Consider the following 47,421-nt stretch of genomic DNA (forward strand, 5'->3'; position numbering starts at 1 on the left):
CGGCCCAATATGGGCATCGGCGGCATAACACCCGCACAGAAACTGAAAATGGCCGCGTGAATTCTACTGCGGAGCCCCGTTAAAAACGGGGGGATTACCTGAAGAGCAGCAACGTCGCAGCCATTGCCGATACGGTGTTGTTCCGGCGTGTGCGCACAGTCCTGATCCGTCCCTTCGACAAGGGACTGGTCGCATCGACGCTAAACTTCGACTACGAGGTTCGCTCTGCCAAGGATGCCTTCAAAGACGCCCCCGATATAAAGATAAAGGACGAATTTCTGGACCTTGCCAATCACATCATCTCATCGAAGAAAGGTAAATTCGATCCAAGCACATTCGACGATCGCTACGAGGCAGCTCTTGCGGAGTTGGTAAAGGCCAAGATCGAAGGCCGTAAGATCAAGCCGAAGCCGGAACCCGAAACAACCAAAGTCATCGATCTCATGGAGGCTTTGCGCGCAAGCGCCCGCCTGTCAAAGACGGATGGCAAAGCCAAAGCCGCAAAGTCCAAAGCGCAGTCGCCTGCAAGGAAGCGGAAAGCGACACCAAGAAAGAAGGCTGGCTGATCGTCGCTCAACGGGCCTTCAAACTCTTCTTCAAGGCTGCCATCAGATCGACGACGTTTTCTCCCTTCGGGCGAGCGTGGTGCTGCTCCGCCGGCTCAACCTTCTTTTTCTTCGAGTTTTTCTTTTTCTTGTCCTTGATGATGTCGAGAAGACGGTCTTGGACCGGGTCTTCGAGAATTGATGGATCCCACGGGGCGGATCGGGCGGTGATGAATTTTTCCATCATCTTCATATGTTCGGATTCCGACTCTTCTGCCGTCATCGAGCCGAAATAGTCATCCGGATCGCGAATTTCGTCCCCATAACGCAATGTCCAAAGCACAATTCCGTTTTCCCGCGGCTCGAGCATGACAGCGCGTTCGCGTCGATACATGACGAGCTTTGCGATGCCCACAACTTTGGATCTGGCCATCGCATCGCGGATAACGGCAAACGGCTCCTCGCCCACTTCATCGTCCGGCACCAGGAAATGAGGCGTATCGTACCAGATCCCTTCGATATCATCCTTGGGAACGAAACTGTCAATATCGATCGTCCGAGCGCTTTCAAGTTCGACCGCTTCCAGCTCTTCGTCTTCCAGCATGACATAGTCGTCCTCGCCACGCTCGAAACCCTTAACTCTGTCATCTTCCTCGACGACCTTGCCTGTGACGGAATCGATATATTGGCTGACAACCCTGCTTTCGGTTTGCCTATTCAAGGTGTGAAAGCGGACTCTCTCAGCTTCGGTGGTTGCTGGCATCATCGAAACCCGGCAAGTGACGAGGGAAAGTTTTAAGTAGCCTTTCCAGAACGATCGCGGGGCCATGATTTCCTCCCTGGATGCTTCGACATCGGTCGAGCTTGTGGACAGAGTTCTCGTTGGCTGACCAAGCAGAACAGGCGTCACAATAAATTGTTCCATGCATGGATTCCGGGCTTTGAGTATCCGTTTTGACCAAGCTGTTTTTGTCTTCCAATGCCTTCCGTCTCTGATGAGGGCATTTACGAGAACGAGATCGGCATTGAAGCGGGATGCGACGAGAGCGGGCATGTAGAGTCTGGCGCAGGTTTGCGCGTCCACCGCAGATGAAGCGCTTGCCCTTCCATTTTCCCGATTCCCTGGCATGCGGCGCGAGCCCGGCCAGGGAGACGGCCTGGCGTTGGTCGAGCGCGTCGAGCTCTGACATCTCGGTCAGCATCACACAGGCGGTGAGATCGAAACGCCGGAATGGAGACAAGGATGTCCAGCCTTGCGGCCAGGGTGTCGTCCAGTTTCACCAGCTTCAAGGCCTCTTAATCGATCGCCTTGATTTGGCTTTCGACCAGTTTCAATCGCGCCTCCTCGCTTGCGGGGTGTAGAGACAGTCGTCGAGCGGCAGCAGCGTATGTTGGTGGAATGCGACGATGATCGCCTCTTCATCGCTCGACAGGACGGTCGGCTTCGGCTCACTCGGACCCGTCGGCAGATCGACGACCGCAGTTCGCCATTTCCACTTCGCCACGGTCTTGTGGCTTATGCCGTAGCGCTTCGTGAGAGCCCTCAGGCTCTCTCGACTATGTTGTATCGCTCGACGGACTGCCTCTGTCGTCGTGGCGCTTGCGTGAAGAACCTGGCCCATAATGCTTTCCTCCATTCAATGGATGAGAGTGCACCATCAAAGTCCGGGATCAGACACCTAGTGGCGCTCATCGCCGCAAGGTTGACGGAAGCTCAAGAGCCGCCCCGGCGCATATGCAGGTCGGCATAGAGAATGCCTCAAAAAGCGATGGGTGATTCCAACAGGTTATGATTCCTTCGGGTTCGCGAGATTTGATGGAGGTGCCGTGCGCCTCGTTTTGTGAAGCGACGATCTTTATCGACACTCCCCGTCGCAATATCTGCCGTGAGGTTCTCAAGGCGTACCGGACGACGTTGTGACAAACCGGGGGCAGTAACGCTTCTTCCGCGCAAAGCACCTAGGTTCAATACCGCGTGACTTTTAAACCTTCGAACAGGAATCCGGTTCCGGCGTTTTTGGAGGCCGTCTCAAGCTCTGCCGCAAGCGCAATCGCGGGCGACCTCGCAAGTCGCCTCGCGGAACAGATGCCACCTGCGACCAATCCTGTTCGCCTGAAATCCGATCAAAGTGAGTTTGCCGTCGCCCTTGAGGCCGCACTCAAAGGCTGGGGCTACTCGGTCGTGTCCGAGGCCACCGCCAAGAACGACAAGGCGATCGAGCTCGGCTGCGGCGCGACAATCAGGATGAGAATGCGCGTCAATCAAGATGAGAATCTGTCAGCCCTGCTGGAACGTAGGAGGGCGTAGCCCGACCGGAGTTCCAGCAGGGCTGACAGCGAGATTTTTCGGCTCGTTTGTGTATCGCGGCCGGCCCAGTATCGAGGTGTATTCCTGAGAGGAGCACCGATTGCCGGGTCGCCATGTAAACGATCATCAAATGAGGCTTTTTATGCAGTTGCGTCAGACGCATTCGGTCACCGTTGCGGCCGCCAAATCCTCCATAAGCGTTGCCACAGCCTACCGCCTTGATAGCGATGCCAGGCTACCATCCCAAAAGAAGCCGGCCCGTGAACGGCGGCGTCCCGATCCACTCGTCGACATCTTCGACGCCGAAGTCGTGCCGATCCTGAAGTCCTCGCCAGGTATTCGTTCTGTGGCCCTCTACGAGGAGATGCTGCGGCGTCATCCGGAACTCGGGCAGGGAATTCGGCGGACTTTGGAACGGCGGAACAGCGCACGGCGGGCAATACATGGCCAAGAACGCCATCACTGATAGCTTCATCGACCTGTTTGCACTGCTGAGACGGTCACGTCTGTGGCTGCTTCTCCTCGCAAGCACAAGACCCGATACGCAGGCGCGATAGTCATTCAGCCGGCGACCTCAACACGAGGTCTCAACATCACCAGCGCGGGAATGGTTGTGTCGCGGCATTCAGCGATCAAAGTTAGATCCGATGGCCACATCTGCATCGCACTCGCCCTGTCCTCTTAGCGTAGGGCCACCTCAGCCTTCTCGTCCTTGAGGGCGTTTTCAAACAGCGATTTTCCCGGCCCGACGAGCCATTCCTCAAGCGAAGTCAGATGACCAAATTCCCGCTCCAGGGCCGGGATATCCGCGGCGCCGGCGAGCAAACCATTGTCCAGAAGTTCAGTCAGGCGGTTGAGGAAAGGATTTCTCGCAAGCAACTCTTCAGGGAAGCGCCTGTAAACGATCGGTTTGCCGGCAGCTTTTGTGAATGCCTGTTCAACCTCCTTGCCGGTCACAGATGCACTCGCAAGATCGATCGCCTTACCGGCGAAACGATCCGGGGCAAAGAGGATTTCGGCGTTGATCCGGCCGAGGTCGTCCACCGCGATCATCTGCATGGACTGCTCTGGCCGCATGAAGAAGGTGAATTCGCTCTGAGGCAGTCCCATCCCGGGCAGAAGCATCATCTCCATAAAGCTTGCCGGACGGGTGATCGTGCTCTTTATCGGAAGGCTTCGCACATAACCTTCAATTTCGGACTTGCTGTCGAAATGACCCATTCCCGTCGGACCTTTTCCCGCTGCGCCGCCGGAAGAATAGACGAGATGTCCAACGCCCTGCCGAAGTGCGCTGTCCGCGATAGCCTTGCCTTGCCAGACTTCCTGTTCGTCCGTTATTTCACCTGCCGGTGAACTGGTCTGGACACTGAAAAGGCCGGCGATGCCGACTATCGCCCGGTCGATTGAGTCCAGATCAAACAGATCGCCGACGACCAAGGAAAAACCTTCGGCAGCCAAAGCCTTGGCCTTGCCGCTTTCCGGATCGCGAACAAAAGCCCGCACCTTTCTCCCGTTGACTTTCAGTGCACGCGCAACCGCTCCGCCTTGTTGCCCCGTCGCGCCAAACACGAGAAATTCCGCATTGTGATCCATATCAGTTACCATCCGTAATTAATGAAGGTTATCAAATGATACTGATTGAAAATCGGCGCAAGACGGCACATTTTTGTTCGTCGGTTACATCATCATAACCATTGAAGGAGTCCATCGGTGCAGCGTGAAATCAATGGCCGTCCTGTTATCGAAACCGCACGAGGTCCCGTATTGACTCCTTGCGCACCTGGAAGCGTTCTGGCCCGTCTCGGCGACAAATGGACTATACTGGTCGTATCCATGCTTGCGCTGTCGCCTGATGCACCCATGCGGTTCGGCGCGATCCGACGCGGCATTCCGAACATTTCGCAACGGATGCTGACGCTCACGCTTCGTCGTCTCGAGCGCGACGGTCTTGTTGCGCGTCATTACTATCCTGAAGTGCCGCCGCGGGTTGAATATGAATTGACGGCCCGCGGCAGATCCATGCTGGAGCCGCTGGCTGCATTCACAGGCTGGATCAGGGATACCTGGCAAGACATTGAAGCCTCGCGGAAAGAATTCGATGATATTGATCGAAGCGGAACAAGCGTCGATTCGCCTTCGAAGTGAAGATGAAACGGATCAAAACCGTTTCCGCCGACGCAAGGCGAGCGGCTGCGGACGGTTCCCTACAGGCACCGCAACACTACGCTGGTCGCGGGTCTGCTCATGTCCGGCAAAGCATACTCGCTACCGGCGGTTCGCTTGCGAGCATTGGCTGTTTCCGTCGACGGTAGAACCGACTTGACGATTGCTGGCTGCAACCCGGCAATGCCGGAGGATGCAGAACGGGTCAATCACTGAGCAACAACCCGGAAGCAACAGGAGGGTGCTGCCAGCATTGCGGTGTCCACAGAAACAAAGTCGCTTCGCCTAACGTCACCTGTTATCTTGCGGCAGATGTTCCATCCTGCGCGGGTTGGCTTCTTCCGTCTTTTTGTGAACTCCACGTTAGGAAGCTCCCTGGTTTGACGCCATCCGTCCGCGCCTTCTCGATCAGTGGTGTCAGGGTGCTCTTGACGAATTCTTCCATTGTCGTTGGCAGCGCCGGACGATCATCGAGAAACTTTACACGCCCATCGTTGAGAGCAGCCGAGGTATTCTTGTCATAGACCCACCGATCGAGCGTTCCGAACCTCTCCCGGAATACCGTTTCGACCTCACGATCATTCGGATCGACGAAACCATAATCAACCTCTCGCCCAATGGCACGGCCGATCATCGCGGCGATTTCGGTCATCGTGTAATCGATCCCCAGTTGCTTCACCGATCGGTGCTGGCCAGTCGGCGTGTCAAACTCCTTCGCCGCGAAATCCGCGATGTCCTCAATGGCAACCCAGGGATTTTTGACATTGGGCTCAAGAGTCCAGCCGATCCTGTGGTACCGGGCGATCGCGTCGCTCCATCTGGCCAGGTCCTGCATGAACCAACCGCCCTGCAGGTGCACCAAATTGATGTCGCCCAGCCGGTTGAGGATCTGGTCCAGAATATGGAAACCCTGGAAATGACCCGTATTTCCACTTACCTCGGATCCCATCCCGGTCAGGCTCACGGCCAGTTTCACTGGGGAATCCCGAAGTGCGTCGAAAAACCGAAGCGCTACCGCAGGGTAGTGCCCATGGAAGTCTTCCGATCCCCAAAGGGTCTTGACCATCAGGAAAGCAGCGTCAGCGTCTTCGAAGAACGTGACAAGTTCGCCAGCACCCGTGTCGAAACTGCCAATGAATGGTTCTGCTCCCTTCGCGACAAGGGCATCGAGGGCAGGCCCTCCCCTCGAAAGAGCTTTGATCGAATGGCCTTTGGCCAAAAGGTTTTCGGTCAGTCTGGCGCCGATCCTGCCGGTCGCGCCAACCACGGCAATACGCATGGCTAAACTCCTGAGTTGTTTAACCAGATCCTAGAGGCTAGCGTGGCGGACGAAAGTGGAGATAATGCCATATGATCTCGAAAATGGGCCAACCTTCGAACAAGCCATCCTGCAGCACCGCCATCGACCTGAGCTTCCCGCATGGTCCGGCGATTGCGATCAGAGTGGACTTCGCCGAATATGGAGCCGAGGGGGTGCTACACCAGCACCCGCAGGGTCAACTGATCTTGGCGCTCCACGGCGCGGTCACCTGCACAGCGGAGAATGGGGTCTGGGTCGTTCCGCCCGACTGCGGACTTTGGGTCCCCGGCGGCGTTCCTCACAGTAATCAGGTCACGTCCAATGCTCGTCTGACGTACCTTTTTGTCGAGCCCGGCGCGGCCATGCTTCCGGCTAAATGCTGCACGCTTTCGGTATCGCCCATGCTTCGGGAGATGATACATCGGGTAGCGGAATTGTCAGAAACTGACGCTCGCGACGCTCATGGCGACCGCCTTGTGCGGGTCATGCTCGATGAGCTCGCGCTGATGCCGCGCGAGAGGCTGGAGCTACCTGTATCTGATCATCCAAAGATCGCTTTGATCGCTACGGCACTTTTGGCAAACCCGAGCGACCGCCGTACCCTCATCCAATGGGCTGAGCATGTCGCCGTCAGTGGGCGAACGTTGAAGAGGCTTATGGTCCAGGAGACAGGATTGAGCTTCGGCCGCTGGCGTCGCCAGCTCCATCTCGTCATAGCCCTGCGGGAACTTGCCGGCGGTGCGACAGTCCAACAGGTGGCAGGCGAGTTAGGGTACGAATCCACGACCGCCTTCATCGTGATGTTCAGGAAGGCGCTCGGGACCACGCCGTCGCGCTACTTTACCGATCGGCTTTTGAGCGCCTAGCGCGCGTGAGACTTTGCCCGTCCGAAGGCACTGGCAGTAAGTCTTCGCGATCCGAGCCTCGCGTAGAGTAGGTGGCCTAGATCCCAATTTACTCAGCAGTGAGGTCTCTCCAGCGGTTTTGGGCTGATCTATAGCCGGGCGTGGAGCAGGGAGCGGGTGCCATTCCGGCTGCACAGCACCGCAACATGTCGCGTGTTGATTGGCGGCCGAACCGGCGGGTGTGCCAGCCTCGTCCTTCAACTCACCACAGAGGTAGGCTCGGCAGTGGCATTACCCCTTAAGTTGGGGAATGACATTCAATCCGCGATTCCGTCAATCAGCGCCGCAACCTGTGAGCCTGTCATAGCGGGCGCAGTCGGCGACCGGCTCATGGGTCAATCGAAGCGCATCCGGGGTTTGAAGAGTTGCCGCTGGAGCCGGATCACGGCTGCGGGCCAGGATGTTGATGATCACCGAGGCCGAGCAGACGCCGTGATCCAGCGCCTCTTGGCAGGCCGCATCCACGGCCACCAGACCATCGGCCGGAACGCATGCAAGGATGGTGACCATTTGCCGATCACCGTCATGAATGCCCTTCAGTCGCTTGCGGGCTTTCTCCATCGCCGCTGGCAACGCCCAGTCCCTGAACGGTGCACCATTGCGCAGAGCTCCGGGTTTGCGAGCCAGAATAGGCACATAATGCCAAGGATTGTAGGCTGTCTCGCCCCGGCCAAAGCAACGCTGATGCTCTCCCACATTCGCCCCGTCCTGCCGGATGACGATCCGGTCGGCATCGGCATGAACCTCGACAGGGCGGCCGACCGCCGCTGAGAGCACGGAGTATTTGTTGTTATCGAAACGAACCGTGCAGGTCTTCAACACCGAGGCCGGGACGCTGTGGAAGCCGTCGAATGGCCCGACGTAGTGCACGAGGCTACCGCGTTCCTCCTCGAACACTTGCCAGATCATTCGCTCGGTCTGCTCGGGATGGCGATGTGCCTTGGCATAGGCGATGCATTTGTCGAGCAGCCAGACAGTCAGCTCCTCCAGACTTTTGACCCGCAGGCGTGGTGTGAAGAAGCGCTCTCGAACCAGACCGACCTGGTTCTCGACTTGTCCCTTTTCCCATCCGGATGCGGGCGTGCAGGCAACAGGTTGAACCAGGTAGTGGCTACACATCTGCAGGAAACGGCGGTTATATTGCCGCTCCTTGCCGACGAACACGGTCTCGACCGCCGTCTTCATGTTGTCGTAGATGCCGCGCGTGCAGGTGCCTCGGAAAAAGTCGAAGGCCTTGTCGTGGGCATGGAACACCATCTCCTGGCTCTCACGCATAACCAACAACGCTTGCGGTTGTGAAGGCGGCTCTTACGCTGCCTTCCTTTCCGCGTCATGGGGGATTTCGACATCCACAAATAGCGTGGATACTGGAATACCTCGCTCCAACTTCACGCTGACCTTGTCGGCATCGACTTCCATATGTTTGGAAATCGCGCGGAGGATTTCATCACGCAACTTTGTGACAAGTTCGGAATCGCCTGTCGAAGCGCGGTCATGCGCGAGCAACACTTGAAGTCGCTCGCGGGCGGCCGCTCCGGATTGCTGCCTCGAAAACATTCGGAGGAGATTCATGCAGCCCTCCTGCCGAAGATTTTTCCAAACAGGCCTCGCTTGTCGCCGGGGATAACAATCGGCAACGCCTCGCCCTTGAGTCGACGGGCAGCCTCGAAATACGCGATTGCCGGAGCGCTGCGACCGTCAGCCAAGGTGACAGGAGAGCCCACGTTAGATGCCCGTAGCACGTCCATGCTCTCTGGTATAATCCCAAGGAGCGGGATCGACAGTATTTCCAGCACGTCGTCAACCTTCAGCATATCGCCTCGTTCTGCGCGCCCCGCATCATAACGTGTCAGAAGGAGGTGCTTCTCCATCGTCTCGCCATTTTCGGCCTTGAGCGTCTTTGAGTCCAACAGGCCGATGATGCGATCTGAGTCACGCACCGACGAGACCTCCGGATTTGTGACGACTATGGCCGCATCCGCGTGGCGCATTGCCAAGGTTGCTCCGCTTTCGATGCCCGCAGGGCTATCGCAGATTACCCAATCAAAAGCGTTCTTGAGAGCCGTAATGACGTTCTCCACCCCCTCAGGGGTCAAGTTGTCCTTGTCGCGGGTCTGTGACGCCGGAAGCAGGAATAGCGTCTCCACGCGCTTGTCTCGTATCAGGGCCTGCGTAAGTTTCGCTTCACCCTGGATAACGTTTACCAGATCGTATACGACACGCCGCTCGGCACCCATGACGAGATCAAGGTTGCGGAGACCGACATCGAAATCCACAACAACGACCTTCGCGCCATTCTGCGCAAGCGCGGCACCCAGCGCGGCTGTTGATGTCGTTTTGCCGACGCCGCCTTTGCCAGAGGTTACGACTATGACCTTGCCCATATCATCTCCATTTTCTTCCAGACTCTCTGAATTAAATCACTGCGGCCACTTTTATGGTTTCGCCCTCGAGCCAAATCTGAACCGCTTTCCCGCGCAAACTCGGCTCCAGGTCCTCTGCTGTCAGATAGAAGCCATCAATCGCGATCAACTCCGCGTCCAACTTGGTACAAAAGATTCGCGCGGTGGAATTGCCCATCGTCCCCGCCATAACGCGACCCCTTAATGCCCCATAGACGTGGATCGAGCCACTAGCGACCACCTCGGAACCAGAGGCCACAGAACCAACAATAGTGACATCCCCTTCCGCGTGGTGAAGAGATTGGCCCGAGCGAACGGGCTGGGTAACCACCATGGATGGTTTAGATCGCAGTGATTCCGAAGCCGTCTTTGTTGAATTTACCGCCGCCGCTGGGGAGGGAGATTCTTCGAACTCGGGAATTTCGACGTCGGAAGTCTGCTTGCCGTCGTTCAACCCGGGGGGCAGGTCTGGAGCCAGCAACGAAGACTTCGCCCCCTCAATTCCCATGACCCGGACTTTTCTCGCAGCAAGTTTGCCGACGAGATCCCGAAGTTCGTCTTGCTCGATGTCAAGGTTTGTTAAATCAAGAACGATTGGTTTTCGCAGGAAGAAACCAGCAGATCGGGCCGCGAGGTTATCCAGTTGGGCCAGCCAATCATCTACTGGCATCTCGGGGCTAAGGGCGAGCGCGAGGAAAGATCGTCCCTTGAGACGTATCGGGCGGGGCTGGGTTAACACATCGTTCATCTTTGTTAATTTTGCGTTGTCTGGCTGTAGCGAGAAAATGGTTAACAAGGAGTTAACGGCATGTTGGCTGGTCATCCAAAGTCACCCAGTTAGCTTGTGCGAGGATGGAACGGACAGCTTGGCCCGAGGGATAAATGGACGCGCTTTGACGAAAGTCCTTGCCTGACGGCGTGATTGCCGAAATCCCAAGACCTTAACGCTGGTGCGTAGAAGCGGAACGACGAGGCGAAACCCGTCTTTGGCATATCCGCATCTTGAATTGGACCACGTGTCTGACGAGCTTTTCTCCCGCCTTGAAGAGGTAAGAACTATCGACCCTGTTCTTACAGTTTCATGTCTATCAGCTTCTCAAACCCAGACAGGACATGTCCTGGGGCGCGTCCCCGAAAAGAGGTTCATCTTCGCGCGGTGATCTGATTCAATGTCCGTGAAAGGAGAGTGCTTTGCGACTTCATGAATTGAGTGATGAGGAATGCGCAGTTATTGCACCCCTCTTGCGGCACGAGTGCCGTGGACTGCGACGAGTTGATGATCGTCGCGTGATCAATGGCATCCTCTGGCGTCCTGGCGGGACGTGCCGGAACGCTAAGTCTTCTCCTCTGCGGTCAAACGAAGCTGTTGCGCGGAGATCATCTCGGCCATTTGGTGCCTTTTGACGAAGTGGAGGAACTTTAAGGCGCTGGCGCGATTGTTGGTCAGCTGGCCCGTAGTTTTGGGTTCTCCGGGTCGGCAAGAGGCCCTGGCGTCGACCCCCTCGCGCCGGGCCTCGCCTAATCGGGTCGTGAGCCTGCGCCAGGGAGACGCGATATGAAGTCGATAATTATCTTTGCCGTCGCTGCGATGGTCGCATCCTGCACAACCTCAGCCTCACATCAGTCGCTTGAACCTATCCCCGGAAGCATCACGTATGGCGGGCAGCCGAGAACCAAGCTGATGAAGTCGCCGATCGGCAGCACGTTCGAGCATCGGTTCCTGGGCAATAACGGCACGCGCTGGTATGAGATCTATCAAATCCAGCCGGACCGAACAGTGCAGATCATATCCCGCAGGAAATCATCAGACTTCATGTTTTTTAACGACGTTAGGTGATCTCTTTTATCATATGCGACAGGGAGGAAATTTGATAGATTGACATGCAGCCACGCGGATCATCCCCCGCGCCAAGCCCTGGCCCTAGTTCTCCCTCTTCGGACTAGGGCTTTTTTATTGTCCGTTGTGTTTGACACGCTCTTGACCTTTGACGGCGCTACGCCAGATCATGCGCGTCAGGGGGAAATGCAATGACATATGACTGGGAAGGCCGGGGAAACCGGTGGATGAGAAACGCTCGATTGTGGACGGCGGTTACGCTAACGCTGCTGGCGCTCTCGGCGCCATTACTCATCCTCGTCTGATTGCTCTGTCATCGCTTTGCCGGCCATGATCGCAGGCTGCGGCTCATGCTTCTCGCGCAATGCCGAATTCTCGGCCTCCAGCGTGGTCACCCTCGCAAACTGACCATTTTGTGATGGCGCGGCATCCTTGAGCTGCTTTCGCATCGATCTGGTCGTCCAAAAAGCGGGATAGCAGTCATGTCTCACTTCCCTCGTTTTGACCGCCGCCGCAATTGCCCTACCCCCTCCGCGTCCGCGGCAGCTTTTTTGTTATTGGGCAGTGGCGATCGAAAGCTGCAAACCGACCGTATCTGCGAGGATGCCGGGGAGGCAGAAATAGTAGCCTTGGAAGAGGTTGCAGCCTTCTATGGTCAGCATGCGCGTCCACGGGTGGAAGCCCCTAAAATCTTCCCGTCTCGCTCATCGTCTATTCCCGCTCAATAGTGTCTCCAATCGACCTAATCCGCGTGCCGTCGTTGCTGGGCGCGCCGTTTCGATCTGGCTTTCTTCCGCGCAGACCGCAGTTCGTCCAGATCGGGCAACCACCATCCACGAGCCACCTCCCGCTCGCCGGCGGGCGTGCGAGCAGGCCAGGTCGTGATCAATTCCTCAAGGGACCCCGGTCGCCAAGTCGCCCAAACGTATTCCTTGTCTTGTGGCGGCTGAAAATAGAACGCGGTCACAATTTCCAGATCGGCCAGCTCGCCATGCGTATCGGTGAAGATAACGACGCCTGCATGCGTGCCGATCGCGCGATCGAAAGGGGGAACGTCATTGACCGGCACGGGATAGCGTTTTCGGCGGCGCTCGCTTGTCCTCCCCTTCGCGGCTTCTTCCTCCTCGGTGCCTTTCAGCGCCTCACGCCGTGCCTTTCGCTCGTCGGGCTCGTTCCGCGTGGCGGCCGCTTCGATCGCTGGCCATCGCCGGCGTAACTCATCCAGTGATCGGTAAGGGACTGTCCACAGGCGGCGATCCGCATCCCATCGCGCCATTGGAATCTCCCGAATTTCGGTCACCAGCGTGCGCGAATAGGGCGTCCGGATTTGCAGACCGGACGGGGCAGCTTCGAGATAGCGGCTTTCGATCGGCTCGAACGCGAAAGCATCCCTGCCCTTTTCGTCCGCAAAAGCATCGGCTTCAGCTTCCATCTGGGCGAGCCAGCGTCCGATCCGCTTGCCAGCAGTTCGTCCAGGTACAAACCAGGCGTTCAGCCTGTCGCTCCATCGGGCGCGGGGAAACGACTCACGAAACCGTTGAACCGTGATGCGATCATGAGGAAGGTCCGTCGTCGCTCCGACGGGTGGCTCGGTCTCTCTATCCATCGCTCAATCGCTTATGGTCATCCTCAAGCCGCCGCCCATCGTGATTTTGCCAATCGCTTGATGGCCTGTTCCAGCGGTCGCTGCCCAACACAATAGTCCTGCCAGGCGTTGTTCTTCTTCAATAACTCCGGCACGGTGCGGATCGTGAACCGTTTGGGATCGAGATCTGTTTTCACCTGACTCCAGTTGAGCGGCATCGAGACTGTTGCTCCGGGACGTGCGCGCGGCGACAATGGCGCAACCGCCGTCGCCATTCGGTCGTTGCGCAAATAATCGAGGAAGATGCGGCCCTCACGCTGGTTCTTTGCCATCTTGATCAGGTAGAGCTCCGGATTGTCGCGCGCCATATCCTGGCAGACATCGTGGGCAAAGCCTTTAGCCTCATCCCAGCTGAGTTTCTTGCCCTTCGGGACGGCCAAGGGCGTAACGACATGCAAGCCCTTGCCGCCAGTCGTCTTGCAGAAGCTGACAAGCCCCAAATCCTCGAGGCGGTCGCGGATGTCTCGTGCGGCCTCGACGACCGTGGAGAATTCCACATCCGGACCAGGATCAAGATCGAAGACCAGTCGTCCCGGAACTTCCGGTTGATTGGGCTCGCAGTTCCACGGGTGAAGTTCGGCGCCGCCGATTTGAGCAATCGCAACCAGTCCCTCGACACGGTCGATCTGCAGATAAGGCTTCTTGTCGCCGAAGACGGTGACGAGCTCAAGCAGGTTGGACGTTCCGGGCATGGCATGGCGCTGGAAGAACTGCTCGCCGCCAATACCACCAGGCGTGCGAATGATCGAGCAAGGTCGCCCCTTGATATGGTCGATCAGCCAAGGTCCAACCGCTTCGTGATAACGCGCCAGGTCGAGCTTGGTGACCGGTTCGTCATCGCCGGCATGCGGCCAAAGCGGCTTGTCCGGACTGGAGATCATCACGCCCATGACTTCGGTCTTGGCAGCCTTGCGGAAACGCTTGGGCCGCGGCTTGGAGGTCCCCGGATCGGGGACCTCGCTAGCGACCGAAGACGCGGGCGGCTCAGCTTCCACCTCCTGGGCCGGTTTGTCTTCCCGCAAGCCCTTGAACGCCGCTTGTCGGACCTGTCCGTCCGCTGTCCAGCCGGCAAACTCGATCTCGGCGACGAGTTGCGGTTCCAGCCAAACGGTGTCGGATGACTTTTTCGGCGAACCGATGCCTGTGAACGGTGACTTTGACGTCTCCAATTCCTTCAGCTTCGGCAAAAGCGTCCCAAGGACCTTTGCGCCATAGCCCGTACCGACGCGGCCGACATAGACGAAGTGGTCGCCGCGGTTGACGCCGACGAGCAGCGAGCGGAACTTACCGTTCGTCGTGGCATAGGCGCCGATGACCACTTCATGACCAGCGCGGCATTTCGACTTGGCCCAGCTCTCCGTGCGTCCGGACCGGTAGGGCGCATCAGCCTGTTTGGAGACGATGCCTTCCAGGGAAAGCCGACAGGCAGACTTCAGCACCGCTTCACCGCCGGTTTCAAAATGCTCAACGAAGCGAAGCCTGGGATCGTCGCCACCGTCGGACAAGAATACAGCCAGCCTCTCTTTTCGCTCGGTGAGCGGCAATTCGCGCAGGTCCTCGTCGCCGACGAACAGGAGATCAAAGGCGAAAAAGACCAGGTCGTCCGTCTTGCCCTCCGACAGCGAAGCCTGCAACTCGGCAAAATCGGGGGCGCCATTTTCATCGAGGGCGCAGATCTCACCATCGATGATGCAGTCGGGAAACTTAGACGCCGACGCAGCAATCGCAGACCATTTCGCTGTCCAGTCCAGGCCCTTGCGGGTCTTCAAGGTGACCTCACCGTTCTCGACCCGCATCTGGATGCGATAGCCGTCGAATTTGATCTCGTGAATCCAGCCATTGGCAGATGGCGGACGCGCCAGGGTCTCGCAAAGCTGCGGCGCGATAAAGTCCGGCATCGAAGATTTCACGCGTTTGGCGGCCGCCGGCTTCTTCGCTGACTTGGTGGCTGTCTTTGACCCGGCCTTGCGCTCTTCAGCGGCAAGACCGTGATTGCTGTCCCACACCGCATCCGCTTCAACCGCGCCGCCTTTCAGCATGAACGGTTTCGGCTTCTTGCCTTTGCCGGATGCGATAACCTCCATCGTTCGGCCGGACGCCACTGAGGTATCGTTCTCAAGCACAGCCGCACCATTTCCCTCGACGGAGAACTCGTCATGGTGCTTGATCAACAGCCAGTTGGTGCGTTTGCCACCGTCGCGATCATGCCGCATGCGCACGAGCACGAAACTGCCATGTAGGCGATCACCCTCAAGCGTGAACTTGAAGTCACCCTTGGCGAGCGCCTCTTCCGGCGTCTTCTTTCCCTCCGGCTCCCAGTAACCCCGATCCCACAGCATAACCGTCCCGCCCCCGTACTGGCCTTTGGGGATGGTGCCTTCGAAATCTCCGTAGTCGAGCGGATGATCCTCCACTTCAACCGCAAGGCGCTTGTCGCCAGGATCGAGAGAGGGACCTCTTGTCACCGCCCAGGATTTGAACACGCCGTTCAGCTCCAGCCGAAGATCGTAGTGCAGCCGCGTCGCGTCATGCTTCTGGATCACGAACCGACGACGGCTGGACGTACTCACCTTCGCCTCTCCGCTTGGCTCGGCGGTCTTTTTGAAATCGCGTTTGCCACGGTATGTCGAAAGGTTGTCGACCATGGTGTTTAATCCCAATGCAAGAGAAACAGGGCCGATTTCAACGCGGCCCGGAAACCTGTTATTTGCCCGAAAGGCTGATCGTCTGGCATCTACGAAACTTCGTTGGACGGCGGCGACCTGATCGGCGGCGATATCCGTAAGAGACTACAATCTCGCCTTCGAGGCGTGGCAGCCGGACGGCCTGGAGCCGGTCGTATTTTCGGCACTCGCGGACTGAACAAAATCTCGGAAATACCGTGTTGCTGAACAAGGTGTTCGACGGCGAGGTTGGATGCCGCGCGTGTTTCAAACGTCGCTCGTATTGTCGCCGTGCTGTCGTCTGCCATGTCAACTTGTCCTTTTGTTCCATCACTGTTGAAACGCTGCTGGCTCCCGAGTGGTTTCACTACCCTCCTGTTCGGCTGCACGTATTTCCCACATTGCGTTGAAACCGCCACATTGACCCTTCGCCCTGAACGACAAGATCCCCTCCAACGAAAGCGCCGGAACCAAGTGGGCGGCGCTTAGTTACCTCCCGAATGGACTTGGAGGAACGGAAATGGCAGCACATCGCGCTCAGTGAAAGGTAACTTGAAGAATAGTGAACTCAGCTGTGCCGTTGGCCACTACACGGCAACCTCAACGTCCGAGCGGATCAGCTCCACATGATCAATGAGAGCACTGGCAACCGTCTGAAACGCGAGTTCATCGACGGTGAGAGCGAGGAAGTCGTGGAACGCGACCAACAGGTGAAGGGCTTCGAGACAGGCAACGGCGACTACATGATCGGCCCTGATGACGTCGTAGCGGTCGTTCATGATTCCGACAAGGTGCTGGAGGCTGAAGCCTTCACCGCCAAGACGGCCGGGATGGATACGGCAAGCTGACAGGAAAAGTCGTCCTCATCGCTGGAGCTGACTCCGGGATCGGCGAGGTAATCGCCATCGCTTTTATCCGCGAAGGTTGCGACGTCGCCACTTCCTATTCACCGACGACGATGACACTCGCGACATCGCAAAGTGGGTGGAGGAAGCCGGACGCAAAGCTTTTGTCGTTGCCGGCGACATAAAATCCGAGCAAAATTGCAAGGATCGTGTGCAGCTCTCAGCTGAGGAGCTGGGTGGCATCGATAGGCGGTAGTCCTGGGTGTCTTGACGCTCTTCCAACCTGTGCCAGAGACGCCCGAAGCAAGATAGAGGGTAGTGATTTTGGTCTAACTAAAAGGGAAAAACAGAGGCCCTGAACACCGGTTTAGAACCGACGGGTTTTCGATGCAGGACCCATTCGACGCAGAAAAAGCCCACCAAGAGAAGGATCCGGTGGGCTTTTATCTGGGTACGACTGGACCAGTGCTCACGCTGAGCCAGTGATTGATACTAGCCCAACATGATTAACGATAGATGAACGAGCCGGGTCCAACCCAGATCTAAGGGCGTTAAGCCCCAAGACACACGCCCGGCCTTTCCGCCTCTTGATCCTTGGCAAAGCGTCGGCGTAGCAGACTTGCTCTCTCGCTGTCTCAATCAGGTGCTCGGCGAAACGCCCGGGACGAACGTATGTGGTGTCCGCTGACGGCGTCTCTTTCGCTGGCCCGCCAGGCGGGGACACTCGCAAAGAGCCTGGACTATCGGCCTGTCCGTGGCGGTTGAAGGCGTGGCGAAGCATGTTCCGGCACCACTATATCCGATACCGATTTCTGGGCATTGCGCGTTTCTCGGGCGAGAACACTACTCGGAGCCCATTTTCAAGAGGGTTGATCACCCCGCGTCGATGTTCAGCTTTTGCGACCGGTCAATTTCGTCCTATGGCTGTGATTGCGCAAAAATCTCCCACGCGGCAAGACGTGAATCCCTCACGGCCCCCTATCGGATCGCAACAAGCGCCCTTTTTAGATCTTCGATGCTATGCGGCTTAGTGAGCAAGGCGGTCCGCGACGGGTTCGCCAATTGAGGTCCCAGGTTGGAGCCCGTCGCAAAGACGATACCAATCTGCGGCCAACGGTCACGGACCAGCCGACAAAACTCCTCTCCCGACATACCGGGTAGCCCAAGATCGGACACGAGGATGTCGATTTCGTTCTCCTCCAGCAGTGCAAGCGCTTCCTCCGCTGAACCTGCTTCCAGTACGTCGAAATTGAGATCCGCCAGCATATCCGCAGTCGCCATCCGTATTAGAGCGTCGTCTTCCACGAGAAGTACGCGATGCTGATTTTGCGCGACAGGTTCAACCATCGAAGCTGGCGCTGGAACCAGTTGCTCCTGAGCAATTCCGCGCTGCCTTTCATTGTTCAGGACGTGCCGGATCTTTCGAGCGAGCGCCTCTCGCGTATATGGCTTTGACAGGAGCTGTACACCAGCGTCGAGGCGACCGCCATGGACGATGGAGTTTTCGGTGTATCCGGAGGTGAAGAGCACTGCGAGGTGCGGCATCCGCTCCTTCGCTTTTTTTGCCATCTCGCTGCTTTTGAGCAGGCCGGGCATAACAACGTCTGTGAACAACATGTCGATGTGAACGCCACTTTCAATAATGGTGAGCGCGCCTGCGGCATCGACCGCTTTCAAAACACGGTATCCCAGCTCCTGCAACATCTCGACGACAGTGGTGCGGACGCCCTCGTCATCCTCCGCAACCAGAATGGTTTCCTGTCCGCCCTCGACAGGACCCTCCGATAATACAACCTCGATGTCTTCTTGCTGGGCCGAACGGGGCAGATACATCTTTACCGTCGTGCCCTGTCCGGGTTCGCTATAGATCTTAACATGACCGCCTGTCTGCTTCACGAATCCGTAAACCATCGAGAGGCCAAGGCCCGTACCTTTGCCTTCCGGCTTCGTGGAAAAGAATGGATCGAAAACTCTCTCGACCAACTCAACTGGAATGCCGGTTCCTGTGTCGGTAACAGACAGTGAAACGTATTGCCCAGCTTCGACGTCCTGGTGCTGGCGTACGTAAGCGTCGTCGATATAGGCGTTGCCCGCCTCAATCGTTAGCTTTCCGGAGCCGTCCATCGCATCGCGCGCGTTGATCGCGAGATTGAGAACGGCGTTTTCGATTTGCATCGGATCGATGAGTGTATTCCAGAGCCCGCCTGACACGACCGTTTCGACCTCGACCCCCTCTCCGATTGTCCTGCGCAGCATCTCGTCCATTTCGCGGATCAGGCGGCCGACATTGACGACCCTGGGGTCAAGCGCCTGCCTTCGGCCGAAGGCGAGAAGCTGCGAAGCAAGCTTCGAGCCGCGATTGACACCTGCGAGAGCATTCGAGATTTTACGCTCTGCCTTATCGTTACCGGCAACGTCCTTGACGAGGAGCTGCAGGTTGCCCGCAACGACCTGCAGCAAGTTGTTAAAATCGTGCGCGACGCCCCCGGTCAGATTGCCGATGGCTTCCATCTTGTGCGCCTGTTGCAGAGCAAGCTCGGTCTTCCGATGGGCCGCGGCCGCCGCCCGTTCCTCGGTGACATCGCGCCCGACCGCGTGGATAAACGCATCGTCCGGAACGGCAGTCCACGAGATCGTCCGGTAGGAACCGTCCTTCGCTTGATAGCGGTTCTCGAAGAACAATGTTTTTGTGCCCTCGCTTAGCTTGCTGACCTCCGCGAGCGTCGCCTCCTTGTCCTCTGGGTGAAGGAGAGCCGTAAAGGAGCATCCGACAAGATCCGCCTCCGTCCAGCCCAACACAGTCTGCCACGCCGGATTGACCGCAGTAATCCTGGCGTCGAAATTCGCAACCAGCATGATATCGGTCGACAGGCGCCACATGCGATCACGATCAGCTGTGCGCTCAGCAACCTTCTGCTCAAGCGTTTCGTTCAACACTTCAAGCTTGGCCCGCATCTCCCTCTGGTCTTCGATGTCCGTGTTTGTACCAACCCATCGAACGAGGCGGCCACTATCATCTCGGGATGGAACCGCACGCCCAATATGCCAACGATAGGTGCCATCAGCGCGCTTCAGGCGGAACTCTGCCTCATAGGGCTGACCGGAAGCCAGGGCTGCCTGCCAACGATGCACAGCACCGGTCAAATCATCCGCATGGACCATGCTCGTCCATCGCTCACCGTCCAGCTCGCCTTCCGATACACCCGCATACGCGTAAACTCGATCGTTGAACCAGTCGAGCTGGCCATCGAGCCGCGCTGTCCAGACATGGTTCGGTATCGCTTGGGCAAGGGCGCGGAAGCGGGCTTCGCTATCGCGCAGGTCCCGCTGCATTTTCCGCCTGTCCGTGACATCCTGCACGACGCCGACAAACCGGATCGGTCTGCCGGTGGTATCGTATTCAAATTCGCCACGACGGGCGATGATGCGCTTCTGACCGTTATCCGCTCTTCGGATACGGTACTCGACATTTAACGGGGATTGGCCAGTGCTGCGTGTCCTCTCGTTCGAGCCAATCTCCCGGTCCTCATCCAGAACAAGCGCCTCGATTGCCGAAATCTCAACTGCGCCGGCGTCGGACAACCCGTATATTTTGCAGAATTCGGGCGTCGGAGTCAGGAGGTTGGTCTGGATATCGAGAGAAAAGACCCCAACCTTTCCGGCTTCCTGCGCCCGTCGCAGGCTTGCCTCCGCCTTCTGCAGAGCCTGTTGCGCAAGATGTTGCTCGGTCTGGTCGCGCAAAACTTTGACAAGCCCCGCCGGATTGCCGTCGTCGTCCCGGATCAGGCTGATCTCGCCGCTCGCCCAGAACCAATCTCCGGACTTCCGAATATGCCAGCGATCATGGTGCGCGGTCCCTAAGGCCCGTGCCGCATCCATGGCCTCACGCGGCTTGTTCGCTGCTCGATCTTCAGGCGTGAACAGCATGTCCCAGTGGACACCCACCACTTCCTCCTCAGACCAGCCGAAGATTCGGCGCGCGCCCTCGTTCCAGCGCAGGACTCGGCCTTCCAAATCCAGTGAGAGAATAGCGTAATCGACCGCGCCGTCGATGATCTGGCGACTTTGCCGCTCACTTTCCCTCAACGCCTCTTCAGCGGCGACACGGTCCGTTACGTCGACGCCCTGCGCAAAGATGCCGACCACCTTGCCATCACGATCCAGGACAGGCTGGTAGATCAGATCTATGTACTTTCGTTCGATTGGAGCGGTATGTTCGGATTGCATGTCGACGGGAAGCGCTTTGCCCTCGTAGGGCACGCCGGTAGCAAAAACTCTGTCGAGGAACTCGAAAAATCCTTGGCCCTGCAGTTCGGGCAACGCGTCTCGAACCGCCATCCCCACGACGTCGCGATGGCCGACGAGCTGTCGATAGGCAGCGTTGGTCAGCTCAAAGACGTGGTCCGGCCCCCGCATCATCGCCACGAAGCCGGGAGCCTGCTCGAACATTCGGCGCAGCCGCCCCTGCTCGTCTTGTCGCCACCGCTCGGCTTCGACTTTTGCCGTCGTTTCGATAACGATCGCCATCACGCCGCAAGGATCGCCTTTGTCATCGATGACAGGCGAATAGTTGAGGTTCATGAACACCTGCTCGGCCTTGCCGGCGCGGTGCAGCGTTAACTCCTGATCCTCGTAAGATAAAGTATCGCCGGTCATGCAGACATTCATGACATTGTCATTGAAGTCGGCCACCTCGGGCCATCCTTCGCGGACTTTCGACCCAAGCAATTCAGGATGGCGGCCAGCTGCAACAACAGAATAAGCATCGTTGTAGACCATGACCCCATCCCTGCCCCAAAGCGTGACGATCGGGACCGGTGATTGTAGGATCGTTGTTACCGCCCCTTTCACTGCTTGCGGCCAACGCGAGGGTTCGCCAAGCGAAGTCTTTGTCCAATCGAAGTTGCGGATCAGCGTGGCGATGGGACCCTCATGGGCAAGGAAATCAAAATCGTCTGGCATCAGGACCACATGCGTTGTTTTCGGTGATTTTAGTCAAAACAGTCGTGCGTGAAAGTGTATCCGACGGCAAGATAAAATTTCGGCGCAGGTTCGTAGGGGTTGCACCATACAATGGGGCCGCGCATGCTGTTCGACAAGTTGACACACACGAATTCGAACGGCTTGCACGCCTCCTACAAATTGGTCTTTGGGAAATTGCCGACCGCTGGTCTTTCACATGCCAAGGATTGCCCGGCCAACCCTTTGACGGCTGCGACATGGTTCTATGGCCGGTTTCACTGCCCCTTACAGTTGCGACAGTGCCCTGTCACCCCGCTCGGGCGCCTTCTTCGGCAATTTCGCGCCTTGATCGCCTGAACATAAGCGGGGTTGTCGCCCACCACGACCATCCCCACGTCGTAATGCGTCGTGCATTTGACGAGATAGACGCCGGGGGTGGCGAAGGGCAGCTTCAAGGTCTCGTTGATGTTGCTCTTGAACGCCTCGACGCCTTCCGGGATCATGTCCTTCACGTTTCCGTATTCTGCCCTTGTCCTTTGTTACGAAGGTGATGGCGTCGCCGACCGCGATTTTCGTCGGGACCGGCTCGAACCCATCACACCGTCGGGCCCTTTGTTGAGCATATCAACTACGAAGTCCGCAAAAGCGGCGCTACCGCCTGTCATGGCCGAGACGGCGATGCGACGAGAGTCGTTGCAATGCTACTTCATCCCCCCACACGTCCGGATTGGACCATCGACGATGAAAATGCGATGCTCTTCCACCGCCACTTCGGGAAAGCGGCGCTGAAGTTCTTGCGCGAATTGCCAGTGGGTCGTTGCGCGACGGCCATCGAGTACGCCCGCCTCGGCCAATATGAATGTTCCGGTGCAGGGCGCATAATACGCTTGATGTCGCCAGCGACCGGACTACGGCACTCTGGCCGGGAGATGTGATGTCGGTCTCGATGCCGGAGGCAAACATCACTGTATCCAAAACACCGTCATCAAACGCCCTGGTCTCGACGTGGGTCCCGGGAAGCTGTTACCAGTCCACCGTTTTCCGATATCTTTGCCGTTGTCCTCTCCCCCAACAATGAGAACCCTTTCAATCTCGACTTTTCTATGTGCCATGTGTTCCATCCTTAGCCGAACTGCTTCAACTCGGAATTCGCAGATGGGTTCGATCAAAGGAAACGGAAAAGCGCGATGCCGCCATCGGGAATTCCGATGGAAGAGAATTCGGTTCTTGGCGCTTTGATCGTCATTGATCCGGAACTTGCTAGATAATTCGAGCGCCAAGCCTGGACGGGAAAAGGCAACGCCGAACGCCATATGAGGGCTTGAAGATCGCAACGGACGAGATTACGGCAAGAGCCATCTGAAGGCGCGACGCAATTCTCCGGCACCGTTGGAACGATACCAGCGACCATGAGCGAGGATCACGCGCTCGGGCTCCCATGCGATCATTTCTTCCATGGCCTGTTTGAGGGCATCGCGTCGCCGGGAGAATGTCAGCCGCATGTCTCGCGGCATCTGGCCATCGGGATCGGACACGCCGCCGAGTCTCGTCAACAGCCTGGTCCAGAACGTCAGTTTGTGCGGCTCGAAATTCTCGATAAAGTCTGTCAGAACCAGCGTACGGCTGGCCCGATGGAAGAATTCCACCTCGGTCATGAAACTTCCGACGATCGGCAATGTTGCGATCTCGTCGTCCCAGGGATATCCGCACCGAGCATCAAGGGGAGAATGCGGAAGCGAAATCCGTTCTCCGGCACGCTCCACTATCCCGGCCGCCAGATAGATGACGGCAGCAGGAAAGCCGGCGTGCCAGTCTGCAATCCACCAGTAGTGAATTTTGTTCGGCCCTATGATCCACCTTGGTGTTCCAATGGCTGCGACTTCTGCCTTCAACGCGGCAGTCAATGGTGTGGGCGAATGGATCAACAGATCCCGGCCGCGCAGTCGGACAATCGTCATTCGGGTAGGGAAACTCATCTTCACCAATGGCGGACCGAAATCAATGGCCGGTCCATCGACAATCCAGACATCATCACAGACAGGCTTCAGCGTGTTGATGGGCCGATATAGGTTTGCCTCTGTCATGAAGACCTCCTTGTCAAAATCTTGGGGTTGAACAGGGTATCCATCACCCCGCAGGCCAGATAGACACGCACATTCCCCGAAGGCCCATGCCGCATCCAAACAGGCCACCCGCGACGTAAGCAGCTTCAGTTGAACGTCAATCGAGACCTTCAAGCACCGACCGTTTTGGAGCAAAATCTCGACAACCGCTGGCCTCGGTAGCGTGGTAGACGCCTGGCTTATGCCCACCTCTTCGGTGATCTCAACCGGATGGAGCATCGCCGGTCAATCAACATAGCTGAAGGAGTGCCGCCACAAACGGATCGGGCTCGGATGAATGTCAGGCGGGGAGCCATATCACCACTGCGAACACCAGGTTGATCCGCCTCCACCAGTATCCTCGGTTTCGCCTCGTCGGACCAGCGCCGTATGCGCTCAGTATCGAACATGATCTCAATTCGAGCCATGAGACCTCTTTGATCTGATATTAATGTCAGCTCTAATTGGCCTGCTGCCGGTTCCAACGCCAGAACATCGCCTGATTTTTGCGATCAGCAAAAACCGCTCACCGGCCGCTCACGTAGAAATGGCCGCGCCGGCGGCGGGGTGGAGGGGCGGAATACGCGGAATGGGCGGCGACATGCGGGCTGGTGCCCCTGACGATGATCTGCAGCGAAAGGCCTAGCTACTTTGGCAGATTCGTATTCTCCATCCGTTCACGCGAAGCCGTAAAGTTTCGCCTGCCCTAGCCGACAGGTCGTGGCGCTTTCCGCGTTTGTGGAAAGCACTGCTGAGCGAGCGTGTCGCCAGCAGTCAAGGCCCGTGATTTGGATTGGCGCCACGCAGAAGACACTGGGAGTGGCCTACTGGTTACCGCCCTATGAACGACGGCTTATAGCGTTTGCGGTGAGCGCTGTTTTCGGATGCGCGGTCCATCCTGGCACCGAGCATACTGCCGAAAATGAGTCCAACCGTTCTGACGATCATGGCGGAGAGTATCTCCGCCAATCCCGAGGCAAGAGCCCGATCTGCTGTCACCAAAGATGCAGTCAGATAACCGAAAGGAAACGAAAATAATCCGAACACGACGGAAAGTCTTAGTTCGTGCTGATGTTCGATCCGGAGTTTGCCGAAGACTACCATGGCCGATGCCTCTTTTTTGTACGACCCCCGGTCTGGGGAATGATGTCTGGGTCATGCTGCTCGACTACAAGCGCGACAAGTTCTTTCGAGGCCGCGTGACCTTGGTAGAGTTCGGTAACTGGCCGGAGATCAGTGCGCGAAGCAGCATATTGCGGGCCGGTATTACCCAACCCAATTTATCTCTGGTTAGGGAGGAGTCTTCTCATTTCCGGCGATGGTGTTCTAGCGCTCCGCGCCCTCTTGGAAATAAGGGCTTCGCGAACCCGTCTAGCAAACTCATCAAGACGATCGCGGCCGATGATTTTCATCTCTGTCATTAGGGTGCGCATCGCAAGCAGCGCGTCAAAATACCGACCTTCGAGCTCTTCTTCCCTATATCTGCCACACGGAGCTCCTTCGTGCATCGAGCAGATCTGGCTGGGATCATCCGCAAGAGCATGGCCGAGACCTGCTTCTGTCAGAGCCGACACGCAATGCATCTGTTCGTGTTTTTCTAGCGGCCCGTCGTGTCATGCGTCGCGGCTAAGTTATCCTCTTTCGAAACGCACTCTTGCTGCGATACATCATTGCGAAGCCGGTATTGTGGGGACCGGTCCAGGACTGGTAAAAGGGCGGGTATCCGGTACGTTTCTGCCGCTTCGGGGAAAAGCCCCACTCGACTCAAAAGACAAACCTCCGTCCCGATGGTAAATTTGTGATGGGTCATGCGAACTAAACCCCCACTCCTACCGAGGCTCACCAATGCCATCGCGGCGGAGCAATTCTTCAATGGCTTCCGCATCGACCGGTAGCATGCGAACTGCATTACTGTTTGCTAATGTTATTGGGATGGATGAATGTCGCGACACGACGGTAAGCAAGCCCGGAGATCCCTCGATGAGCTCTTCGTCTTCACTCACTTCGTAGTCGCCGGCCCCCAGGGGGGATTCGAGACCATGACGCTATCGTTCTCGGAAATCATGAAAAAATAGAGCGGAATCTGGGTCATCAGACGGCTGGCGCGTTCGGCGCGAAAGGGCATGAGGACGTGAAGAATCCCGTACATGACGCCAAGCCAGGGGGAAAAATGCCGCTCGCCCTGGGTGACGCACAAAATGGGTTTGCCGCAATTGGCATGAAACTGGATTCCGGACCATGGGACATCGAGCGAATATCCAACCGTACGGTAGTGGACGCCATGGGCGTCAAAGCCGATGGCGGTAGCGCGGAACTCGATACAGATAATCACGGCGACAACTGAAGCAGGCGCCAGAATAAATACCAGCCACCAGCCACGACCCGTGTCGACGAACAACGGAAAAAACGCCACCGCGATCACCACGATGATCGCCGGAAAAATGAAGGCGATGGCCCGGCGCCTCTCCGGAAGCAAGTGCATCGTCATCACGAGATTGTCTCCTCTTCGCGATAGGACGCCACGGGCTGGCTGAGCGGGATCGGTCGGGATCGTTTGATTGACCAAGACGGCATTGGGTCACAATATCTAGCGGTACGCAGATGCCGACTTGATGACCTTTCTCTTTGGCACGATCTGAGCGATTAAAAAGGATCAATCCATCATCGGATCGGGATCCGCAATTGTTCAGGAAAAGGACAAGCTGGAGAGGATATGGCCACACGGTTCCAGGATACATTCATAAGCCGCGAACATCGGTTCAGTCTTGGTATCGATCATCGGACAGACCGATACTATCTTTCAACCCCGGTCTCCGGAGTGAATCGCGCAATGGAGTGGGAGGCCTACTTTACCATCACCGAAGGTCAGTTTCAGGTTTTTCACGCAAACCCCGCCTGCGCAGATGCCTTCACCGAAGATTGCCGCATGGGCCGGAACGAGCATCTGCTTGTTCACCCATCATAGAAATGGCGGTTTCTCTGCAAGCGTCACTCCGTAAAAAAGCCGTCCGGTGTCAACTTCAGGCGCCGGAAATCCACACCGATACGCCGGCCCAGAGCGTCGGTGCCCTTCGTGAGCACCAACCGCCCGCCGGGCTCGGCATCGGACCATGCCGAGACCAACAGCGCGGTCATCAGCGCGAAGCTCTGAGCTTCCTCCTGCTTCTGCGCGTTATCGCGCCTGAGTAGCTCTGACGATTCTGCCAGGGCCTGGACTTGAACGAGGCCATTTCTGATCGCACGGAAGGCGCTGTCCGTATCGGAGATCGACACGCCGCTGTTGGTGATCGACCAGGCATGCAGGAGGAATGCCGTATGAACATCGAACAGGTTTCGCTCCGAATATCCTTTCGACGCCAGCCAGTCGGCATAGTCCCTGCCGACCTGGTGGATCGCCCGGCGCTCACCACCGCCGACGGCAGACGCCAACAGCCTGGCGAATGGCGAACCGACCGGATTGTCTTCCATGACCGCGCGCAGCAATTCCGGCGTCGGGCCGTCGTTCTCCCGCCCTTCCAGATAAGCCGTGAAGGAGTGCTCGATTCGGGTTTCCGGATCCGGCGAAGGACGATAGATAGCCTGCTCAAGCAGCTCGGTGGCGGAGGCTTGCTCGCGCGCTTCCGCAGCCTTGCGATTCTTGGCCCCTGGGCGCTCCGCCGGCTCGTCGTAATCCCGGCCACGACGCTGCATCAGGTCGCCCATCACCCATGCGCTCGTGTAGTCAGGCAGATTGTTGATCATGTCCTGCGCGGGCCCTTGCGAAGGAATTGTCAGCGCTATCGCGACTCCGACGCCCAGGACCGATGAATGAGCGTTTTTCATGGACCCCTCCGTTCAGCAACCGCCGATGATGCGGCTTACCGCAAGACCGTCGTCATCTAGTTCCCCTTCCACGACGAGGCAACCGGATGCCTTCCAGGACGCGGCAATCCGGTTTCGGACATTCTCCTCCGCCTCGACCGTGGGCAATTCGTTGCCGGCCCATAGCGGCCTGCCGTCAGGTTTTCCGTTTGCGTCCAGCTTCACGATCCCACGCCAGGGGCACGGCGCTTTGACGCAATTGATCCCGGTTGATCCAAGGCGGAAGGTCCCCGCGATACGGTCGGCGCGGACGGGCGTGGCTATCAACAACAAGGCAAGACCTGCGATTACCTTTTGTTTCACTACAGCGTCTCCAGGATTGCAGCGGTCACGGGAACGTCATGCGCGCGCAGCCAGTCACTGATCTTGCGCAAGCTGCGGTGCGTCGACCAGTCGATCATGGCCGGATCTCCATCATAGAAATAGGCCTGGAACGTCGCACCGATATTGTCGGCCGCGGCAGGATCGGCACCCGCTTCCAGAAATTTCAGGACCGAGGCAGGATCGTTGACCATTGCCGCCTGGTGCAAAGGCGTCGTACCGTTGCGGTCGCGCGTGTCGAGACGCGCGCCGCCTTCGAGAAGCAGATCGATATTCTCCGGCACCCGCGCACGCAGTGCATCGAACAGCGGGGGTTCCTGCGTGATTGTGTTGGGAAGGTCCGGGCTCGTGCCGCGCCTGAGCAATTCGTCGAGCCAGTAGGTGTCCTTCCCCATGGCGGCCAGGTGCAGGGCGGTACGGCCATGGGCGTCCCCGGCACCTGGGTCCGCTCCGCCTTCGAGGAGGTTTCGGAACGCGCTATGGTCGCGATCGAGCATTGCCTGCTGCAGGGCGGGCACGTCCTTCGAACCGGCCGACGCCGGCACCTGCAACCATATCACCAGCATCAGGGCTCGCGCGGCGACTGCAAGAACGCGAATTGGTCTTCCTCCCCTCATTGTATCTCCTGTAGACATATGAACCGTAATGTCCGAACTTGGCCAGATGAAGATGCTTTTCCCGATCCTTCCCGCCGCCATCCTGCTCACCATATCTGCCTTCCCGTCCGCGGCAACATCAGACAACCGTTGGGAACGCAGCTATAATATGGGCATATTTGCCGTGGGCGTCGAAACGACTGGCGGTGATGTGTTCACCCTTTACTGCCCCGACACGCACAATGGCCGCGCTGGCGCGCCGGAGGTCATTCTCGAAGCAGTGCTTTCCAAACCCCTTGCCACGTTGAAGACTGCTGCGATCGGCGGCCGTGTCGAAATCGGCACCAAATCCTGGTTGGTGCCCCTACAGGCCGGGATCGATGCGACAAGCGTTACCTGGAGCGTGGACGCTCCGGATGCGCTGGCCCGTCTCGGCGAGATCGTCGATGCCATTGCCGGTCACGATACAATTCGGCTGGTCCTGCCAGGCCGAAGCCTCGATTTCCCTCTGGCTGGCGCCTCCGAGGCACTCGGGGGCATGCCGTGCCTTCCATAGGCATTCGTTTACAGGTGTCTTTACCTCGTTTTCAGGGACACGTTTCTGCGACCGTCATTTCGTTGGCCTTGGCAAGGGGGCTTTGATGAGCGCCCCGGTTAGCGCTGGACGCAACTGCTTCAAGCTGGCCATAAAGGCCTTCGCATTGTCGTTGCCATAGGCGCGCTGGCTGCTCCCGAACAGCAAAACGCCCGACTTTCCTGCTGGATCGCGATAAGGCGTGTAGCGATAGGCGTTCCATTCGACGATATATTCGCCCTTGTCGTCCTTGGTGCTGACGATGAAATCCAAAAGCACTTCGCCGGTGGCGTCATGCTGTAGAATGCCGAAGTTGACCAACGGGTCCGTGGCCTTGCGCTTCTTGAGCATATCGACCTGACTGCCAACCGCATCCATAACCTCGATGCCCCCCGTCACACGCTCCAGAAGCAACAATTGGCTGAACGTCTCCGGCTTTTGGCCGGCCGGCACATATTCCTGTTTGACGTAGTTGTCTGCCGGTTCCGATGACCACGCCAATGCATAGGTCTTGCCGTGGAATTCGATCGGCCCGGGAACGCCGAGATGCTCCACGACCTGGGCCGCGGCCGGATTAGCCAGCGTCGCTGCCGCCATAACGGCTCCCAAGAGGATTGCCCGTATTCTCATGATCGTCTCCTCAACGTGCCTCGAAGGTGATTACGACATCCTCAAAAGCTTTCTGTTGCTCGAAGAGCCGTGCGCCCTTCGCATAGCGGATCGTCAGCCGGTCGGGAGCCAGCCATTTCATCTCCGCCCAGGGACCGCCCCAATGACCGGCCTGCGCCTTGCCATGATCGGTATCGGCACGAAAGATATTGCCGATATCAGATGCTTCCTCTTCGCCGGCAACGATCGAAATCTGCGTCGAGAAACTGGTCGTTGCGCCGCAGTCCCGCTTGAACATAACGGCAGTCAGTTTGCCGTACGGCGACGCTGCACGACCGATCTCCACATTGCTACATGCCGATGCCTGCCCATCCGACATAAATGGCAAGAACACGATTACAAGCGCAAGCGATCTTCCACGATACCTCACTTAGATCTCCTTCTGGTGGCCAAGGGCGCCGGCTTGCTCCTGCAAACGACATATAGACTGGGTCCTTATCCTCTACGTCAAACCGCATCAGGCAAGCGTTGTACGAAGCGCCTTGGCTCACGACGGGCTAAATCGGCTTGGATCTATCAATTGCGAGTCGGATTTTCGCATCGATCGCCTCAAACATGAACAGCGCCTCACTGGCAGGATGCCCGCGCACTTTCAATACCGCCCCTATAGATGCCGCCAATTGAGACAACGGAAATGCCTTCCCACGATAAAAGTGCACTCGGTCGCGCATTGCATTGACGAAGCTCTGTTGGTAAAAACCAAGCGCGTCCTGCGAGCTTTGACCTTTGAAAGCATCAAACAGAATTTGGTTGGAGCCTGTATCGCTCGATCCGCTACCGGTTGGCGCAGTTCGTCCTCAAAAATCGCTTGCATCAATCCGGCTCTTGCAAAAGCCATTTCGCATAGCGCGATGTTCTCCGGCACGCCATGATCACGTAAAACACGCACATCGTCGCGGCACGCTTCTACGTCAATAAGATCCGCGACCATGTCGCTTCCGAATTGCTCGGCAGCAATAGACGTCTTCCAAAACCACATTACATTTCCCTGTCATCGATGAACAGGAGAGACGTAAACCATATGAGTGATGCGGCAAGGTCCGTGCAATGGCATTTTTGCGAGCTCGCTTCGCCGTCCCGCGTGCCATGCGTTGCTTCGATATCATCCGCGGAAGACTTGTCTAAGGTTCGGCAAGATGCCGACGCCCCCTTACAATTTCGTCGCTTACGGCATCGGCAACGCTCATCACTCTGCGTGAAGCGGCAAGATCGGCATGGGTGACGAGCAGGATCGGCCTGTACATTGGAGCGCCATCCGGCAGGCGATCTGTGAGGAGATGAAGTCCAGCATTCCGCGCCAGGAAATGTGGAAGGACGGAGATGCCGATTCCATACCGAACCGCCTCGACCTGACCCAGCAGCGTATTCACCGTCAGCCTGGATGCCTGCGGTGGATTGAAGGCCTCCGTCCATTTCAAAAGAGTTCCGAGACTGGCTGCTTCTGGCCATGCAACCATGCGGCTCGGTCGTTTTCCTTCCGGTGGGCCATAAAGGCCAAAGCCCATGGTTGCCAGTTGGCGCACGCGCAGATTTCCGTGCTCGGGCCGGATCATTCGCAATGCAAGATCGGCGTCATGGCGGTGCACATTGATTGTCGCAGTCGAAAACAGGATTTCCACATCCAGTGCAGGATTTACGGTGAGCAGGGGCTGAAGCGCAGGGACAATGAACGGCACAACGAGGCTTTCGATACTCGTCAGACGCACCATACCTCTAATCTGCGCGTGATCGAGGGCTTCCTGCCGCATGTCGATCATTGCAAGCTCCACCGCTTCAGCGCGCCGCAGCATTGTCTCGCCCTGATCCGTCATCACGTAGCCGGTCTGCGTGCGCAGAAAGAGCGGCACCCCGAACGCGTTCTCCATCCGCTCGATCCTGCGCGAAACAGTTGCAACACCTGCCTTGAGATGCCGCGCTGCGCCAGACAGGGTTCCCTCTCGCGCCAGTGCCAGAAAAAATCGGCAGTCGTCCCAGTTCAGATTACTCACAAAGCTTTCCATTTTTGGAAATCGGATTGCTGACATTCTGCATATCGTAAGCAAGTTTGATACGGCAACCTGCGTTGGTATCAATGTTCTAACAAGAGGTTAGTCATGCCGGCATCCATCTCGACCCGCGCATCCGGATTGCCAACCGATGGCGGCGCGCTTGTCGCAAGCGTAATGGCGGCGGTATTTTGGGGAACCAATTTCGAAGCAACGCGGATCGCGCTGCTGTATCTTCCACCCTGGTCCGCAGCAGCCGGACGCTTCGTGCTTGCTGCCGCAGCCATCATGCTTTGGCTCCGCATAGCCAAAGGCATTCGATGGAGCGTGCTTCGCCGAAATCTCACCTCCTATGCGGTTTTGGGCGTCGTTGGTGTCGCCGGCTTCAACGCCGCCCTGTTTCTTGGTATGAAGACATCAAGTCCGGTGACCGCGGCGCTCATCATGGGAACGAGCCCGCTAACCACGAACTTGCTGGAATCGCTTTTGCTTCGGCGCATGCCGTCTCCTCGTGCTCTTGCGGGAATGGTCGTCAGCCTTTTGGGCGTCGCGCTGACCGTGGGCGCGTTTTCCGGCGCGCATTTCGCTTCTGGAGATATTCTGGTCCTGCTCGGAAGTCTCGCCTGGGCTGTTTATACGATCGGATGCCGTCGCTGGGTCAGCGACGCGACACCGCTTGAAACCACCGCATGGACGATGCTCGTGGGCGCTTTCGCATTGGCGTTCGTCGGCTTCAGTGTGGAAACGCCTGTCACTTCTTTCGTCCATGCTCCTACCATCGCGTTGGTATCGATCCTATGGATGGCGTTGCTGGGGTCGGTTCTCGCCTATCTCTTTTGGCAGACAGGAATTGCCAAGCGCGGACCGGGCGCCACCTCGATCATGTTCAATCTCGTGCCCGTCTCGGCGCTCCTCGTGGCGGCGATCTTCGGTCGAACACCCGGCTTAGCGCAGATCGCCGGCGTCGCAATCGCGATCTTCGGTGTCCTGCTGGCGAGCGGGAGCGGTAAGCTGCCGGGTGTTCGGAACGGCAGGCTGCCAAGTTCCGGCAGGATTTGACCCGCTTTTTCATTTCGCGTTAGCCCACGAGATCCGCTGTAGCAAATTGTACACAAACAACTTTACCCGGCAAAGTGGTTCACGGCGAAATGGAAAGATGGATCAAACCCACGCGAAACCAACAACCATAACGCTGATCGAGTTTTTTGAAAGCCGACTGCACTTCGTCGATCGGGACTGGAGTTGTTCCCGGTAGCTGACGAAGGGCTGGCTTGGAATCGACAGCGTAAAAGTCCGACGCCCAGGCGGCGAGGAGAGCCGGCGCTCCGACCACATCGGTTGGCGGCCTGAGGTTCATGTCCTGAACCAGGCCCGTTGGTCCTATCGCAATCGCATTGTTGACGGCCTGCTGAAACATGTCGTGCATCATAGGTCTCCTTATCGAACATGCGGATCCCGGTCGCGTCGCAGTCGTGACGCGGCAATCATGTTCGTTTCGGGCGCCAGCAGGTCGTGTTTCTCGGCAAAGGCGACAAACAAACCGCGTGCGGTCTCTGCCTCGATCTCACCTCGCAGCGCGGCACTACATGCCTTGAGAGCGATCGAGTGCGCGCCGTCCCTCTGCGACGTCGGCCATTCGGCCAGATGCCGGTAGGCGTCCATCACGCTGCGGACCTTTGCCGGAAAGCCGAGGCCCACAAGAATGAAAACGGGCTGTCTGAACATATCGGGTTTCATCGTTCTCTCCTTCCCAACCCCGACTGTTGATGGGCGCCGTCGCAACGGCGCCCTAATTGAGCGGACGACGTCGATTAGGCCGCCTTCTGCGCTTCGATCTGTGCCGGAGCCGCCGACGTCAAAGTGGGCGCGCTCTGGATGGAGATCTTGCGCGGCTTCAGCGCTTCCGGGATCTCGCGAACAAGATCGATCGACAGGAGACCGTTGCTCAGATCTGCTCCGTTCACCCTGACATGGTCGGCAAGCTCGAAACGGTGTTCGAACGGACAGCCGGCAATGCCGCGATGGAGGTAACCATCGGCGGATGCCTCCTGCTTCTTGCCGGTCACAGTCAGTAGGTTGGATTGGAACGTGATGTCGATGTCTTCCTGGGCAAAGCCCGCGACCGCGACCGAGATCCGGTAGCTGTCGTCACCTCTCTTGACGATGTCATAGGGCGGCCAGTCGCTGATCGAGCGCGCGCGCTGGGCGTTTTCCAGGAGGTTGAAGACCCGGTCGAAGCCGACGCTCGAGCGGAAGAGCGGTGCATAGTCATAAGATGTTGCCATAGCCATATCCTCCTTGAAGCAACATGGGGTACGGAAGCGCCGAAAGACGGTGCCTCCAGCAAGGCCAGCCCTTCATCAGCGGCTGGCGACAATCGATTTGGTTTTCGGGATTTTCGGATTCAAGAGAGCGGCCAGAAAAAATCGTGGCTTTTTTGGCCTCTGCCGGCGCCCCTCAGTCCAGCGGATAAACCGTGGCATTATCCTGAACTTCGCGGAGGCCTTTGTAAGGGGCATGCCGCAGATTGCTCGTCGTCAGTCCAGCCCCGAATTCGATTTCGGATATTAGCGTCGGCTGGGCGAAGACATAGTTCTTGCCCTTCAGCGGAACAACCGGCGTTCGTGTCTTCAGCGTATCGAACGCCTTCTCGAGATACGCCGCATCCCTTTCCTTGACCCACGTCCCGACGGCGCCGACATAGATCCAATCGTGGCCCCGGCGAGCGGCCAGCAGCAGGCTGCCGATGAGGATGCGCACGCCCTTCGGCTCGATATGTTGGCGAGACAGTAGCCGTCCCATTTGACCTCGAGGGCCAATCCGGCCCCGCTGGCGGTGTTGACTTCAGCAACGCCCGGCAAGGCTCGACGCGATCGGGCTGGGATCGAAAGGAAGGTTCGGCTGCGCCGGATCGCGCCTGGGTCTGGATTTCGCCTTGAAGGCATCGTCCTGAAGCAAAGGCTTGGCGCGTTGCTCATTTTCTGGCCCGGGTATCCGCCGCGACCGACTTCTTCAGGGCATCCATGATGTTGATGACGTTGCTCGGTGCGGGCGCTGACGCCGGCGCCTTGGCCCTGGTCTTCGACGGCCTCCTGAGAGCCTTCTTCTTTTCCGCAATGATATCAAGAAGCCGGTCCTGAACCGGGTCGATCACCATTTTCGGATGCCAGTGCCGGGTCTGCTTTTTGATCAGTTGCTGGATAAGCGGCATCATGTCAGAATCCGCTGTCTCATCACCGATGCCCTCGAAATAGGTCTCTTTATCGCGCACCTCGTCACCATAGCGCAAAGTCCACAAAACGATACCCTTACCGCGTGGCTCCAGCATGACGGCGCGCTCGCGCCGCGTGATTACGAGACGAGAAATGCCAACCATATCCTGCGATTCCATCGCGTCGCGTATGACCGAGAACGCCTCCTGGCCGACCGGATCGTTCGGCGATAGATAATAGGGCGTATCCAGCCAGATCCACTCGATCGTATCACGTGGGGTAAAGGTGGAGATATCGATGGTCTTGGTACTGTCCGGCGCGACATTTTCGAGCTCATCGTCTTCCAGGATGATGTATTCGTCCTCGCCGCGCTGATAGCCCTTGACCTCGTCCTCTTGCATGACCTCTTTCCCCGTGACGGAATCGACGTAGTGGCTGACGACGCGATTCTGGGTCTCGCGATTGAGCGTGTGGAAGCGGACCTTCTCGTTCTCAGAGGTCGCGGGCATCATCTGCACCGGGCAAGTAACCAATGACAGCTTCAGATAGCCTTTCCAGTAAGGGCGGACTGACATGATTTCCTCCGATCAGCTTGCGCGGCGCGCTGGCGTTGTCGCGGCCTTCGCCTTCGCTGCAGTGGCAGGTTTAGCAGCCTTTTGGTTGGTGCCCTTGTTGGCGCTGGCAGCGGTGCGTTTCGGCTCGGCTTTGGCTCCGAGCCCAGCGCTTTCGCGCAGTGCCTGCAGCAGATCGCTGGGCTTGGAAGCAGCCGGCGCTTTCTTCTTCGGCAGCGAGCGGCCTTCGATCTTGGCCTTCACCAATTCCGCGACCGCGGCCTCGTATCGATCGTCAAAGGTGCTGGCATCGAAACTACCCTTCTTCTTCCCGATGATATGTTGCGCCAGATCGAGCATCTCCCCCTCGATCCTCAGATCCGGCAGTTCCTCGAACGCTTTCTCGGATGAGCGAACTTCGTAGTCGAAGTTCAGCGTCGAGGCGATCAGGCCCTTCCCATGCGCGCGGATCAGGACCGTGCGCATCCGGCGAAAAAGGACCGTGCGGGCGATGGCGGCGACCTTCGCCTTCTTCATCCCATCACGGAGCAGCACGAAGGCATCCTTGCCCATTCGGTCGGGAGCAAGGTAATAGGGCTTGTCGAAATAGACGTCGTCGATTTCGTTGCAGGGAATGAACGCGTCAATCTTCAGTGTCTTGTCGCTCTCGGGTATGGCGGCGACGACTTCATCGGGTTCCAGAACGATGTATTGGCCATTTTCGATCTCGTAGCCCTTGACCTGGTCGTTGCGCTGGACAGGATCGCCGGTTTCGCTATCGACGAATTCTCGCTTTACCCGGTTGCCGGTCTTTCGGTTCAGCGTGTTGAAGGCAATTCGCTCTGACGAGGAGGCGGCGGTGTAGAGCGCCACCGGACAGGATACTTCTCCGAACTTGATGAAGCCTTTCCAATTGGCTCTTGGGGCAACCATGACGCTGAACTCCTGACGCAACCTAGGCGATTCAAGTGAATCAGCGGGCAATTGTTCCGAGTCGAAACGAATCATTTTTCAACGACTTAGCCACTCGGCGTCGCCCCTTTTACGAGTCCCGGTTATGCTGCTGATTCTCATGCATCTTTGGGCGGCAGGTGCGCTTATAAAAAGCAGCAACCATAAAGGAGTCCCGCGATGACGAAACGTTATCTTGCCAACGGAAATCCCGCGGATGAACTGCTGGAACTGGAGGTCACCGTGGCGCTCGTCGGCGATTCCAACGTGACGCCGACCGAACTAGACGTCTACAAGCCTGCTGGGCGGCTGGACTACGCTTTGTCTCGTCGGGAGGTCAGAGCTGCATACGCCGACCTCGTGGCCCAAGGCTGGACCGACCCGATCCGATTTCTCTCTCCCGATGAACGCATACATTCTGGAAGTACGATCGAGCTTTGACAGCAGGAATGCGCTCCCATACGAAAACCCCGCCAGGAATGGCGGGGCTGATTACCTGTTATGGAGCGCTTAGCGATACGGCGACATGCACCGGGCACGCATACCGGCTCTCGGCACATATGTATCGTCATACGCACGATATGTGCGATATCGCTCCGAACACCATTGTACATGACTGCCCGAGCCAGCTACGGGACTGCCCGGCATCTGAACGTCGGTGAAGAGTAACTGCAGCGAGGAGTGCCGATCCAGGAAATCATAGGCCTGGTCAGCGGTCTTGGCTTCGACCACGGCATAGCCCTCGCCCGCAATCATGTCTGCGGTATCCATGAGGATCAGGGGATCGTCATCCACGACGAGCGCGATTGGGATGGCGAGCTTTTCGAATTCTGCGGTTTCCATTCGTCCCAAAGCTGCCCGATGGGCAATGGTTCCTCATGCATCTGCGGGCCATTTAGATGTCCCCGAGGGTTCACCTTCGAAGCCGAACGATCGGAAGAATTCCCTTGGGTCAAGACAACCTATTTCCCTGTTGTAATTGTGCGCTGCAGCATTACCTGAGTTAATCGGTTGGCAATCTGGCTCGCCGCTGCATTGAGGGCCTGACATGAGAACCATTTCCGACACGATCGAGCGGCTTTCCCGTTACCGGTCCAATCCCCTAGCCACTGGCAACACGCGTAGCACTCTAAAAAGTCTTCAGCGTTTCGGACGAAACCCGGGCAGGTTGACTGCCAAATTCCAAATGCCGACCGACGCTGCCGTCGCACCCGCGCTTGTGGTCGTGCTTCATGGTTGCACGCAGAGTGCCGACGGGTATGACCAGGGGTCGGGCTGGTCAAGACTGGCCGAAGACTACGGTTTCGCCGTTTTGTTCCCTGAACAATCCCCGGATAACAACGCCAATCTCTGTTTCAACTGGTTCAACGATGAGGACATTATTCGGGACCGCGGAGAAGTCTTGTCGATCCGGGAAATGGTCGCGACGATGACCACCACACACGGTGTCGATCCAAGGCGCATCTATGTAACCGGGCTCTCGGCAGGCGGCGCGATGGCGAACGCCTTGCTAGCGGCGTATCCCGAGGTCTTTGCCGGAGGCGCGATCATAGCGGGCCTGCCCTATGGCACAGCCTCGACGATCCCCGAGGCGCTTGATCGCATGCTCGGACATGGCCTTCTCCCAGGCTCGCCTTGAAACCAAGCTTCGCGAAGCGTCGGAACATGACGGGCCTTGGCCTACGGTGTCCGTCTGGCACGGATTGGCCGACAATACGGTCGTGAAAGACAACGCCGTTGCAATCGTCGACCAGTGGCGAAGCGTTCACGGTGCAACCGCCGGGGCGACCGCGTCCGAGATCGTCGACGGTCATTCTCGCAGGACCTGGAAAGATGCGCAGGGTCGCGATGTGATCGACCTTTATCTCATCGAGCGGATGGGGCACGGTACGCCCCTCGACACGGCGAGCGGCTACGGCCACCCCTTGCCTTATATGCTTGATGTGGGCATTTCCTCGACCGTGCACATCGCGCGGAACTGGGGTCTGACAGCATCGTTTGATAAGCGTACGGAAACGCGGAAATCCGAGTTGCCCTCCTCCAGAGAACGTTTGTCGGGCGCTGTTGGAATTCAGGACGTCATCCATGGGGCGCTGCGTTCGGCCGGTCTTATGAAGTGACGTTTTGCCACTCAGGCGACAATCCTCTCTGCCGCCTCCAAACTTAAATTCCGTGTCTGAACGTCCGCGACAATAGCCGCCGCGACGAGCTTTCCAAGCTCTTCGGCACTTGTGATCCCTTGAACGAACGGAAGCTTGTGCAACAGGAACGGTATCGACACACAATAGAGATTGTGGCTGAGAGGCTTCTCGAAGAGAGGCCTGAATTGCCCATCGAGGTCGATGCCGCCGGTTGCGATCGTCGCGGTGTCATCGGTTGCGGCGAAAGCCGTTGACGCTCTTGTCGTCCTCGCTTCGCGCACAACACCCTGCTCGATCAGGCTGGGAAACGGAACATCCCATGCGGACACGGCGTGCTGACCTGTCGCGTCGATGAAGGCCGCGAACTCGTACCGCTCCTTGCCGACAGTGACCGCTGCGCCGCGGGCTATGTTCTCGATATCGAGATCGTATTCCGATCCCAGCTTGAGCACAGACAGTCGACCGGCTCGATGCAGTGCCAAAAGCCGTTCGATGGACTGGTGCGGCACCGTTGCGTAGTCGTCTACGAACAGCGTTTTGAAATGCTTGTGGAAGCGTCTGAGGTCCTGGTCGTTGAAATGCGGGACGGCCCGTAGAACCGTCTCATGCATGCACAGGATCGCGTAGCGCCAGGGGACGGTCGTGCGCGTCGCCTTGTTAGCCTTTGCCTCGCCGAGATTTAGCGCGGCCCAGGTGAACGGGTCGTATGTCTCCCGTTCCGAGAAATAAGCACCAGCAACCGTCTCCACGGTCAACATGCCAAGTCCGATGCGCTCGGCATATGCCGGGTCGCTAGAGAATAGCTGAGCACGAAACAGTTCGAACATCTCGTCGAGCAGCCTGTCGGGAACAGTGTTTATCAGACTGTCCACGGCAACCTCGGTAAAGATCGAAAGCGGAGCGTATGGTATTGGGCAGAAGAAGTCCGCTTCCGGAAGAAGACCTTTTCTCGACATCATCGTGAGGTGGAAGTCTGGGCCGGATGCCGTGTGATATTGCATCGTTCCCGCGTCATCGAGCAGGAACGATCCGCGAGAGGTGGCAACAGATACCACTGCATCAATCCCGCTGAGCGACGTTCCGAGTATCCCGGCGGAAACATCCCCGATCGTATCAAGATTCTCGGCAGGCCAGGGCGACACGAAGAAGCCGGGCTTGGTCTCGGTCGTATCCGGCCAGTCATGCCCAGTGGCCATGACGACGTGGTCAAACGACTTGTGCTCGATTGTGCCGTCAGCGCTGGCAACTTCCACATCGATATCTCGCTCCCTGAGCTGGATATCCAGGACGCGGTGACTTGCCTTGACCTCGACCACATGGCCGCCAACCACGGCCTTCGCGAGCAAGCCCTCAAGTTGTGCTTGGAAGTACTCCCCGAGGACCACACGGGGATAGAATTCCCGTTCGCCAATGTTTTCCACGGCAATTCCCAGCATAGCCAGTTCGGCGGCGCTCTTGCGCCGAAGCCAATGGGCCAGGCTTTCGCAGACGGGCGGCAACTCTATAGAGGCGATATTGGCGAGCATCGCGCGGTCGTTGGCGCGAGGATGATAAGGCGTCCCCTTGCCCGGATCGGCGTTGGCCTCGTAGACGGTAATGGTTAGCGCGACATCGCTCTCCATCAGACCCTTTAGAGTGTAAATCCCGGTAGGACCCGAGCCGATAATAGCGATGTTGGTCAATTTGTTTCCATTCGCTGGACGTAGTTACAATCCGATTGCGAGACAGATAGGCCAGTGCCCGGCAATTACATCGGGCGGGGGATTGCCGCCTTGAATTAGTTTCTTTGTTGACGACGGTCGAGTTTCTCAACCGTCTTAAGGAGACAGGAACGCTTATCAGGGAAATGTTAAGTATGCGGCGTTGAGAGAAAATGACCTTGGCACAGAAGCGGGCTTCGATCTGCGCGCCCGCGACGTTGTCGCACCGCGGCCCTTACGGCGATGGGGGCGGCGACGCCACAGTGAAAGGCTTCTGCGCCAGCCCTATCACCTTTTTGTCCACAGGCTCTGCCGTTTTGCGCCAATAGCAGGAATAGCGGTCTTCACATTGTGTGTCTCGCTTCAGCCAGAATTGGATGCACTTGTGAGTTGGCGAACCCACGGATGCATGTTCAGACAGGAGAGCGCCCCTTGATAAAAATGAGCGTCTACTATCCGGCCGACGGCGGGTCGAAGTTCGATCACGACTACTACCGCACCCGCCATATGCCATTGCTCCAGGATAAGCTCGGAGATGCCTGCCTGCGCTACGAGATCGAGAAGGGCATTGAAGGCCGGGAACCTGGAAGCGGTCCTCAGTTCGTTGCGGCGTGCCACGTTTATTCACAGACGCTGGAGACGTTTCTTGAGGCATTGAACTCTCATAGCGCGGAGATTCGGGCGGACGTCGCCAACTACACGGACATCGCCCCGATTGTACAGTTCAGCGAAATAGTTGAAGCGTAGGCGGCTTACTCGCCTCAGCTGGTGAAAGACGGTGCAGGCCGATGGCTCCGGGAATATCATAGGCTCTCCAACCTCCGAGTCTAGGGCGGCCAATGCTCTTGTAAGCGCATAGCTGTACCAGCTGGGGTTGAAGGAAAGTGACCTGAGACCCACGTTCCCTCCGGTTTTCAGGAGAGTCTCGGACTTTCGTGCTGCGTTGCGCTTTCTGTCTGTGCCACGGTACACTTGACCTCCGAAAGAGGAAATTGCTGCCGCTCGCCGACTTTTGGTCACGTTGTCTCAGTAGATGGCCCGCTGCCCTACCTCCGGTTGCTGCTCAATCTCAGCGGAGCGACGGGGGCGAGACCGTCGAAGTATCTGGATGATCTGAAAAAGCTGCTCCGTTTTCGCCGCAGGCGACTCAGGAATATCGAGGATTCCCGGCCATGAGGTCGTGAACCCCTAGATATCATTGCGTTCCGGGCCCCTATTTCGTTTTGATCGAGCCCTGGGGATTCGGCCTGCTCATAAGTGCCTCAGATGCCTTCGACCAAGCTGGATCGCCGGGATAAAGGGCGGAGCGGAGATAGGCCCAAGTCAGCCGCTGAACAACTCCCAGCCTCTCGGAATCCTGGTCCTGAGACTCTGCGACGTCGTAGCCGGAGACGCCGCCGAGCGCGTGTTTCGCCCCGAACATCGTTAGAAGGATCTTTGGCCCAGGGCTGAACGTGTAGGCGTCGGCGCGCCAATCCTTTCGCAACGCGAAATGCCCGTTCTGATCAAGATCGCCGGCGACAACAAGCGCGGGAGCGGTCATTTTTGCATAGACCGTGTTGCGCAGGACTTTGTAGTGTTCCGACGCGAATGGCGCCAGATCGCTGCCGTTGCCTGGAGGTGCCAGCAAGACCCCTGCTTTCACCCGCGGATCAGGCAGGCTCCACTTTTTCCCGTCAACTGGATCGGTCACGCGCATGCCTGCGAGCATGCCAACGGTGTGGCCGCCCATTGAATGACCGACAGCCGCGACCCGATCGGTGTCAATGCGACCGGCAAGGCCCGGAACGGCAGCGACGATTTCATTCAGATGATCGAGGATGAAGTGCATGTCCTGCACACGGGACAGCCAGAACAGCGGACCTTCCGGCCCATTCGGATCGAGACCGAGCGCCTTTGAATCCTGGTGCGTGGGCTGGATAAGGACAAAGCCATGCGCGGCATAGAATTCGGCAAGCGGGTTATAGCCGCGCAACGAGGACAGATACGTCGATTGGCCGTGGCCGTGGGACAGGAGGATCACCGGCAGGTCGGCACCAGTCATCGGAACCGAGGCCTTGAGCTGCAGCTCCGTTTGGCGCCCTGGCACGGAGGAGACAATCGGGCTGACCGACATGAAGGGTGTCGGTGTACTCACCGGAATGTATTCGGCAGAATTGATGGGGTTGTTCATTGGGTTTGCTCTTTCTTCTGATCTGCTGCAAAAGCTGGGCTCAAGCGAGCGTCAGCACATGTTAGGGCGAATGACGCGGCGCAGGCAGTCATAACGCCTCGCCGATTTAGCTTGAAATGGCGGGAGCGGAGGACTTCTACGGACTGGTCTGGACCGGTACCGCTTGTCATGCGTTTCTCCTGTGCGTAGCCCGGCGCGATCAGCATCGGGCCCTGTCCGCCGGGCTAACGCGGTGCAGATGATGCCAGTCCCGAACTGGGGCTGATCACTGTTGGTTGCAGCGCATGAGAACTCTACCTGCCAGACCCTGGCTCGACATTCGCATGTCACGTCACCATTGTTGCGGATGCCGCCAATCGGTTGGCAATTGGCGCCGATCCCGATGCAGAATGCGCCAGCGGATTCGCGCTAGGCCGAACGCGAACATGGCATTCCACAGGGATTTTCGATCGCTCCCGCTGCAGAGCAGCCGGCAGGTCGTTCACACGTGGTTGGGCCGATGCCGTCCCCGCTGGGGTCCAGGATCCTGGTGCCTGCACACGAGTATTGACAATCTACAAAGTGAATAGGAGCTTTTGGCTGAATGCTGAGGAAGCGCTCGCCACCAGGCAATCTTCGCCTTAGTGGCGGCAGTGGTCGAGGAAACAGCGAATGGAGGGTAAGCGTTGTTCTGACCCCACCCTTCGCAGGCCTCCCATACCACGGACCGAAGATGCCAATGCGTGAAAGAGAAATAGCAGGGACGTGTTGCGTCGAATTGCTATGTGAGGATGGTTTGACCGGGAGTGGACGCTGAGCTATCTCTCGCCCATGCCTTTCTATCACGCCACATGGGACAGACACCTGCCCTCGATCCTTCGCAACGGGCTCGGCGGGTCTGCGCCGGATCGAAAGAACTTCGATTGCGAGGACGGTTTATATCTGGCGACGGATCCGTCGGCGGCTCTCCTGATCCTTATTGAGGCGGCCATGATCGACAGCGGGCCCTACCGCATTTCTCCGCGGGAAGCCAATGAGAGCATGCGACTTATCGTCATCGACGATTCAAGGATCGAGGCATGCCTTTGTATCCCAGATCCTAATCTTCAGCGGAAGGGGATCGCTTTCATCTACAAGGGAGTCGTGGATGTGCGCGGGATGCCTGTCATCAACATGGATACCGCCATGAAAGCCTTGCCATCGCACGTGCCGGATGTCCACGACAAGCCTTCGTAGGCGTGTTCTCAGACAGCGGTCCTGAGCTTTTCGTAGTTCCACGGCATCAGCTCGTCGAGCTGACTATTGGGGTGGCCGTTGACGATTCTGGTAAGCACGTCGGTGAGATAGCCAAGCGGTTCAGCGCCATTGAGCTTGGCGGTCTCAATGAGCGAGGCAATGGTTGCCCAGTGTTCGGCCCCTGCATCGGAGCCAGCAAACAGTGAGTTCTTGCGATTGAGGGCGATTGGCCTGATGGATCGCTCGACTGTGTTGGAGTCGATCTCGATGCGGCCGTCGTCGACGAACCGGGTCAGCCCATCCCAGCGTGATAGTGCGTACCGGATCGCCTCTGCAAGCTTCGTCTTCTGGCTGATGAAGCCAAGCTGTTCACGCAGCCAGGGAGCGAGGCTATCGGTGATCGGACGGCTTCTTTCCTGACGAGCCGTGCTGCGCTCTTCGTGCGTGCGGCCACGTATCTCGTCTTCGATCTTGTAGAGTTCGGCAATGCGTCTGAGTGCCTCGCTAGCAATGGGTGCGGGACCGGCGGCCGCCAGTTCGTAAAAGCGCCGACGAACGTGCGACCAGCAGAAAGCCAGCGATACGGTGTTCTTGGCAGCCAACGGGCGATAGCCGCTATAGCCGTCTACCTGAAGAATGCCGACGAAGCCGTCGAGATGGGCCATCGGACGCTCGGCTTTGCGATCCGGCGCGTAGACATAGACGACACCGGGCGGATCGGTTCCCTGCCAAGGCCTGTCATCTCAGGCATACGCCCAGAGCTGGCCGGTCTTGGTCTTGCCCCGTCCCGGATCAAGAACCGGGGCCGTCGTTTCGTCGGCGAAGAGCTTGGATGATGTCTTCAAAACGTCGAGCAGCCGTTGATGAACAGGCCGCAGGTGCCAGGCGGCCCGGCCGACCCAATCGGCAAGCGTCGAGCGGTCGAGATCGACCCCTTGCCGCTTGTAGATTTGCGCTTGGCGGTACAATGGCAGGTGATCGGCATACTTGGAGACCAGAACCTGGGCGACGGTTGCTTCGGTCGGAATACCGCCTTCGATCAGCCGGGAGGGAGCCGGAGCCTGAACCACGACATCCTCGCAGGCCCGGCAGGCATACTTCGGGCGGCGCACGACCAGCACACGGAACTGGGCGGGGACAATGTCGAGCTTTTCGCTGACGTCTTCGCCAATCCGATGCAGATCATGGCGGCAGTCGGGACAGGCGTGATCATCGATATCGACGACCATCTCGATGCGTGGCAGGTGAGCTGGCAATGAACCCCGGTTCGTCCGCCGTTTGGCAACACGGGCCTGGCGCTCTGGGGCAGAAGCTTCTTCTTTCGCTTCCAGACCATTCGCTTCGACCTGCTCGGCTTCTTCCAAGCCCAGAAGTAGCTGATCTTCGGGAAGCGTTTCGGCGCGGCGACCGAACCGGTGGCGCTGCAATTCCTTGATGATCTGACGCAGGCGGGCATTCTCCGCCTCGCGCGAAAGCACCATCGCTTTCAGCGCGTTCAGGTCATCCGGAAGCTCTTCCGCCCTTGTCGTCATGGGACAAGAACAGCATATTTTGCCTCGCAAAACGAGCTATTGGATGCGGCTGATTCAATTGGTCGCGGCCGCTATCCGGCCTTAACGGGGGTGCGCGTTTCGATTGGCGCATGCACGCGTTTCCAATCGAGTCCCTCGAACAAAGCCGAGAATTGCGCGGCCGTCAGATGCATCGCGCCGTCCTGCATTCGGGGCCAATGGAACTCGCCATCCTCAAGCCGCTTGGCGACCAGGCATACGCCACTGCCATCCCAGAATATCAGTTTGATGCGGTCGGTTCGCTTGGCCCGGAACACATAGATTGTGCCGGAGAACGGATCAGCACCCATCTCGGCCTTCACCAATGCGGCCAATCCCTCTGCGCCTTTGCGGAAGTCGACGGGCTTGGTGGCGATCATGACTTTCACCGCACCAGACGGGCCAATCACGACGATGCCTTCATAGCTTGGATGACCGCTGCGATGGTCGCGCTGTCCGTGCCAGATGCGATCCTGAGTAGCGCACCGTCAATCTCCAACTCGATGGCGACTGCTAGCGGCGTGCTCTTAGCCATCGTCTTTCGCCGTCTCAAAGGCATCTCTGCAGGCTTATCCATCACCGCTGGCACGAACATCGGCGTTGACGTCTGCCCCGATGGTTTCCGCGAATGCCGCCGCCAGGTGAACAACTGACCAGGCGACAAACCGTGCCGCCGCGCAACAGCACTGACCGACATCTCGCCGCTATGACTTTCGGCAACAATCTGAAGCTTCTCCTCGTCGCTCCATTCGCGGCGGCGACCTGATCCAGTGAAAACCTCAAACCGCTGCACCATCTCATCGCCTTGGTGCTAGGCGTAAACCCTGTAATCGTCATATGTCGAAGCCCCGTTCGGGCACAACATCTACGATCAAGCAGTGATCCGGAAGGTGGGAGCATAACAGCGCTTACAATGGAGGCGGAAATCAGCCTCCTAAACCGCGCGCCAGACGACAGCGATTTGAGCTGAGCTGCCGTTAGAGTAGAACTTCCACAAGACTTTCACTGAAATGACGGCCGCAACTGTCAGCCGACGTCAGATGGGCGTGCGCGCGATTTGAAGATCAGTGCAAAGAAGCGCGATCGCCGCTCTGGGCTCGCCAGTTGTGCGGCGTCACGCCCTGCCATTCCTTGAATGCACGATAGAACGAGCTCGTGTCCTGATAACCCAACAGGACTGCAACTTCATCGATACTAATTGTTGGATCTGAAAGAAGGTGCTCGCCCAACTCCTGCCGCGCGTCAGCCAGAAGCTGCCGAAACGTTGTGCCGTCCTCGGTAATGCGGCGCTGCAGGGTGCGTTCACTCGTTCCCAGGTCTCGAGCAATGCTGGAAATCTCGGGTCGGCCACTGGCGAGACTGCGCTTGAGAACGACTTTCACTTGCTCAGAAAAGGTGCTTTCGGCTTCAAGGCCACTTCGGGCGGCGGCCAGCGCGGGCGTCAGAAGCGCCAGAAATTCCCAGTTGTGTCCCGGGAATGGTCTGTCAAGGTCGTTGGACCTCATCACAAGGAGGTTCCGCGTGGCATTATACCGAATAGGACAGCCGAAGAATGCTTCGTGTTCGGCGCCCCCGGATCGAGGACGTGCGAAATCGACCCGGAGGGGCGCGATATGTTGGCCAGTCCCTTTTCGTCCAAGTTGGACAACGAATGCGAACGAGACATCGATCGACAGAGCTGGCTCGCTTTGCGTCGAGTAGGGCCATTCTTTCGATATTGTCAGTTCCCCGCCGCCTTCTGAAATGACGAATTTTTCGCACGTACTGAGCCTCTTGAAGCGGTCAATACGAGCCAATGCGTCGCGATAGTCGGCGGCATAGCAGGCCGCCAGGAATGCCGGCTGGTGACCGGACCTGTCAAAAGCCTTTACCAGCTTGATGGCGAAGTCAGGGTCATCAACGAGCTCCTCTACCGTTCTGTAGATTGCAAAAATCTGGGTCGTGGACAGCAGCGCGTGGGTATTCAAGTGTAGGTTGGCCGGAAGCCGGGCATGCCGCAGAATGGCGGCAGGCTTTACCCCCGCTTCTTCAAATGCCCGCCAGAAGGCCTGCGGCATCTTGCACCTATCGGCCGGGATTGCGCTCATCACCACCATCTCCACATCGGCATTGAGAGTTCTCTTTGGCTGATGCCAACCAGGTTCTCAGAGTCGGATTCGAAAAGCATTCAACGATATCCATACCTTGCAAGCCGTCTGGTTATCAGGCGAATGTGGGCGATCATGATCCAAGCTTCGGCTGATGC

General features: G+C 57.8%; 42 protein-coding genes and 13 pseudogenes. 14 read left to right on the plus strand and 41 right to left on the minus strand.

Features of this window, described 5'->3' with window-relative positions; all coding sequences use genetic code 11:
• Positions 1–98 precede the first annotated feature (98 nt).
• On the plus strand, positions 99–566 hold the full coding sequence (locus ASD31_RS07735; RefSeq protein WP_413813802.1) for a Ku protein: 468 nt from the start codon (positions 99–101) through the stop codon (positions 564–566).
• 7 nt (positions 567–573) lie between these two features.
• Here ASD31_RS07735 and ASD31_RS07740 read toward each other — a convergent pair whose 3' ends face one another.
• From ASD31_RS07740 to ASD31_RS07745, 3 genes and pseudogenes are all read right to left on the minus strand, one after another.
• Positions 574–1,374 (minus strand): Ku protein, encoded by an 801-nt coding sequence (locus tag ASD31_RS07740; protein ID WP_056331612.1) that lies wholly within the window; start codon positions 1,372–1,374, stop codon positions 574–576.
• Between the two features lie 144 nt (positions 1,375–1,518).
• A pseudogene (locus ASD31_RS27080) lies at positions 1,519–1,759 on the minus strand (IS110 family transposase); the annotation flags it as partial.
• 135 nt (positions 1,760–1,894) lie between these two features.
• Positions 1,895–2,167 (minus strand): annotated as a pseudogene (locus ASD31_RS07745) (IS481 family transposase); the annotation flags it as partial.
• A gap of 464 nt (positions 2,168–2,631) precedes the next feature.
• Between ASD31_RS07745 and ASD31_RS26965 the strand changes: the two are divergent.
• The gene (locus ASD31_RS26965) at positions 2,632–2,853 is read left to right on the plus strand and encodes a hypothetical protein (protein ID WP_082520482.1); all 222 of its coding nucleotides are present in this window, start codon (positions 2,632–2,634) and stop codon (positions 2,851–2,853) included.
• 130 nt (positions 2,854–2,983) lie between these two features.
• Positions 2,984–3,310 (plus strand): annotated as a pseudogene (locus ASD31_RS25350) (IS21 family transposase); the annotation flags it as partial.
• 224 nt (positions 3,311–3,534) lie between these two features.
• Here the strand turns inward: ASD31_RS25350 and ASD31_RS07760 are convergent.
• The gene (locus ASD31_RS07760) at positions 3,535–4,446 is read right to left on the minus strand and encodes an NmrA/HSCARG family protein (RefSeq protein WP_056331620.1); all 912 of its coding nucleotides are present in this window, start codon (positions 4,444–4,446) and stop codon (positions 3,535–3,537) included.
• Between the two features lie 117 nt (positions 4,447–4,563).
• Here ASD31_RS07760 and ASD31_RS07765 point away from each other — a divergent pair, with 117 nt between their 5' ends.
• Positions 4,564–4,998, plus strand: a complete 435-nt coding sequence (locus ASD31_RS07765; RefSeq protein WP_056331622.1) for a winged helix-turn-helix transcriptional regulator — start codon at positions 4,564–4,566, stop codon at positions 4,996–4,998.
• 316 nt (positions 4,999–5,314) lie between these two features.
• Here ASD31_RS07765 and ASD31_RS07770 read toward each other — a convergent pair whose 3' ends face one another.
• Entirely contained in the window at positions 5,315–6,295 is a 981-nt protein-coding gene (locus tag ASD31_RS07770) for an NmrA family NAD(P)-binding protein (RefSeq protein ID WP_056331624.1), read from the minus strand.
• Positions 6,296–6,366: 71 nt separating this feature from the next.
• On the opposite strand from ASD31_RS07770, the gene ASD31_RS07775 reads away from it, so the two are divergent.
• Positions 6,367–7,182 carry an AraC family transcriptional regulator gene (locus ASD31_RS07775; protein ID WP_056331626.1) on the plus strand — a complete coding sequence of 272 codons (816 nt, stop codon included), beginning with the start codon at positions 6,367–6,369 and terminating at the stop codon, positions 7,180–7,182.
• Between the two features lie 312 nt (positions 7,183–7,494).
• On the opposite strand, the pseudogene ASD31_RS07780 reads toward ASD31_RS07775, so the two are convergent.
• The 4 genes and pseudogenes from ASD31_RS07780 to minC all read right to left on the minus strand — a co-directional run.
• Positions 7,495–8,493 (minus strand): annotated as a pseudogene (locus ASD31_RS07780) (IS21/IS408/IS1162 family transposase); the annotation flags it as partial.
• 36 nt (positions 8,494–8,529) lie between these two features.
• Positions 8,530–8,793, minus strand: coding sequence for a cell division topological specificity factor MinE (gene minE, locus ASD31_RS07785; RefSeq protein ID WP_056331628.1), 264 nt, complete (start codon positions 8,791–8,793; stop codon positions 8,530–8,532).
• Positions 8,790–9,605 carry a septum site-determining protein MinD gene (minD, locus tag ASD31_RS07790; RefSeq protein WP_056331630.1) on the minus strand — a complete coding sequence of 272 codons (816 nt, stop codon included), beginning with the start codon at positions 9,603–9,605 and terminating at the stop codon, positions 8,790–8,792. The genes minE and minD overlap by 4 nt, the downstream gene beginning before the upstream one ends.
• Before the next feature lie 31 nt (positions 9,606–9,636).
• Positions 9,637–10,371 carry a septum site-determining protein MinC gene (minC, locus tag ASD31_RS07795; protein WP_056331696.1) on the minus strand — a complete coding sequence of 245 codons (735 nt, stop codon included), beginning with the start codon at positions 10,369–10,371 and terminating at the stop codon, positions 9,637–9,639.
• Positions 10,372–10,814: 443 nt separating this feature from the next.
• Here minC and ASD31_RS26720 point away from each other — a divergent pair.
• A pseudogene (locus ASD31_RS26720) lies at positions 10,815–10,934 on the plus strand (IS5/IS1182 family transposase); the annotation flags it as partial.
• Between the two features lie 244 nt (positions 10,935–11,178).
• Positions 11,179–11,460 (plus strand): hypothetical protein, encoded by a 282-nt coding sequence (locus ASD31_RS07800; RefSeq protein ID WP_056331632.1) that lies wholly within the window; start codon positions 11,179–11,181, stop codon positions 11,458–11,460.
• 287 nt (positions 11,461–11,747) lie between these two features.
• Here ASD31_RS07800 and ASD31_RS25870 read toward each other — a convergent pair whose 3' ends face one another.
• From ASD31_RS25870 to ASD31_RS26725, 4 genes and pseudogenes are all read right to left on the minus strand, one after another.
• Positions 11,748–11,909, minus strand: a complete 162-nt coding sequence (locus ASD31_RS25870; RefSeq protein WP_156392558.1) for a hypothetical protein — start codon at positions 11,907–11,909, stop codon at positions 11,748–11,750.
• 293 nt (positions 11,910–12,202) lie between these two features.
• Entirely contained in the window at positions 12,203–13,066 is an 864-nt protein-coding gene (locus ASD31_RS07805) for a hypothetical protein (protein WP_056331633.1), read from the minus strand.
• 23 nt (positions 13,067–13,089) lie between these two features.
• Entirely contained in the window at positions 13,090–15,750 is a 2,661-nt protein-coding gene (gene ligD / locus ASD31_RS07810; protein ID WP_056331635.1) for a DNA ligase D, read from the minus strand.
• Positions 15,751–15,804: 54 nt separating this feature from the next.
• A pseudogene (locus ASD31_RS26725) lies at positions 15,805–16,076 on the minus strand (hypothetical protein); the annotation flags it as partial.
• Positions 16,077–16,394: 318 nt separating this feature from the next.
• Here ASD31_RS26725 and ASD31_RS25365 point away from each other — a divergent pair.
• On the plus strand, positions 16,395–16,616 hold the full coding sequence (locus ASD31_RS25365; RefSeq protein ID WP_056331637.1) for a Ku protein: 222 nt from the start codon (positions 16,395–16,397) through the stop codon (positions 16,614–16,616).
• Positions 16,617–17,591: 975 nt separating this feature from the next.
• On the opposite strand, the gene ASD31_RS27085 is transcribed toward ASD31_RS25365, so the two are convergent.
• The 10 genes and pseudogenes from ASD31_RS27085 to ASD31_RS07870 form a co-directional block, all read right to left on the minus strand.
• Positions 17,592–19,946, minus strand: a complete 2,355-nt coding sequence (locus tag ASD31_RS27085) for a PAS domain-containing protein (RefSeq protein WP_413813803.1) — start codon at positions 19,944–19,946, stop codon at positions 17,592–17,594.
• Positions 19,944–21,575, minus strand: a pseudogene (locus ASD31_RS27090) (PAS domain-containing protein); the annotation flags it as partial. The pseudogene ASD31_RS27090 and the gene ASD31_RS27085, both read right to left, overlap by 3 nt.
• Positions 21,576–21,850: 275 nt before the next feature.
• Positions 21,851–22,087: a hypothetical protein gene (locus ASD31_RS26730; protein WP_244483792.1), complete on the minus strand. Its 237-nt coding sequence runs from the start codon at positions 22,085–22,087 to the stop codon at positions 21,851–21,853.
• Positions 22,088–22,276: 189 nt separating this feature from the next.
• Positions 22,277–22,444 (minus strand): annotated as a pseudogene (locus ASD31_RS26735) (GlxA family transcriptional regulator); the annotation flags it as partial.
• Positions 22,445–22,918: 474 nt separating this feature from the next.
• Positions 22,919–23,659, minus strand: a complete 741-nt coding sequence (locus tag ASD31_RS07835) for a DUF4336 domain-containing protein (protein WP_056331700.1) — start codon at positions 23,657–23,659, stop codon at positions 22,919–22,921.
• 849 nt (positions 23,660–24,508) lie between these two features.
• A complete protein-coding gene (locus ASD31_RS07840; RefSeq protein WP_056331641.1) occupies positions 24,509–24,781 on the minus strand; it encodes a hypothetical protein in 273 nt (90 codons plus the stop codon).
• Positions 24,782–25,676: 895 nt separating this feature from the next.
• On the minus strand, positions 25,677–26,168 hold the full coding sequence (locus ASD31_RS07850; protein ID WP_156392559.1) for a hypothetical protein: 492 nt from the start codon (positions 26,166–26,168) through the stop codon (positions 25,677–25,679).
• Between the two features lie 497 nt (positions 26,169–26,665).
• Positions 26,666–27,499: a hypothetical protein gene (locus tag ASD31_RS07860; protein WP_056331647.1), complete on the minus strand. Its 834-nt coding sequence runs from the start codon at positions 27,497–27,499 to the stop codon at positions 26,666–26,668.
• A 12-nt stretch (positions 27,500–27,511) separates the two neighbouring features.
• Positions 27,512–27,703 carry a hypothetical protein gene (locus tag ASD31_RS25875; protein ID WP_156392560.1) on the minus strand — a complete coding sequence of 64 codons (192 nt, stop codon included), beginning with the start codon at positions 27,701–27,703 and terminating at the stop codon, positions 27,512–27,514.
• A gap of 137 nt (positions 27,704–27,840) precedes the next feature.
• Complete coding sequence (locus ASD31_RS07870; protein ID WP_056331650.1) at positions 27,841–28,425, minus strand: ankyrin repeat domain-containing protein; 585 nt, start codon at positions 28,423–28,425, stop codon at positions 27,841–27,843.
• A 79-nt stretch (positions 28,426–28,504) separates the two neighbouring features.
• On the opposite strand from ASD31_RS07870, the gene ASD31_RS07875 reads away from it, so the two are divergent.
• Positions 28,505–29,011, plus strand: a complete 507-nt coding sequence (locus ASD31_RS07875) for a hypothetical protein (RefSeq protein WP_056331653.1) — start codon at positions 28,505–28,507, stop codon at positions 29,009–29,011.
• 54 nt (positions 29,012–29,065) lie between these two features.
• Here the strand turns inward: ASD31_RS07875 and ASD31_RS07880 are convergent, their stop codons facing one another.
• The 4 genes from ASD31_RS07880 to ASD31_RS07895 all read right to left on the minus strand — a co-directional run bounded on the left by ASD31_RS07880 (position 29,066) and on the right by ASD31_RS07895 (position 31,722).
• Positions 29,066–29,626, minus strand: coding sequence for a hypothetical protein (locus ASD31_RS07880; protein ID WP_156392561.1), 561 nt, complete (start codon positions 29,624–29,626; stop codon positions 29,066–29,068).
• Positions 29,627–29,669: 43 nt separating this feature from the next.
• Positions 29,670–29,936, minus strand: a complete 267-nt coding sequence (locus ASD31_RS07885; protein ID WP_056331657.1) for a hypothetical protein — start codon at positions 29,934–29,936, stop codon at positions 29,670–29,672.
• A 366-nt stretch (positions 29,937–30,302) separates the two neighbouring features.
• A complete protein-coding gene (locus ASD31_RS07890) occupies positions 30,303–30,677 on the minus strand; it encodes a hypothetical protein (RefSeq protein ID WP_056331661.1) in 375 nt (124 codons plus the stop codon).
• A gap of 142 nt (positions 30,678–30,819) precedes the next feature.
• A complete protein-coding gene (locus tag ASD31_RS07895) occupies positions 30,820–31,722 on the minus strand; it encodes a LysR family transcriptional regulator (protein WP_200952143.1) in 903 nt (300 codons plus the stop codon).
• Positions 31,723–31,791: 69 nt separating this feature from the next.
• Between ASD31_RS07895 and ASD31_RS07900 the strand changes: the two genes are divergently transcribed.
• Positions 31,792–32,742 carry a DMT family transporter gene (locus ASD31_RS07900; protein ID WP_082520481.1) on the plus strand — a complete coding sequence of 317 codons (951 nt, stop codon included), beginning with the start codon at positions 31,792–31,794 and terminating at the stop codon, positions 32,740–32,742.
• Positions 32,743–32,821: 79 nt separating this feature from the next.
• Here the strand turns inward: ASD31_RS07900 and ASD31_RS07905 are convergent, their stop codons facing one another.
• The 6 genes and pseudogenes from ASD31_RS07905 to ASD31_RS07930 form a co-directional block, all read right to left on the minus strand.
• A complete protein-coding gene (locus tag ASD31_RS07905; protein WP_320409388.1) occupies positions 32,822–33,109 on the minus strand; it encodes a hypothetical protein in 288 nt (95 codons plus the stop codon).
• Between the two features lie 11 nt (positions 33,110–33,120).
• Positions 33,121–33,420: a DUF982 domain-containing protein gene (locus tag ASD31_RS07910; RefSeq protein WP_056331669.1), complete on the minus strand. Its 300-nt coding sequence runs from the start codon at positions 33,418–33,420 to the stop codon at positions 33,121–33,123.
• A gap of 74 nt (positions 33,421–33,494) precedes the next feature.
• The gene (locus ASD31_RS07915; protein WP_056331671.1) at positions 33,495–33,968 is read right to left on the minus strand and encodes an Hsp20 family protein; all 474 of its coding nucleotides are present in this window, start codon (positions 33,966–33,968) and stop codon (positions 33,495–33,497) included.
• 172 nt (positions 33,969–34,140) lie between these two features.
• A pseudogene (locus ASD31_RS25380) lies at positions 34,141–34,677 on the minus strand (hypothetical protein).
• Positions 34,658–35,470 (minus strand): Ku protein, encoded by an 813-nt coding sequence (locus ASD31_RS07925; RefSeq protein ID WP_056331674.1) that lies wholly within the window; start codon positions 35,468–35,470, stop codon positions 34,658–34,660. The pseudogene ASD31_RS25380 and the gene ASD31_RS07925 overlap by 20 nt, the downstream one beginning before the upstream one ends.
• 12 nt (positions 35,471–35,482) lie before the next feature.
• A complete protein-coding gene (locus ASD31_RS07930; protein ID WP_056331676.1) occupies positions 35,483–36,379 on the minus strand; it encodes a Ku protein in 897 nt (298 codons plus the stop codon).
• A 198-nt stretch (positions 36,380–36,577) separates the two neighbouring features.
• On the opposite strand from ASD31_RS07930, the gene ASD31_RS07935 reads away from it, so the two are divergent.
• Positions 36,578–36,838, plus strand: coding sequence for a hypothetical protein (locus ASD31_RS07935; protein WP_056331678.1), 261 nt, complete (start codon positions 36,578–36,580; stop codon positions 36,836–36,838).
• 69 nt (positions 36,839–36,907) lie between these two features.
• On the opposite strand, the pseudogene ASD31_RS27095 reads toward ASD31_RS07935, so the two are convergent.
• Positions 36,908–37,018: pseudogene (locus ASD31_RS27095) on the minus strand (BA14K family protein); the annotation flags it as partial.
• 30 nt (positions 37,019–37,048) lie between these two features.
• Positions 37,049–37,240: pseudogene (locus tag ASD31_RS27100) on the minus strand (hypothetical protein); the annotation flags it as partial.
• A 205-nt stretch (positions 37,241–37,445) separates the two neighbouring features.
• On the opposite strand from ASD31_RS27100, the pseudogene ASD31_RS07945 reads away from it, so the two are divergent.
• Positions 37,446–38,517, plus strand: a pseudogene (locus ASD31_RS07945) (alpha/beta hydrolase family esterase).
• Positions 38,518–38,528: 11 nt separating this feature from the next.
• Here ASD31_RS07945 and ASD31_RS07950 read toward each other — a convergent pair.
• Positions 38,529–40,220, minus strand: a complete 1,692-nt coding sequence (locus ASD31_RS07950) for an FAD/NAD(P)-binding protein (RefSeq protein WP_056331683.1) — start codon at positions 40,218–40,220, stop codon at positions 38,529–38,531.
• Between the two features lie 450 nt (positions 40,221–40,670).
• On the opposite strand from ASD31_RS07950, the gene ASD31_RS07955 reads away from it, so the two are divergent.
• Complete coding sequence (locus ASD31_RS07955; RefSeq protein WP_056331685.1) at positions 40,671–40,985, plus strand: EthD family reductase; 315 nt, start codon at positions 40,671–40,673, stop codon at positions 40,983–40,985.
• A gap of 466 nt (positions 40,986–41,451) precedes the next feature.
• Here the strand turns inward: ASD31_RS07955 and ASD31_RS07960 are convergent, their stop codons facing one another.
• The gene (locus ASD31_RS07960) at positions 41,452–42,411 is read right to left on the minus strand and encodes an alpha/beta hydrolase family protein (protein ID WP_056331688.1); all 960 of its coding nucleotides are present in this window, start codon (positions 42,409–42,411) and stop codon (positions 41,452–41,454) included.
• An 810-nt stretch (positions 42,412–43,221) separates the two neighbouring features.
• Between ASD31_RS07960 and ASD31_RS07965 the strand changes: the two genes are divergently transcribed.
• The gene (locus tag ASD31_RS07965) at positions 43,222–43,626 is read left to right on the plus strand and encodes a hypothetical protein (protein ID WP_056331690.1); all 405 of its coding nucleotides are present in this window, start codon (positions 43,222–43,224) and stop codon (positions 43,624–43,626) included.
• Between the two features lie 8 nt (positions 43,627–43,634).
• On the opposite strand, the pseudogene tnpC reads toward ASD31_RS07965, so the two are convergent.
• The 4 genes and pseudogenes from tnpC to ASD31_RS07985 form a co-directional block, all read right to left on the minus strand.
• Positions 43,635–45,158 (minus strand): annotated as a pseudogene (gene tnpC, locus ASD31_RS07970) (IS66 family transposase).
• Positions 45,159–45,229: 71 nt separating this feature from the next.
• Positions 45,230–45,586: an IS66 family insertion sequence element accessory protein TnpB gene (gene tnpB, locus ASD31_RS07975; RefSeq protein ID WP_037103391.1), complete on the minus strand. Its 357-nt coding sequence runs from the start codon at positions 45,584–45,586 to the stop codon at positions 45,230–45,232.
• Complete coding sequence (tnpA, locus tag ASD31_RS07980) at positions 45,583–45,972, minus strand: IS66-like element accessory protein TnpA (RefSeq protein WP_056331692.1); 390 nt, start codon at positions 45,970–45,972, stop codon at positions 45,583–45,585. Before tnpA ends, tnpB begins: the two co-directional genes overlap by 4 nt.
• A 268-nt stretch (positions 45,973–46,240) precedes the next feature.
• Complete coding sequence (locus ASD31_RS07985; RefSeq protein WP_056331694.1) at positions 46,241–47,263, minus strand: AraC family transcriptional regulator; 1,023 nt, start codon at positions 47,261–47,263, stop codon at positions 46,241–46,243.
• Positions 47,264–47,421: the final 158 nt, after the last annotated feature.

Source organism: Rhizobium sp. Root482 (assembly GCF_001426565.1).
Taxonomy (GTDB): domain Bacteria; phylum Pseudomonadota; class Alphaproteobacteria; order Rhizobiales; family Rhizobiaceae; genus Pararhizobium.

What these genes read in the sequence shown, in the direction of transcription:
- ASD31_RS07880 (WP_156392561.1), bottom strand. Translation starts at nt 29,626, where the DNA reads ATGGCGGCAGCGACGCTGGCTAATCCGGCCGCGGCCCAGGTCGTGGAG.
- ASD31_RS07935 (WP_056331678.1), top strand. Translation starts at nt 36,578, where the DNA reads ATGACGAAACGTTATCTTGCCAACGGAAATCCCGCGGATGAACTGCTG.
- ASD31_RS07885 (WP_056331657.1), bottom strand. Translation starts at nt 29,936, where the DNA reads ATGTTCAAGCGGGACTGCGGCGCAACGACCAGTTTCTCGACGCAGATT.
- ASD31_RS07930 (WP_056331676.1), bottom strand. Translation starts at nt 36,379, where the DNA reads ATGGTTGCCCCAAGAGCCAATTGGAAAGGCTTCATCAAGTTCGGAGAA.
- ASD31_RS07860 (WP_056331647.1), bottom strand. Translation starts at nt 27,499, where the DNA reads ATGAAAAACGCTCATTCATCGGTCCTGGGCGTCGGAGTCGCGATAGCG.
- ASD31_RS07900 (WP_082520481.1), top strand. Translation starts at nt 31,792, where the DNA reads ATGCCGGCATCCATCTCGACCCGCGCATCCGGATTGCCAACCGATGGC.
- ASD31_RS25870 (WP_156392558.1), bottom strand. Translation starts at nt 11,909, where the DNA reads ATGCGAAAGCAGCTCAAGGATGCCGCGCCATCACAAAATGGTCAGTTT.
- ASD31_RS07905 (WP_320409388.1), bottom strand. Translation starts at nt 33,109, where the DNA reads ATGCACGACATGTTTCAGCAGGCCGTCAACAATGCGATTGCGATAGGA.
- ASD31_RS07925 (WP_056331674.1), bottom strand. Translation starts at nt 35,470, where the DNA reads ATGTCAGTCCGCCCTTACTGGAAAGGCTATCTGAAGCTGTCATTGGTT.
- tnpA (WP_056331692.1), bottom strand. Translation starts at nt 45,972, where the DNA reads ATGGTGCAGCGGTTTGAGGTTTTCACTGGATCAGGTCGCCGCCGCGAA.
- ASD31_RS07870 (WP_056331650.1), bottom strand. Translation starts at nt 28,425, where the DNA reads ATGCTGGTGATATGGTTGCAGGTGCCGGCGTCGGCCGGTTCGAAGGAC.
- ASD31_RS07800 (WP_056331632.1), top strand. Translation starts at nt 11,179, where the DNA reads ATGAAGTCGATAATTATCTTTGCCGTCGCTGCGATGGTCGCATCCTGC.
- ligD (WP_056331635.1), bottom strand. Translation starts at nt 15,750, where the DNA reads ATGGTCGACAACCTTTCGACATACCGTGGCAAACGCGATTTCAAAAAG.
- minE (WP_056331628.1), bottom strand. Translation starts at nt 8,793, where the DNA reads ATGAATCTCCTCCGAATGTTTTCGAGGCAGCAATCCGGAGCGGCCGCC.
- ASD31_RS07775 (WP_056331626.1), top strand. Translation starts at nt 6,367, where the DNA reads ATGATCTCGAAAATGGGCCAACCTTCGAACAAGCCATCCTGCAGCACC.
- ASD31_RS07835 (WP_056331700.1), bottom strand. Translation starts at nt 23,659, where the DNA reads ATGACAGAGGCAAACCTATATCGGCCCATCAACACGCTGAAGCCTGTC.
- ASD31_RS07840 (WP_056331641.1), bottom strand. Translation starts at nt 24,781, where the DNA reads ATGGTAGTCTTCGGCAAACTCCGGATCGAACATCAGCACGAACTAAGA.
- ASD31_RS07910 (WP_056331669.1), bottom strand. Translation starts at nt 33,420, where the DNA reads ATGAAACCCGATATGTTCAGACAGCCCGTTTTCATTCTTGTGGGCCTC.
- ASD31_RS07805 (WP_056331633.1), bottom strand. Translation starts at nt 13,066, where the DNA reads ATGGATAGAGAGACCGAGCCACCCGTCGGAGCGACGACGGACCTTCCT.
- ASD31_RS07875 (WP_056331653.1), top strand. Translation starts at nt 28,505, where the DNA reads ATGTCCGAACTTGGCCAGATGAAGATGCTTTTCCCGATCCTTCCCGCC.
- ASD31_RS07915 (WP_056331671.1), bottom strand. Translation starts at nt 33,968, where the DNA reads ATGGCAACATCTTATGACTATGCACCGCTCTTCCGCTCGAGCGTCGGC.
- minD (WP_056331630.1), bottom strand. Translation starts at nt 9,605, where the DNA reads ATGGGCAAGGTCATAGTCGTAACCTCTGGCAAAGGCGGCGTCGGCAAA.
- ASD31_RS07895 (WP_200952143.1), bottom strand. Translation starts at nt 31,722, where the DNA reads ATGTCAGCAATCCGATTTCCAAAAATGGAAAGCTTTGTGAGTAATCTG.
- minC (WP_056331696.1), bottom strand. Translation starts at nt 10,371, where the DNA reads ATGAACGATGTGTTAACCCAGCCCCGCCCGATACGTCTCAAGGGACGA.
- ASD31_RS07770 (WP_056331624.1), bottom strand. Translation starts at nt 6,295, where the DNA reads ATGCGTATTGCCGTGGTTGGCGCGACCGGCAGGATCGGCGCCAGACTG.
- ASD31_RS07985 (WP_056331694.1), bottom strand. Translation starts at nt 47,263, where the DNA reads ATGAGCGCAATCCCGGCCGATAGGTGCAAGATGCCGCAGGCCTTCTGG.
- ASD31_RS25365 (WP_056331637.1), top strand. Translation starts at nt 16,395, where the DNA reads ATGATCAATGAGAGCACTGGCAACCGTCTGAAACGCGAGTTCATCGAC.
- ASD31_RS07760 (WP_056331620.1), bottom strand. Translation starts at nt 4,446, where the DNA reads ATGGATCACAATGCGGAATTTCTCGTGTTTGGCGCGACGGGGCAACAA.
- ASD31_RS07960 (WP_056331688.1), bottom strand. Translation starts at nt 42,411, where the DNA reads ATGAACAACCCCATCAATTCTGCCGAATACATTCCGGTGAGTACACCG.
- ASD31_RS07965 (WP_056331690.1), top strand. Translation starts at nt 43,222, where the DNA reads ATGCCTTTCTATCACGCCACATGGGACAGACACCTGCCCTCGATCCTT.
- ASD31_RS26965 (WP_082520482.1), top strand. Translation starts at nt 2,632, where the DNA reads ATGCCACCTGCGACCAATCCTGTTCGCCTGAAATCCGATCAAAGTGAG.
- ASD31_RS07890 (WP_056331661.1), bottom strand. Translation starts at nt 30,677, where the DNA reads ATGTGGTTTTGGAAGACGTCTATTGCTGCCGAGCAATTCGGAAGCGAC.
- ASD31_RS07740 (WP_056331612.1), bottom strand. Translation starts at nt 1,374, where the DNA reads ATGGCCCCGCGATCGTTCTGGAAAGGCTACTTAAAACTTTCCCTCGTC.
- ASD31_RS27085 (WP_413813803.1), bottom strand. Translation starts at nt 19,946, where the DNA reads ATGCAGCGGGACCTGCGCGATAGCGAAGCCCGCTTCCGCGCCCTTGCC.